This is a genomic window from Lacrimispora xylanolytica, assembly GCF_026723765.1.
GTDB lineage: Bacteria > Bacillota > Clostridia > Lachnospirales > Lachnospiraceae > Lacrimispora > Lacrimispora xylanolytica.
Map to the genome: position 1 here is coordinate 915,001 of NZ_CP113524.1, position 57,671 is coordinate 972,671.

Here is a 57,671-nt window from a genome sequence, read left to right on the forward strand (position 1 = left end):
TCTGGGTAAGTCGGGGCCTAAGGCGAGGTCGAAAGACGTAGTCGATGGACAACAGGTTGAAATTCCTGTACCGCATATTATCAGAACTGTGGGGACACAGAACCGAGAGAGAACCCGGGAATGAAAAGACCGGGGCAAGCATTGGACTGGTTAAGTTGGCAAATCCGCTTAACAACAGGAAGGTGTGACGCGTACCGAACAAAAGTAGGGAAGTCTCTGTAGGGGCTGTCAAGAAAAGCCGCTATTGTGTAATATGTGCCCGTACCGTAAACCGACACAGGTGGATGAGGAGAGAATCCTAAGGCCGGCGGGAGAAGCATTGTTAAGGAACTCGGCAAAATGACCCCGTAACTTCGGGATAAGGGGTGCCTGAGAAATCAGGCCGCAGAGAATAGGCTCAAGCAACTGTTTAGCAAAAACACAGGTCTATGCAAAACCGAAAGGTGAGGTATATGGGCTGACGCCTGCCCGGTGCTGGAAGGTTACGAGGAGGGGTTAGCGGCAACGCGAAGCTCTGAATTTAAGCCCCAGTAAACGGCGGCCGTAACTATAACGGTCCTAAGGTAGCGAAATTCCTTGTCGGGTAAGTTCCGACCCGCACGAAAGGCGTAATGATTTGAGCGCTGTCTCAACAATGCACCCGGTGAAATTGAAATACCAGTGAAGATGCTGGTTACCTGCGCCAGGACGGAAAGACCCCATGGAGCTTTACTCTAGTTTGATACTGGGATTCGGTATTGCATGTACAGGATAGGTGGGAGGCAGTGAATCAAGGACGCCAGTCTTTGAGGAGCCGATGTTGGGATACCACCCTTGCGATATTGGGTTTCTAACCTGCAGCCATTACCTGGCTGGGGGACAATGTCAGGCGGGGAGTTTGACTGGGGCGGTCGCCTCCGAAAGTGTATCGGAGGCGCTCAAAGGTTCCCTCAGAATGGACGGAAACCATTCGAAGAGTGCAAAGGCATAAGGGAGCTTGACTGCGAGACCGACGGGTCGAGCAGGTAGGAAACTAGGACTTAGTGATCCGGTGGTATAAAGTGGGATTGCCATCGCTCAACGGATAAAAGCTACCCTGGGGATAACAGGCTTATCACTCCCAAGAGTTCACATCGACGGAGTGGTTTGGCACCTCGATGTCGGCTCATCGCATCCTGGGGCTGTAGTAGGTCCCAAGGGTTGGGCTGTTCGCCCATTAAAGCGGTACGCGAGCTGGGTTCAGAACGTCGTGAGACAGTTCGGTCCCTATCCGGCGTGGGCGTAGGATATTTGAGAGGAGCTGTCCTTAGTACGAGAGGACCGGGATGGACTGACCTCTGGTGTATCTGTTGGTGATCAACACCATGGCAGAGTAGCCAAGTCGGGAAGGGATAAACGCTGAAGGCATCTAAGCGTGAAGCCCCCCTCAAGATGAGATATCCCATCGCAAGAGTAAGACCCCTTGAAGACGACGAGGTAGATAGGGCAGAGGTGGAAGCATGGTAACATGTGTAGCTGACTGTCACTAATAGGTCGAGGGCTTAACCAGGTTGGTTTAGGTAAGAGGAAAGAACGGATGAAAGATATATAACAATGTGTGGTTTTGAGGGTATATGCCTGAAAAAAGAGAGTAAGCGCGAGTGGCTCAGTTGGTGGAGTACGACCTTGCCAAGGTCGGGGTCGCGGGTTCGAGTCCCGTCTCGCGCTCTTATACGAAAGATAAAGGCGGATTTCCAGAAATGGAGGTCCGTTTTTTTGTGCATTTAATTCCTTCAATTGCAAGATCCAAAAGAACATTGAAAAATTAATGAAAGCTTTGAAAGATTAAAGGAAGCATTGAAGGATGAATAGAAGCATTGAAATCAAAAAAGAGTTTTAGGATAATAAAAAAGGATTAGGGAAAAGAATCAAAGACCAGGAAATAAAAATAAAAACTTGATTATTATGATGGTATCATAAATATTGGGAAGAATCAGAGATAAGAGAAATAAGGTATACAGGAATTTTTAAATGTGGTAAAATTCGAGTAAGGAGAGATTTTGAATCCCTTTGGCAAAAGAGGAGGAGATAATATGTTGGAAAGGGTAATAACCATTAGCAGAGAGTTTGGAAGCGGCGGGAGAGAGCTGGGAAAATTATTGGCAAAAGGACTGGAGATTCCTTTTTATGATAAGGAACTCATAGCTTTGACTGCGGAAGAATGTGGTATGACAGAAGAAAGCCTTTTACGCTACGATGAGAGAATACCAGTTATTAAGGAATCACTGGAACAGCAGATTTATACTCCATTTTCAAATTATTATGAGATACCAATGTCGGACCAGGTATTTCTTACCCAGACTCGTATTATAAGGAAGCTGGCTGATCAGGGGCCATGTATTATTGTTGGCCGTTGTGCGGACAGGGTGCTTGAAGATAGCGTAAATCTTTATATCTATGCGGGAATTGAAGAACGAATACGAAGACTTAATACTTTAAATACAGGAGTGGACCCTAAGGAAATAGAACAAAGAATCCGGGATATGGACCGGAAGCGAAAAGATTATTATCAGTATTATACTGGATGTGAATGGGGGAAGGCGCAAAATTATCATTTATGTCTAGATAGCGGTTTGATTGGATTGGAAGGCTGCTACGGTACAGTTATGGAATATTTGAAGTCTCTTTCTTAAATTTGGAAAAATTGTAAGAATAATGTAACCCATCATTTTCCAGAGAGATGATATAATGGTAGAAAAAAGAAGGGATTAGAGCAATGAAATGGTTTAAGAGAAAAATAAGAGCCTTAATAGCGGGAGTACTTATCCTGGTGACAACGATTTCTTTTAGTGGTGCAGCACTCGCAGATCAGGCTACAGGGCCAGGGGCCGGAAATCTTCGTTCCACCAATGGAGTAACTATATATGTAAGTAAAAGATTAAAGACATTGACTTTAAAACAGAATGGCGTTCTTATTAAAGAGTATCCCGTTTCCATGGGAGCTTCTTCTGCAGAAGGGAATAAGAAGGTGGAAGGAGACATGAGGACTCCAAGCGGTGAATTTTATGTCTGCACCAGAAATGATAAAAGTGTTGCATATCTTTCCCTGGGACTTTCTTATCCGGGAATAAAGGACGCGGAAAGAGGATATGCTGACGGTATTATCACAGAGGCCCAAAGAGATGAGATCATCAGAGCCAATAAGGCAGGCGAACAGCCGCCGTGGGATACTCCTCTTGGAGGAGCTATTATGATCCATGGCTGCAGGGTTCCTGATGGGGATACTCATGGTTGTGTTGCAGTGGATAATGATGTGATGGATGTATTGTGGAGCTACTGTAATTTAGGTGTGCCGGTTACCATAGGACCATAGGTAAAAGTGTCCCCAATATACGGTTTTAAGCCGTTTTTGGGGACTTTTTTAATGGGTATCCTTGTATTATAACAGGCTTTGTAATATAATAACTTACATTATGAAAATTACGAAAAGACAGAGGTGAGACGACCAATGCAATTTTCAGAAAGAATGAATCAATTTGGAGAGGGAATTTTCTCCAAGTTGTTGGAGATGAAACAGCAGAAAGAAGAAAAGGGAGAAGAGGTTATTGATTTAGGTGTGGGAACTCCCAATATCCCACCGGCGGCCCATATCAGACAAGCCTTATGTGAGGCTGCTGCAAAGCCGGAAAATTATATCTATGCCATACGTGATCAGAAAGAGCTTTTAGAGGCTGTGGCTGTCTGGTATAAAAATAGATATCACGTAGACCTTGATCCTGATTTGGAAATCTGTTCCCTTCTTGGTTCTCAGGAAGGACTGGCACATATTGCATTTTCTGTTATTGATGATGGAGATATCGTCCTTGTTCCGGATCCCTGCTATCCTATTTTTGCAGACGGACCTTTGTTAGCTGGAGCAAGCCTTTTTTATATGCCTCAGAAGAAAGAAAATGATTATATCATTGATTTTTCTGATATTCCAGAAGATATTGCAAAAAAAGCTAAATTCATGTTAGTTTCTTATCCAAACAATCCGACTACTGCTATGGCTCCGGATTCTTTTTATGAGGAGCTGATTGCATTTGCAAAGAAATATAATATTATTGTTTTGCATGACAATGCTTATAGTGAGCTTGTTTTTGATGACAAAACCTGCGGAAGCTTTTTGCGTTTTCCGGGTGCAAAAGAGGTTGGAGTGGAATTTAATTCTCTGTCAAAGACGTATGGGATGGCAGGAGCTCGAATTGGTTTTTGTGTTGGAAATCAGGAGGTAGTGGAAAAACTGAAGACTTTTAAGTCTAATATGGACTATGGAATGTTTCTCCCAATCCAGCAGGCGGCAATTGCAGCCATCACAGGAGATCAGTCCTGTGTAAAAGAGACCAGAAAAGCCTATGAAAGGCGTCGAGATGTTCTTTGTGATGGCTTTAACCGCATTGGGTGGAAGATGGAACGACCGAAGGCTACCATGTTTGTATGGGCTAAAATACCGGATGAATTTTCTGATTCCATGGAGTTTGCTACGGAACTGATGGAGAAAGCTGGTGTTTTAGTCACTCCTGGAAGTGCGTTTGGGCCTTCTGGTGAGGGATATGCAAGAATGGCTCTGGTACAGGATGAAGAAGCACTTCACAGAGCGGCAGAAATGATAGAGAAGAGTGGTATTTTGAGGAAGTCCAAATGAAAAGAAAGTATATATGGATATTGATCGTTGGACTTTATGTCTTATTCATTTTTTCAAATTCCATGAAGATTGCTGACACTTCATCAAAAGACAGTGGCAGATTATTGTATCTGATACAAAGTGTTTTTCAATATTTTGAATTAAATGTCTATTGGCTTACAGAGCATGTGATACGTAAAATGGGGCATTTTGCAGAATACTCTTTACTGGGTATGCTGCTTTTTGGGTGTCTGGGTGCTCAGGGAATGAGTGAAGAAAGACGTTGGACTTACCATGCAGCATCAGGGTTTCTTGTGGCTTTTTTTGATGAAACCATTCAGTTGTTTGTAGAAGGACGCTCAGGTCAGATTTCAGATGTTTGGCTGGATTCGGCAGGTGTTGCTTTTGGTACCCTGGTAATGATGGGAATCTATTTTATTTACAAAAGATCGGAGATATTAAATGCTAAAAAATTATAAGATGGTACTGGAGTATGATGGCAGCCGTTATGATGGTTGGCAGAAGCAGGGAAATACGGACCGTACCATACAGGGAAAGCTGGAAGGGATCTTAGAGCGGCTGGCAGAAGTTCCAGTTGAAATACATGGATCAGGAAGGACAGATGCAGGGGTTCATGCTCTGGCCCAGACGGCTAATTTTCACCTGGATACAAGGATGTCCGAGGGAGAAATAAAAGATTATCTTAACCAGTATCTTCCGGAGGACATTAGGGTAATTAGCCTGGACCGTGCAGGGGATCGGTTTCACAGCCGTTTGAACGCGGAGGAAAAGACCTATCTTTACCGGATAGAGACGGGGGAAAGAAAGCAGGTATTTGAACGTAAGTATATCTATGGTTTTGGCAGGCCTCTTGATGTAAATGCGATGAGAGAGGCTTCCCGGTATTTTCTGGGAGAGCATGATTTTAAGAGTTTTTGTTCCAATAAAAAAATGAAAAAGTCTACCGTAAGGATACTGAAAGCGATTGAATTTGAGGAAGAGGGTAGCAGGCTTTTTATACGCTATACCGGCAATGGCTTTTTACATCATATGGTGCGTATCCTTATGGGCACTCTGATAGAAGTAGGAGAAGGTAAGAGAAGTCCAAAAGAGATGAAAGAAATATTAAAGGCAATGGACCGCAGCGCAGCAGGAACTACAGTGCCTGCGGAAGGTCTGTTTTTAGAAAAGGTCAGTTATAAAGATTAGGGTAAGGTCAGAAGGGAGAAGTATGACTGAATTTTTAGTAAGGACTTTTGTAAAGAACTACAAAAATACGAAAGATATCCAGGTACGTACCAGTTACGGTGTTATGGTAAGCGTCGTAGGGATTTTGTGTAACATTCTCCTGTTTGGTGCTAAAATATTTGCCGGACTTTTGGTAAACAGTATTTCTGTTATGGCTGATGCGTTTAATAACTTATCGGATGCAGCTTCTTCCATTATAGGATTTGTGGGAGTCAGAATGGCTGGTAAGCCGGCGGATGAAGATCATCCTTTTGGTCATGGAAGGGTGGAGTATATCGCAGCATTTATTGTGGCGTTCCTGGTCATTCAAGTAGGTTTTTCTCTCTTTAAAACTTCCTTTGGGAAGGTGATGAACCCGGAAGAGATGTCCTTTCAGGCCGTAACGGTTGTTATTTTGATCCTTTCTGTCTTTGTAAAGCTGTGGCTTGGATTTTTTAACCGCAAGCTTGGAGAAAGAATTCAGTCCTCTGTCATGAAGGCCACGGCTGCGGACTCTTTGGGGGATGTGGTCACCACCACTGCAACGATTTTATCGGTGGCTGTTTATGGCATTTGGGGACTTAATATTGACGGAATTGTGGGACTTATTGTATCAGTAGCCGTTATGCTGGCTGGTGTAAAAATTGCAAAGGAAACACTTACTCCTCTGATTGGTGAACCCATTGATCCAAAGCTTTATCTGGAAATTACAGAATTTGTGGAAAGTTATGAAGGTATTATAGGAAGTCATGATCTCATTGTACACAATTATGGACCTTCCAGAAGCATGGCTTCTATTCATGCGGAGGTACCTAATGATGTAAATGTGGAAATCTCTCATGAGGTTGTGGACCGTATTGAACGGGAAGCCTTAAAAAAGTTCGGTATTTTTCTGGTTATCCACATGGATCCGGTGGAAACAAAAAATTCCAGAGTGATGGAATTTGGGAGCATGCTGGAGAATGTAATTCATGGTGTGGATCCCAGGATATCATTTCACGATTTTCGGTTGATCGATGGGCAAGAACAGATCAACCTGATCTTTGATCTGGTATTTCCCAGGGAATACGATAAAAAGAAACGAGAACGGTTAAAGGAAGAAATCATAAAGAAAGTGACTGAAACTGATAATCGATGCTGTCTGGTCATGACAGAAGAAAGTGGCTTCGCAGTGGAAAAATAAGGTAATAAATAATTTTCCATTTTATGCAATAAGATGACAGTATTCCGCATTAACTTAGTAGAAAGGAAATCCAAACCATGCTATTTATGGGATTGATGAGCCTTGACCGGCCGGAAGATTACGGCCGTTTGAGCGATGAAAAGCTTCTTAATAAAGTCGCAGATGGTGACCAGGAAGCCTTTCGACAGCTATACCAGAATACGGACCGTACGATGTACAGTTTTATACTGTCCATTGTAAAGAATCCCCAGGATGCAGAAGAGATTATGCAGGAGTCTTACTTAAAGATCTGGACCTCTGCAAAAGGCTATAAATCTCAGGGGAAGCCGCTGGCCTGGATGTTTACGATTGCACGGAATCTATGTTATATGAAGTTTCGGGAACAGAAACATGATTCGGATGTTACGATAGATGATTTAATGGGTCTAGAAGCAGGAGAGGTTTGTAAGGAAATTGAGATGGCGGCAGATAAGATGGTGCTTCTTGCGGCTCTTCAGATTTTAAAAGAGGAGGAGCGGGAGATTGTTCTGCTTCATACATCGGGCGGTATGAAGCATAGAGAGATCGCTGCCAGTCTGAATATTCCTTTGGCAACTGCGCTATCCAGATATAACCGTGCCATGAAAAAGTTGGAAAATTATTTAAGAGAGGAGTAGGCTTTGATATGAACCAGTCAGATCAGAGACAAATGAATAAAAAGCAAATCGAAGCCTGCATAACCACTGCTGCCCGGGATATGGTACCTGATGTTCTAGACCGCATTGATTTAAGTACCCCACAGGAAGCGATTGAAGTACATAAAAGGCCTGTTTTCATGATTCGGCGGAGGGTAATCGCCTCTTTGATAGCCGCCTGTTTTTGCATGGTCGCCCTAGCTGGAGGTACCTATACGTACCAAAACGGAAGAGTGGACTCTGTCATTGGAATTGATGTAAATCCAAGCGTTGAATTGTCTGTGAATCAAAGAAATAAGGTACTGTCTGCCAAAGCTCTGAATGAAGATGCTAAAAATATCATGGAGCAGATGGATCTAAAGGGCGTGGATTTAAATGTGGCAGTAAATGCAGTGATCGGAGCCTTGGTCACCAATGGTTATCTAACGGATTCCGATAATGCCATTTTAGTTACCGTTGCCAATGACAGTGTAAAAAAAGCAAAGAATCTCCGGTCAACCGTTGTGAGTGACATAAAGACGGCATTGAAGGAAAAACAATTAGAAGCGGTTGTATATGACCAGCAGGTGATTGATGAGGAACAGGTAAAAGGGTTTGCTTCCGAGTACGGAATTTCTTATGGGAAGGCCTACTTTTTAAAGGAACTGATGGATCAGAATCCCTCCCTGACTTTAGATGATATAAAGAATCTTGCCTCCCTTAACATGGAGCAGATTGCCAAGGTGATTACGGAACGATCCTATGCCGTAGGTGGAAAAACCGAGGTGACGGAGGCGGAGACAGATGCAACTACGAAAGTCACTACGGCACCCCCGGTAACTGATCCTACAGCGGAATCAGTTACGGAACAGGAAACTTCTGCTGTCCAGCCATCTTCTGAAACAGAGAGCCAGACAACAGCACATAAGGATTCATCTCAGGCTCAGACGACTTCAGCCTCACCATCTTCTTCCTCAGAGGAAACAACCTCTGATCAGGACAATGTAAGCGGTGAGAAAATTAAGATTGATTATGTGGATTATGAAGACGGTGTAGTTACGGTTTATTTTAAAACAAAGGTTAAGTGGAAAAACCCCACAGTTTCTGTAAAAGATGGGGATGGCAATACGTATTCTGCCAAGGTTTCCGATACAGATTCGGAATCTTGTGAAATAGAGGTCACTGATCTTTCCCAGGGGAAGGAATATACTTTTATTCTTGGTGGTATATCACCCAAAATTGGTAAGCAGGTTACGGTGAAAGGAGTTTTTGAAACTCCGGTTATTGGTAGTGAAGATTCTGAATCAGAAGAAACCACCCAGGCGGAGACAACGGTTCCAGCCAGTACGGCACCTGCTGAGACAGAGAATATAGAACATAGCACCGAGAAAAACGTCTCTCAGGAACAGACATCCCAAAAGGAAACCGCTCACTGAGAGGCGGTTTTTTCTTTATTCCGAAAAAACTATAATTAGTGCTTGACCAAAGAGAAAATTGGTAGTATAATACACTCGTTGTGTTAATGGGCTATCGCCAAATGGTAAGGCAACGGACTCTGACTCCGTCATTTTCAAGGTTCGAATCCTTGTAGCCCAGTTTAATGGGAAGCTTTGGTTTTCTAAGATTTTAGAGAATCGGAGCTGTTTTTTTGCAAAATTTGACACAATAGAAAATTTTGGGAAAAATGCTTGACACATTTTGTAGTTTCATGTATAATGAATCTCGTTGTAGTGATGGGCTATCGCCAAATGGTAAGGCAACGGACTCTGACTCCGTCATTTTCAAGGTTCGAATCCTTGTAGCCCAGTTAGTAAACGGAACCTGGATAGGTTCCGTTTTTTGCATATATAAGTAGGATGTTTTTGGTTTATCTGGACAAGAACATAAAAATGCATTATAATGTTATATAATTTTGGTGAGAGGTGTAAGATGTATTATTTCGGCAGCAGAGTCCGTTACAGTGAGACAGATGAATATGGGAAACTGACATTAACTGGCATCATGAACTATCTTCAGGATTGTTCCACATTTCAGTCTGAGGATAACGGATTAGGTCTCTCTTACCTGATAAAACGTCACAAAGCATGGTGGCTTTCTTCCTGGCAGATTGTTGTGGACCGTTATCCGGTTCTGGGGGAAGAGATCGTAATCAGCACCTGGCCTTATGACTTTAAGGGCTTTTACGGATACCGGAATTTTACCATTAGTGATAAGAACGGAAACTATCTGGTAAGGGCCAATTCCGTTTGGTTTCTCTTTGATACGCAAAAGGGCAGGCCAGTTAAGATTGAGCCTGATGATATCAAGGGGTATGGCGATGGCTGGGAAGAGAAGCTTACTATGGATTATGCTCCAAGAAGGATTGAACTGCCGGAGGATTACAAGGCACTGGATCCTGTGACTGTAAGCAAGCATCATATTGATACCAATCATCATGTGAACAATGCAAAATATGTAGAGATTGCCAGGGAAGTGCTTCCGGATGACATGGAGGTTACGGAACTGAGAGTGGAATATAAAAAAGCGGCAGTCTTTGGTGATGCTATTTATCCCCGCATCAGCCGGACAGAGGAAGGTTATACGGTTTCTTTGTGTGACGGGCAGGGGAACGCCTTTGCGGTCATTTGGCTGCAGGGAAAAACAGAGAGGAAATAACATGATAGAATTAGGAAAGATGCAGACCCTGGTAGTACAGAGGGTCAAGGAATTCGGTGTATATCTTGGAGAAGATGGCTCAGGTGAGGCCTCTGTCCTTCTTCCTAAGAAGCAGGTTCCGGAAAATACTTCTCCTGGTGACAGGATCCACGTTTTTATCTATAAGGATTCTGAGGACCGGCTCATTGCTACCACAGCTGAGCCAAAGCTTAAGGTAGGGGAAACTGCCGTACTTAATGTAAAAGAGGTTGGAAAGATCGGTGCATTTCTCGATATGGGTCTTGAAAAGGATCTTCTTCTGCCCTTTAAGGAACAGACACATAAGGTCCGTCAGGGTGAGCAGGTGTTGGTGGCCCTTTACATTGACAAGAGCAAACGCTTGGCTGCGACCATGCGGGTATACTCCTATATGAGCAATCAGTCACCTTATAAAAAGGACGATCAGGTTACTGGCATCATCTATGAAATAAGTGATACTCTCGGTGCATTTGTAGCCGTAGACAATCAGTATTACGGTCTGATCCCACAAAAGGAATTATTTGAAACTTACAGGGAAGGTGATAGTGTGACCGCCCGGGTAATGAAGGTGCGGGAAGACGGAAAGCTGGATCTAAGTCCAAGACAGAAGGCTCATATTCAGATGGATCAGGATGCTGCCCGTGTGTATGAAATCATAGATACCCAGTTTCAGGGAAGTCTGCCATTTACAGATAAGGCAGATCCTGAGATCATTAAAAGGGAATTTTCCATGAGCAAAAATGCATTTAAGCGTGCCATAGGCCATCTTTTAAAAGAAGGAAAAGTTAACATAACAGATAGCAAAATCGATAAGATTAAATAGCGGGTAAGCGGATAACAGGAGGATTATTTTGGACTCGATAGACTATTATAATAAGTATGCGGCAAAGGAATTTGAGGAAACTGTAAATCAGGATATGTCAAAGATCATGAAGGAATTCACTGATCTTCTCGAAGAGGGAGATACTATTCTGGATTTAGGCTGCGGATCAGGCAGAGACAGCCTGACCTTCTATGACCTTGGATATGACGTAACTCCGCTTGATGCATCGGAAGAGATGTGCAAGCTGGCAGAGATCCACACTGGTCTGGAAGTGCTTAAGATGACATTTGAGGAAATGGATTTTGACAACGTTTTCGATGGTATCTGGGCATGCGCATCATTACTTCATACTCCGAAGAAGGAACTGTCTGACATTCTTACAAAGATAGCAAGGGCCTTAAATGACAGGGGAATCCTTTATATGTCATATAAGCTTGGAGATTTTGAGGGGTTTCGGGGAAAACGGTATTTCACCGATTATACGGCTGATTCTATCACTGAGCTTCTAAGGGATAACGGTCGATTTGAAATTGTTAAGATCTGGGAAACCGAGGATGTCCGTACTGGTCATTCTGACGTTAAGTGGTTGAACGTTCTTGTTAGAAAACAATAAAATGACAAAAAATTACACAAGGCGGAGTCGATATTTGCGGCTCCGCCTTGTAATTTATTACCAAATATCATGAAAATTAAGCGCTTGCTATCGAATATAGACAGAAAAAGCCAGGCCATTCTTTTGTTATTTTGACGTTTCAGTCAATTTTTTTGTATGTTATACAAATTAGCCAAAAGCCCTAAATTCTTTTTGGTAAATAACAATATGGTAAATAAAATTCAATTCATGTATGATTATTTCAAGAAACATGAGCCAGGGCTGTGGGGGCTTTTGGCTGTTACAAGTGGTTTACATTATATTTTTAGGAGGATTAGTAAGATGGCTAGTTTATCATTGAAAAACATTGTCAAAAGATATCCGAATGGATTTGAGGCAGTTAAGGATTTTAATCTGGAAATCGCAGATAGAGAATTCGTTATTTTCGTAGGACCATCCGGATGTGGTAAGTCCACAACCCTTCGTATGATCGCAGGTCTGGAAGACATTTCTTCCGGTGAACTTTACATTGACGGAAAATTGATGAATGATGTTGAGCCAAAGGACAGAGATATCGCAATGGTATTCCAGAACTACGCTCTTTATCCGCATATGACTGTATACGATAACATGGCGTTTGGTCTTAAGCTTAGAAAAACTCCAAAGGAAGAGATTGAGAAGCAGGTTCATGAAGCTGCAAGAATTCTTGACCTTGAGCATCTGTTAGACCGTAAGCCAAAGGCTTTATCCGGTGGACAGAGACAGCGTGTTGCCATGGGACGTGCCATCGTACGTAATCCTAAAGTATTCTTAATGGATGAGCCTCTGTCAAACCTTGATGCAAAGCTGAGAGGCCAGATGCGTATTGAGATCTCCAAGTTACATCAGAGACTTCAGGCAACCATTATCTACGTAACACATGACCAGACAGAGGCTATGACTCTTGGTACCAGAATCGTAGTTATGAAGGACGGCGTTATCCAGCAGGTTGACTCTCCTCAGAACTTATACGATAAGCCAGGCAACAAGTTCGTTGCTGGATTTATCGGAGCTCCTCAGATGAACTTAATCGATGCTACAGTTGCTAAAAATGGCAGCGATGTAACACTTACTTTTGGAGGCAACACAATCGCTCTTCCAGAAGCAAAGGCTAAAAAGTTAGAGGCAGCAGGCTATGTTGGAAAAACTGTAGTTTTAGGAATCCGTCCAGAAGATTTACACGATGAGGAAGCATTCCTTGCATCTTCTCCAAACAGTATCATTGACGCAACCATCAGAGTTTATGAGCTCTTAGGTGCAGAAGTTTACTTATACTTTGATGTTGATGATGCAAGCTTTACAGCAAGAGTAAATCCTCGTACAACTGCTAGACCTGGCGATACAATTAAGCTTGCACTTGATTTATCCAAGGTACATGTATTTGATAAGGATACAGAACTTGTTGTTTTAAACTAAATTATATGAAAAATTCAGCAGGCGGGTATGATACTCGCTTGCTTTTTTTTTCTTTTTGCTTTAATATAGAATAAGGTAAATTTACGAAAAAGGAGAATATGCCATGATTTCGAATCAAATACTTCAAACGACCATTGAAGGATTAAAAGGAATTACAAGAATTGATCTGTGTATTTGTGATACAGAAGGAAAGGTATTGGCTACCACATTTCCTGATGCGGAAGATTATGAAAGTTCAATCCTGGCTTTCGTGGATTCTCCGGCCGACAGCCAGGTAATCCAGGGATACCAGTTTTTTAAAGTGTTCGATGAACACCAATTAGAATACATCCTTCTTGCAAAAGGAGGAAGCGATGATGTATATATGGTCGGCAAACTGGCTACGTTTCAGATTCAGAGCCTTTTGGTTGCATATAAAGAACGTTTCGATAAAGATAATTTCATCAAAAATTTACTTCTTGATAATCTCCTTTTGGTTGATATTTATAACCGTGCAAAGAAACTGCACATTGAAACAAATATCAAAAGAGTCGTATTTATTATTGAGACCCAGCATGAAAAGGATGTAAATGCGCTTGAAACAGTGCGCAATCTATTTGCGGCTAAAACAAAGGATTTTGTTACTGCTGTAGATGAGAAAAACATCATTCTCGTAAAGGAAGTAAAAGAAGGCGAGACATATGAGGATTTAGAAAAGACAGCGAATACCATTCTGGACATGCTCAACACAGAAGCCATGACCCAGGTTCACGTTGCCTTTGGTACCATTGTCAGCGAAATCAAAGAAGTTTCCAGATCTTATAAGGAAGCTAAGATGGCTATGGATGTTGGCAAGATCTTCTATAGCAATAAGAATGTAGTTGCTTACAGCAAGCTTGGCATTGGCCGTCTGATTTATCAGCTCCCACTTCCATTATGTCGTATGTTTATCAGAGAAATCTTCGACGGCAAATCACCAGATGATTTTGATGAAGAGACATTAACGACCATTAATAAATTCTTTGAGAATAGCTTGAACGTATCAGAGACATCCAGACAGCTTTATATTCATAGAAATACTTTGGTATATCGTTTGGATAAGCTTCAGAAGAGTACTGGGTTGGACCTTAGGGTGTTTGAGGATGCGATTACGTTTAAGATCGCACTTATGGTTGTAAAATACATGAAATACATGGAGAACCAAGACTATTAACGCCAGCCATGAGCAGTGCGAAAAGAGGCAGCAAAACAGCTGCGTTACGCTAGCGTAAAAGCAGATGATTTGCTGTCTCTTTTCATAGGGCGAAGCCCGTAAACTGAGATGAAGCGAAGCGGAATCGAAGTTTCACTGCGGGTTAGAGGGAAGCACACAAAACCTCCGCTAGCGTAAAAGCAGATGATTTGCTGCCTCTTTTCATAGGGCGAAGCCCGTAAACTGAGATGAAGCGAAGCGGAATCGAAGTTTCACTGCGGGTTAGAGGGAAGCACACAAAACCTCCGCTAGCGTAAAAGCAGATGATTTGCTGCCTCTTTTCATAGGGCGAAGCCCGTAAACTGAGATGAAGCGAAGCGGAATCGAAGTTTCACTGCGGGTTAGAGGGAAGCACACAAAACCTCCGCTAGCGTAAAAGCAGATGATTTGCTGCCTCTTTTCATAGGGCGAAGCCCGTAAACTGAGATGAAGCGAAGCGGAATCGAAGTTTCGCTGCGGGTTAGAGGGAAGCACACAAAATCTCCGCTAGCGTAAAAGCAGATGCTTAGCTCCCTCTCTTTTTATTGGACATCCCCGTAAACTGAGATGAAGCGAAGCGGAATCGAAGTTTCACTGTGGTATAGAGTAACACAAGCAACAATCCTTTCCATGCAAAAAGTACGTAAGCAAAAAGACTTAGAGGACTGAAATGATAGAATTATGGAATGTAAGTAAAACATATGAAGCCGGTAACAAAGCCCTTCGCAACGTCAGCATCAATGTGGAAGATGGAGAATTTGTTTTCATCATCGGCCGCAGCGGTTCAGGTAAATCAACACTTTTAAAAATGCTGTTAAAAGAAGTGGAACCAACCTCCGGCAAAATAATAGTAAATGATATGAATTTAGGCAAGATGCCAAGAAAATTTATTCCAAAATACAGACGAAAGCTAGGCATGGTCTTTCAGGACTTCCGTCTTTTAAAAGACCGTAATGTTTATGAAAACGTTGCTTTTGCCCAAAGAGTCATTGGTGCCTCTACAAAAAGCATCAAAGAGTCTGTCCCAGCCATGTTAAAGATGGTAGGCTTATCGTCAAAATACAAATTTTTTCCTCAGCAGTTGTCCGGTGGTGAGCAGCAGCGTGTTGCCATTGCCAGGGCTCTGATTAACCGACCGGAAATTCTTCTTGCAGATGAACCCACTGGAAATTTAGATGGGCACAATTCCATGGAGATCATGAAGCTTCTAAACGAGATCAACAAGCAGGGAACTACTGTAATCGTAGTAACTCATAGCCAGGAGATCGTAGATCGGATGAAGAAGCGAGTGATTGTGATGGATCGCGGAGCCATCATTAGTGATGAGAAAAAAGGCGGTTATACATATGAGAATTAGTACATTTTGGTACTGCTTAAAGCAGGGCGTTAATAATATATGCAGGAACATTTTGTTTTCCCTTGCCTCCATTGCTACGGTATCCGCATGCATTTTTCTTTTCTGCCTGTTTTTTTCCATTGTTATAAATGTTCAGCATGTGATTAAGAATACAGAGGGCACCGTTGGAATTACCGTATTTTTTGAAGCCGGACTTGATAAGAATAAAATAACGGCAATCGGTAATCAGATTAAAGCCAGGGAAGAAGTAAAGGAAGTAAAGTTCATTTCCGCAGAGGAAGCCTGGGCGGAAGCAAAAGAAGCGTATTTTGGTGATATGCAGGATCTGGCAGAAGGGTTTGAGGAAGATAATCCTCTGGCCAATTCATCCTCTTATACCGTATACTTAAAAGATTTGGTAGATCAGGATAAAGTTGTGGACTGGTTAAAAGGCATTGAAGGAGTAAGAAAAGTCAATTACTCCAGAACCGCTGCAGAGGGCATGAATAGCTTAAATAAGGTCATTGGAGTGCTTTCCATGCTGATCATCGGCATTTTACTTGCGGTAGCTATTTTCCTTATCAGCAATACCATATCTGTGGCTGCTGCTTTCCGTAAGAATGAAAATCACATCATGAAGCTGATAGGAGCCACGGATTATATGATACGGGCCCCCTTTGTAGTGGAAGGTGTTATCATAGGCCTGATTGGAGCCTCCATTCCTCTCATTGCCATTTATTTTCTATACCGTTCTACGGTTGAGTATGTTGTTACAAAGTTCAGCATTTTATCGGGACTGTTTCAGTTTCTCCCGGTGGAGGCAATATTCCCGTACATGGCGGTAACTGCCCTGTCCTTGGGACTGGGTATTGGTTTCTTTGTAAGCTTCTTTACCATTAGAAAGCATTTAAAAGTGTAAGGGGAAATGCCCATGAATTTTAAAAAGAGGCTGTTTGCAGCAGGACTATGCAGTTTGATGGCAGTATCATGCATATTTCCTTCTTATGCGACTAAAACTGAGATGGATGAGGCAAAGAAAAAGGCCTCTTCTTTGGAAGAAGAAAAGAAGGAAATAGAAACAACCTTAAAGGAGCTGGAAGGGTTAGAGCAGGATGCTGCCAGTTACATAAAAAACCTTGACACCAGCCTTGATTCATTAAACAAACAGGTAAATGCACTGCAGTCCCAGATGAGTGCAAAGGAAGAAGAGATAAAAGCAGCCAGTGAGGAACTGGAAGCTGCAAAGACGACGGTCTCTCGCCAATATGAGGATATGAAGCTGAGAATTCAATATATGTATGAAAAGGGTGAGACAAGCTATATTGACTTATTATTTAAGTCTGGCGATCTCACCCAGCTTTTTAACCGGGCGGAATATATCAGCAGCATTGTCGCATATGATAGGAGAATGCTGGAGAACTACAAAAGATCGAAAGAAGAGGTAGAGCAGCGGGAACAGGTACTTTTGGCAGAGCGGGAGGAGCTGGCCGCCTTTGAGGCAGCAACCAGCAAAAAACAGCAGGAGGTAGAAAGCCTCATCAGTAAGAAAAATGCTGACCTTGCCGTTTACCAAAATAAGATCAATGACGGCAGAAATAGTTTAAAAGAGCTCAACCAGGATATCGCAGAACAGGAAAAGCGCATCGAAGCTATGGAGGCAGAGATCCGTAAAAAGGAAGAAGAAGCGCGTAAAGCAGCCCAGAAAGCAGGAAAAACGTATAATACGGTTGCGATCGGGAATATTAAGTTTATATGGCCCTGCCCTTCTTCAAGCAAGATTACCTCTGGCTTTGGTGACAGAGATTCCCCGACAGAGGGTGCATCTACCAATCATAAGGGAATTGATGTGAGCGCACCAACGGGAAGCGACATCGTAGCGGCGGCGTCTGGTACAGTTACCATATCTACATACAGTTATTCTGCCGGCAACTATATCATGATACATCATGGCGGCGGTGTTTATACCGTCTATATGCACTGTTCGGAGCTTTTGGTGTCCGCAGGGCAAGAGGTATCTCAGGGGCAGGTAATTGCAAAAGTGGGTTCTACCGGATATTCTACCGGGCCTCACCTCCATTTTGGAATCAGGGTAGATGGAAGCTATGTAAATCCGGCGAAATACGTTAGCCCATAAGGAGCTAGATAGGAGAATGACAGTGGAGAGTAAAAATAAATTTTGGAAGGGTGCCCTGGTCGGGGCACTGTTAACTGCATTAGCAGGCCTCGTGATCGTAGGAATGTCCCTGGGAATATTTCTGATTGGGAAAGCTGCAATTGATGGAAATGGACAGACTGCGGAATCAGCCCAGACAGAAAATCAGCAGGGAAATTTAGACTTAAATCAGATTACTTCCAAGATACAGACGATTCAGGCAGTAATAGACAAATATTATCTATTTGACGAAGACACCAGCGATGTGGAAGACTGGATCTATAAGGGGATGTTAAGTGGACTTGGCGATCCTTATACGGTTTATTACACCGCTGACGAATATAATAAGCTAAAGGAGGATACGTCCGGAGAATATTGTGGAATTGGAGTCATGGTCAGCCAGAGTGCTGAAACTGGCATTATCACCATAACCAAGGTATTTGAAGGAACTCCAGGCGCCCAGGCAGGTATTTTGCCGGGAGATCTTCTTTATAAGGTGGGAGATCAGGAAGTAACAGGCATGGATTTAGAGCTTGTAGTCAAGGATCACATTAAAGGGGAAGAAGGAACACCGGTCACCATTACTGTTCTCCGTAAAGATACAGGGAAATACATTGATATGACAATGGAGCGCCGGCAGATTACCGTTCCTACGGTTGAGCATGAAATGCTTGCTGATAAAGTAGGATATATTTCCGTAAGCCAGTTCGATTCAGTGACAGCCGACCAGTTCAAGGCTGCCATTGATGACCTAGAAAAACAGGGAATGAAAAAGCTGGTGGTGGACTTAAGAAATAATCCAGGAGGAATTGTGGACTCTGTAGTTTCCATGTTGGATTATATTCTTCCTGACAATCTGGAAATTAAGGGAGATCCAAACCTTGTAAGAAAGAAGAAGGATAAGACACTTCTTGTTTATATGGCTGATAAAAATGGCAAGGGCGAGCAGTATTATGCCAAGGACGGCCACCAGATCGATGTACCGATGGCTGTTTTAGTCAATGGTCAGTCAGCCAGTGCTTCCGAGGTATTTTCCGGTGCATTAAAGGATTATGGAAGAGCCAAACTGGTGGGAACAAAGACGTTTGGTAAGGGAATTGTGCAGACATTATTCCCTCTGGATAAAGGAACTGCCATTAAGATGACAGTTGCTCATTATTATACACCCAATGGTTTTGATCTTCACAAAAAGGGCTTAGAGCCTGATGTACCTGTGGAATTAAAGGAAGAATTAAAGACCAAGATTAAAATTGAGCATGAGGAAGATAACCAGCTTATGGAAGCCATCAAAGCTCTGAAATAAGAATGGATATAAAATGAAATATAATATGTAAAATAAGCCTCCTGGTTCGGTGAAGTGCCAATTCAGGAGGCTTTCGTGTTATAGTCTTGTATTATGGTAAGAAGTATATTGTGAGATACCCAGCAGAAAGGGATTATTCCTGAATATTGTCTTTTAGTGTCTTGATAAATTCTCTGCAGGCCTCTTCTTTGGTTGCCCATGAAGTAACCAGTCGGATGGCAGAGTGGTTGTTATCAAAGCGTTCCTGAATGGAAAATAGAAAATCCTTTTCAAGCTTTTCAATCAATTTATCAGGAAAAATGGGAAAGAGCTGGTTAGTCATGGAGTCTGAATAAAAGGAGAAACCACAGGAAGAAATACCATCTCGCAACAGGGTCGCCATCTCATTGGCATGTGCAGCCAGGTCATAGAAAAGGTTATTTTGAAACAGCTCCTCAAACTGGATTCCAAGAAGCCAGCCTTTTGCCATCATTGCGCCACGCTGCTTTATAAGAAAACGCAAGTCCTGCTTTAAATCTTTATGAAGGATAATGAGGGCTTCCCCAAAGAGGGCGCCATTTTTGGTTCCTCCAATATAAAATGCATCGGTAAGTTTTGCAATATCGGAAATTGTTACGTCGTTGATTGGGCTTGTCAGGGCAGAGCCTAAACGTGCACCGTCAAGGAACAGATATAAATCTTTCTGGCGGCAGATATGATGAAGGGACTCTAATTCAGCTTTGGTATATTGAGTTCCTATTTCTGTAGAGTTTGAGATGTAGACCATTTTAGGCTGTACCATATGCTCTGTGGTATGGTCCTCCAGAGCCTTTAAAATATCAGCGGGAGTCAGCTTGCCATCGTTACTTGGCATGGCAATGACCTTATGCCCTGTGGCTTCAATGGCGCCGGTTTCATGCACATTGATGTGTCCCTTATCTGTTGAGATCACAGCCTGCCAGGGGCGGAGAGCCGCTGCTATGGTTATTAAGTTGGTCTGGGTACCACCTGTGATAAAATGAATGTCACTATCTATTTGTCCAATTTCCTCACGGATGAGTTCTCTGGCATGGCTGCAGTGGTCATCAAGGCCGTATCCTCCATTCTGGATTAAGTTAGCCTGGATCATGGCTTCCAGTATCTTTGGGTGTGCGCCTTCGCTGTAATCGTTATTAAAGCTGTACATAAAAAGTCCTCCTGCTGTTAATCTATATGAATAGTATCATATATCAAACCGGTATGAATTGCAATCCAAAAGAAAGAATGGAATATTTGTATCAGGACTGGGAGATTCTGAAAGATATATGGAAATTTTCTATAAAGAACTGATGTTCTTTTTGCCTATACATTTTGTTATGGCTATGATATAATTGGCATTAAGAGATTTTGGAGGTGAAACATTATGGAGTTTAAACTACATTCAGAATATGCCCCTACTGGTGACCAGCCGCAGGCCATTGAAAAGCTGGTAAAAGGATTTGAGGAGGGCAATCAGTTTCAGACATTGCTTGGTGTTACAGGCTCAGGTAAGACGTTTACCATGGCCAATGTCATTCAAAGAATTCAGAAGCCAACTCTGATTATTGCCCATAATAAGACTCTGGCGGCACAGCTGTATGGAGAATTCAAGGAGTTCTTCCCGGAAAATGCAGTGGAGTATTTTGTATCTTATTATGATTATTATCAGCCGGAAGCTTATGTTCCTTCTACAGATACCTACATCGAAAAGGATTCTGCCATTAACGATGAGATTGATAAGCTGCGACATTCCGCAACAGCGGCTCTTTCTGAGCGGGAGGATGTAATTATTGTTGCTTCCGTGTCCTGTATTTATGGTCTTGGAAGCCCCATCGATTATAAGGAGATGGTTATTTCTTTAAGACCTGGAATGATAAAGGATCGGGATGAGGTAATTCATAAGCTGATTGAAATCCAATATGACAGGAATGATATGGATTTCAGGCGCGGTACCTTCCGGGTGAGGGGAGATGTTTTGGAGGTTTTCCCAGCTTATTCGGGAAGTGAAGCATACCGCATAGAATTTTTCGGAGACGAAGTGGAGAGAATCACGGAAATTGATACTCTAACGGGAGAGATCCGGGCAGAGCTTGGTCATATCGCTATCTTTCCTGCCTCTCATTATGTAGTCTCCAGGGATAAGATGGAGCGTGCTGCGGAAGCGATTCTTTTAGAGCTTAAAGAGCAGGTTTCTCATTTTAAAAGTGAAGACAAGCTGTTAGAAGCTCAGAGAATTTCGGAACGGACCAATTTTGATGTGGAGATGATGAAGGAAACTGGTTTCTGTTCCGGAATTGAGAACTATTCCAGACATTTGACGGGAAGTCAGGAGGGAGAGCCACCCTGTACCCTGATTGACTATTTCTCCGATGATTTCCTGATTATGATTGATGAATCCCATATTACACTTCCTCAGGTCAGAGGAATGTATGCAGGAGACCGGTCCAGGAAGACCACTCTTGTCAATTATGGCTTCCGGCTTCCTTCTGCTTTGGATAACCGCCCTCTTAATTTTCAGGAGTTTGAATCAAAAATCAATCAGATGCTGTTTGTATCGGCGACTCCTTCTGTTTATGAGGCAGAGCATGAATTATTGCGGGTGGAGCAGATCATACGTCCTACCGGACTTTTGGATCCGGAAATCGATGTTAGACCGGTGGAAGGCCAGATTGATGATCTTGTATCTGAGGTCAACAAGGAAATTGCGAAGAAGAACAAGATACTCATTACCACGCTGACCAAACGTATGGCAGAAGATTTGACTGATTATATGAGGGAAATTGGCATTCGGATAAAGTACCTCCACTCGGATATTGATACCTTGGAGCGTTCGGAAATCATTCGGGATATGCGTCTTGATGTGTTTGATGTTCTGGTTGGAATCAACCTTCTAAGAGAAGGACTCGATATTCCTGAAATTACTCTGGTTGCCATTCTTGATGCAGATAAAGAGGGATTCCTGCGCTCGGAAACCTCACTCATTCAGACCGTTGGACGTGCGGCCAGAAACTCGGAAGGCCATGTCATCATGTATGCGGACCACATTACCGATTCCATGCGTGTGGCAATTGAAGAGACCAACCGAAGAAGGGCAATCCAGCAGCAGTATAATGAAGAACATGGAATTACTCCAACTACCATTAAAAAATCCGTCCGGGATCTCATTGCCATTTCAAAAGCTGCGATTGAAGATGAGAAGGACTTTAAGAAAGATCCGGAGTCTATGGATGCCAAGGAACTGGAGAAGCTTTCCAAGGAGCTCACCAAAAAGATGCATCAGGCTGCTGCAGAGTTAAACTTCGAGGAGGCGGCAAAGCTGCGTGACCGAATGGTTCAGATAAAGAAGATGCTTCAGGAGATTGATGACTAAAAGGTTAATAAATTGTACAAGTAACCGCCATTGACATTGTTTCTCAGTAATAGTAAAATCTCTATGGATGCCAGGAAGTTAAAGTGTGGCATCCAGAGGAGATAATCATGAAGCTGCATGAAGGAGAAATTGGGAAGACATATATTGTGTACAGCGTTATGGTTAAGGATGCGATTACGAGGCGGCTGGAAGCCCTGGGGGTCACGGAGCTGACACCCATAACTCTGATGAATAAAAAGGGAAGCGGTACTGTAATTATTAAGGTAAGGGGTACCAGGCTTGCACTGGGTAGAAAGATATCAGAGGGAATTGAAATAAGGGAGGCAGCCAGCCATGAATGACGGTAACCAGGAAATACGCGTTGGATTTGTGGGAAACCCAAACTGTGGAAAAACCACTTTATTTAATGCATTTACGGGAGCCAGATTAAAGGTGGCTAACTGGCCGGGAGTTACGGTTGAACGAATGGAAGGAATGACCAGTTATAAAGGCATTCCCATACGTGTCATTGACACGCCTGGAATTTACAGCCTGTCCTGCTATACCTTAGAAGAGAAGGTAACAAGAAAGTGCCTGGAAGATGGTGAGGTTGACGTTATTGTTAACGTTTTAGATGCTTCGTCTCTGGAGAGAAATTTATATCTCACGCTTCAGTTATTGGAGCTTAATATTCCTGTGGTACTTGCATTAAATATGATAGATATTGTGGAAGAGAGGGGAATGGAAATAAACCTCCCTAAGCTGTCTGATATGCTTGGTGGAATTTCAGTGGCAGCTGTTTCTGCAAGAAACCGGAGCGGGCTAAAAGAACTTTTATCCGCAGTGGTTAATCCGAATAAGAATCCGCAGAAAGTACCGGTAGTCACTTATACTCCTAAAATTGAAAATAAGATATCAAAAATACAAACCATTTTAAAAGCCAATGATAAAAGCCTGGATAATATAAGATGGTATGCTATAAAGTATTTAGAGCATGATGAAAAGATTATGACGGAGCATCCGATTCAGCTGGACCATATGATTGACCAGAACTATGAAAAGGAGATTATCAGCCAGAAATATAACCGCATTGAGGAAATAATAAAAGCATGTCTTGTTAAAAAAGAACAGGGAGCGCAGCGAACGGATGCTGCCGACCGGTTTATGACACATCCGATTCTGGGAGTACCTATTTTTCTTGGAATCATGGCACTTGTTTTCTTTCTCACATTTACGGTGGGAGATTTTCTTAAGGGATATTTTGAGATTGCCCTTGATTATGTTTCTGTGTTCATAAGACAGCTTATGATTGGGATTCACGCTTCTGGCTGGATTACTTCATTGGTGGTGGATGGAATCATAGCCGGTGTTGGAGGTATCCTTACATTCCTGCCCAATATATTTATCCTGTTTCTGGCGTTGGCCTTTTTGGAGGACAGCGGATATATGGCAAGAGTGGCTTATGTCATGAATGAAATTATGGGACGGGTGGGATTGTCTGGCAAAGCATTTCTTCCTATGCTTCTTGGATTTGGCTGTACCGTGCCAGCTGTTATGGCAGCCAGAGCCCTTCCAAGTGAGAGGGACAGAAAGAGAACCATTCTTATTACGCCTTTTATGTCATGCTCAGCCAGGCTGCCTATTTACGTGCTATTTTCTGAAATGTTTTTTCCGGATCATGCATTGATGGTCGCCTATTCTCTTTATTTGGTGGGACTTTTAGTTGCCATTGGTATTGCTTTTGGATCCCGCCGTCTGCTAGGAAGGGGAGAGGAAGACGTACTTCTTATCGAGCTTCCGGAATACAAAGCTCCCAATGGAAGAACGATTGGGATTTATGTATGGGATAAGGTAAAGGATTACTTAAGCAAAGCGGGAACAACTATATTTCTTGCTACCATTGTTTTGTGGTTCGTATTAAATGGAGGTCCGTCTGGTTTCGTTACAGATGTGGAAAATAGCTTTGCAGCTATGATCGGGCGTACTCTTGTGCCTGTGCTTCGACCGGCAGGACTTGGAGACTGGAGAATCGCTGTAGCACTCATCTCAGGGCTTTCTGCCAAAGAGGTAGTAGTATCCAGCTTTTCTGTTTTATTTGGTGTCAACAATATAAACTCGGCAGCAGGAATGAGCAATCTGCTTGGAAGCCTTGGAAGCTTTGGTTTTAATGGTGTGAATGCTTATGCGTTCATGATCTTTTGCCTGCTTTACTCTCCCTGTATTGCTGCAGTTGCAACAATTAAGAAGGAAACCGGCTCTTTAAGCTGGACGATTGGTATGGTTCTCTTTCAGATTTTTATTGCCTGGGGAGCCGCTGTACTGGTATTTCAGATTGGAAGTCTTATCTTATAAACTTAACATTGAGGAATCCATGAATGAATGATAAACTGCTTGTGGAAACTGCCGTACTGGCAGGTGAAATTATGTTGATAAGCGGTGCGGAAATTTTCCGTGTGGAAAATACCATTGACCATATTTTGAGAAAAGCGGGGCGGGAGACGTCTGAGGCAATTGTTTTTTCTACAGGTATTTTTGCTTCTCTCAATGACCCTTCCATTGAGGCAATTACAGTTGCCAGGAGAGTGACTGGGAGATCCACCAACTTAAACAGAGTGTATCTGGTAAATGATGTATCAAGAAAGCTATGTGAAGACCGAATTACGGTGGAAGAAGCATATAGGAAACTGAAAGAAATTCGAACCACGATGCAGTATAGCAGATGGCTAAAGGATGCGGGTATTGTTGGGGTCTCTGTATTTTTTACTCTGTTGCTGGGAGGAGGAGGCAGGGACTTTTTAGCAGCAGCCATAACCGGAGCGGTTCTTGCTGTTGCGATGGAGGTATCCAGCCGTCTTAAGCTCAATGATTTTTGCATGAATGGAATCAGCGCATTTTTAATTGCATTTACTGCTTTGTCCGTGGAAAAGCTCCTGCTGCCAGGAATCAGAAGTGATATCATTATTATTGGAGCCATAATGCCATTGGTTCCAGGGGTTATATTTACCACTGCGATTCGGGATACCTTAAATGGAGACTATGCTTCAGGAACAGCCAGAATGATGGAGGCAGTGGTCATCGCGCTTTCCGTGGCAGCAGGGGTAGGTGCTGGAATCAGGCTCTTTCAGTTTATGGGAGGACAACTATGGTAATGCAGACAATTGGTGCGTTCTTTGCGGTTATCAGCTTTGCTCTGGTTTTGGAGCTGCCGAAGAAGTATGTGGTTTTAGCAGGAGGAATTGGTGCTGCAGGCTGGCTTTCCTATCTTTTGGTGGACACCGCAGCAGGCTCGGTCACAGCTGCGGCATTTTTATCCACGCTTTTGGTTGCTCTGGCAAGCCATGTATCGGCCCGCATTTTTAAAGCCCCAGTCACAGTCTTCTTAGTGGCAGGTATTCTGCCTTCTGTGCCTGGAGCTTCTATTTACAGGAGTGTTTCCTATGTAATAAGCAATGATCCGGAGCTTTCCAGTCATTATCTGGTTCAGACGCTGCAGATCTCAGGTGCGATTGCTATGGCGATTTTCATTATGGATTCTTTGTTCCGATTGATACAGAAGAAGTAAAGGCAACAGACAGCTGGTCCGTACTTCTGGAATAGAAATAGATGTGATTGGATAAACGGTCTTCTACCGGGACCTCTTCCTGGTTGATAGCAAATACGGTTTCAGCCAGCTCTTCGATAGAAACGTTTTTACTGTTAGGAATGATCAGGACTTCGTGAATGCTGGAGGGCAGAATGATTAGATCACTGTCGGTGCATGCTGCGAAGTCTTTTAATATATCTTCATAAAACATGCAGGCGGCACCACTGATTCCGGTGTGGTTGGAGAGAACGTACATGGGAGGAGAAAGGGGCTCTGTATCAAAAAAGTCCAGAAGATCATCTTCGCATATTTCTTCCTGGGAAGATTTTATAGCGATATCCTTTATGACCTCAGAAAGTGACCGGATTCGAGCTGGAAACAGACGGGGAGTATTGAGTTTTGCAGCCTCTTGCAGCTCACCAAATGATAGATTCCAGGTTTTTAAATGGCTATTTAGAATGAGGGCTGTTAGAAGATTGTCCTGGGCTTCATGTACATAGATGCTAAAAACAAGACATAAATCAAGTGCTGGATATGAGATGTGGGGGATTTGGGAAAGCTGTGCCTGATTGGCGGATTCATTGATTAAGCGGTAAATAACACGGCTTTTTATATGGTCAGGTGAAGTGAGATCGTTAAGATGGACTTCATCTGGCAGCTTGTTTGTCTGATAGAGCAGTAGAATATCGTTAATTATCTCGTCAATTGGGACACCCTCCATATGACAGTTGTAAAATTGATTTAAGTAGATGGTGGGAGCAGCTTTTTCTCCGGTTCTTCCGATGCAGATTCCGTCCAGGCTTAATCCATTGTTCTTTGTTATGGGCTGAATGTTTAGAGTATATTCAGAGCCAAGACGTTCTTTCAGGGATTGTTTGATGGTTTCAAGAAATGATTCGTATACCATAGTATACCTCCTTAGATATGATGTATGTAAATTGCTTTAAGCAGATTTACAACGAATGAAGATGTGTTAATCCTTTAAATAAAATAGAAGGATTAAGAAGTGATATTAGAATTAGATGTGATATAGACTTGTTTCTTTTCATTATACCGAAGCAGAAGGAAAATAACAACCGATTTATTTCTTTTTCATTAGTTTTATGGCTGTCTGGTGACAAATGGAAGAAAATTAACATATTTTAACAGTATTTTGTGGTATAATCAAATTATCAAATAATACGAGGGGGATAAAAAAATGATTAGAAAATTTCCTTATTTTGTTCTGGGTATTCCGATTACTTTAATTGCAGCCTATGGAATTTTTGTTATCCTGGCAAACAGGAATCAACTCTCGCAGCTTATTGTTTTTATTGGTCTCTTTGCTTTGGGCATGGGGCTAAATATTTGGGGAATGAAGTCAAAGGAAGTAAAAAGACCAGAATTCCAGGCAGGTATTATTAATCTAAACGGAGAAAAAAAACTACATGAACTAGAATATTAAGGTACATGAGATAAGGGAATCTCCTCATTAAGGGGCTTAATTTATTAGTATGATAAAGTGAACGTTTACAGGAATTGTTGCTGGATGATAGAATCACCGGGGGCGATTCCTGTAAGTTTTTTTAGGGATATCAGAGAATGGCTGGAAGAAGAATTTTTTGTATTTGATGGGGGGATTTTTTTGAATGATGATGAGAAAGGGTAATAGAATTAAAGTATAGATTTGATGTTCTAAGTGGTTTAGAATATTGGAGATAGTTGACATTATTCTTTTTATTGATAAAATTAGATTGGTGCCCATTGTATTTTATGTATGGGAAGAACTGTATTTTGTACACGATGGCATGATTTTTACAAAAGTATAGCATCCTTTTTTGGCATTTTAGCTACGACATGATACGAAGAGAGAGAGGATAATAATAATGAGATTCAGCTTAAATGAATTTTTGATTTCCGTTTCTTTTGCACTGGATTTTGTGGAAATGGATCGGTTGGGGAGACAATCGAATCACGGGAAAAGAACGGCATTTATTTCTTTATACATTGCCAGAGAATTGGGATTATCAAAAGAAGAACTATATGATACGGCAGCTTTGGCTATGCTTCATGACAATGGATTAAGTGAATCCAGTTTATATGAGGTTTCGGCGGGAGAAGATTTTTCGGTTAATGATTTTGAACGGTCAAAGGCCCATTGTGTGATTGGAGAGAAGAATGTTAAGGGGTATCCTTTTCTTACAGCTCCTGAAAATGTGATTCTTTATCATCATGAAAGGTATAACGGAAGCGGATTCTATGGATTAAGTGGAGATGAAATTCCTTTAATTTCTCAGATTATTGCAGCGGCAGATGGATTTGAGGACAGATATCAGCCGGATGAAGCAGGGAATGGGAAGGATGTACTGGTACAATGGATTGAACAAGAGGAAGGCATAGTGTTCTCTAAGGACTTGGGAATTGCACTTCGTAAGATGGCGGAGGATTTATCTATTTGGGAGAAGATGGCGGATGAGAATGTGGGGAAAGCTCTATCTGATGAGATACCTGAGTTTGATTGTCAGCTATCCTTTGAAGAAATTCAGAAGATTACTAAGATTTTTTCCAGAATCATTGACTCCAAGTCTCATTTTACGAAACGTCATTCCAGTGGGCTCGCGGAAAAAGCAGCAGCAATGGCGGATTTTTATGGGAAGGATGAGGAGGAGAGGACAAAATTAATCATAGCAGCTGATTTACATGACCTGGGGAAGTTAGCGGTGCCTAATAGTATTTTGGATTGTCCAAGGGCGCTTACGGATAAGGAATTTAAGGTTGTGAAAAAACATGTGTATTATACCAGGGTTGCCCTTGAGAAGATCAGTGGATTTGAGGATATTACGGAATGGGCGGCGAATCATCATGAGAAGCTGAATGGGAAGGGGTATCCGTTTGGGAAGAAAGGGGAGGAGCTTGATTTTAATTCGCGGCTGATGGGGTGTCTTGATATTTATCAGGCGCTTACGGAAGAGAGGCCTTATCGGAAGGGGATGGCTCATGGAGAAGCGATGAAGGTGCTTGGGAATATGGCGGGGATGGGGATGATTGATGAAGGGATTGTGAAGGACCTGGATGAGGTGTTTGATGGGAAAGTGGGTATCTAACAACGATAACGTTTCTATGTGTATTAAAAATAAGATAACGATGAGGCAATATTAGTGGAGGCATCTTTATCTGAGAAAATAGCATTCTTAATATTCTGAACAGATATAATATCATACTCCTCAAGTAACTGATGCTGATGAAGTTACGTTTTATATCTGTCATTTGTACTTTGTGCACTGATCTCTTTTGTCTTACCATAATAAAGGCCTCCTATGATTGATATTTTATCATAAAAGGCCTTTAAAAAAACTATTTACAGAAAAACTTTCACAGACTCGCTTAGCCTGTTCATGAAATTGTCCGCATCCCCGACTTCTTTTATAGCTATTATGAAGAGCCTACCTTGATTGGGCGTTCCACCATTTAATATATGTAAGAATAGGCATTTAAGTAATCACTCCAATATTTTTGTAATATCTATCAGGACAACCTAATTCTTCGTATTGAACCGTTTACTCTACCTCCTAAATTACCAAAATTTTCGCTTATTACAAGTCGTATTGGATATGTTATAGCTTGTGGTGTAAATGGAATTTCAACATAAGTATGAGTTGTAAACTGACTAAGGTATATAACTCCAATTTGAGTCCATGTTTTACCCAAATCTTTTGTATAATAAATTCTCATACTTGCTGAATTTTCTGCTTGTACACCTGTTTGGAAATTAAATGATCCCTCACATATTAATTTTGAATATCCTGCTAAATTAATTGTATTTGTTGTTTTTATATCTAAACTTTTTTTCCATGCCGCTTCATATGTGATTTGTCCAGAGTCAAAAATAAGTATATCTTCTGCTCCTGTATTATAATCCGTATACCATCTAGCATAGTTATTTCCTGTCAAATATAAATCCTGAGGAGTTGGAACCCAACCTTCCCATGTACCAATTACCCCGCCGATATTAACGCCCTTTTTTATATTTTCCGGACGAAATGTAGGCACGTCATATCGAACCCAGTTTACACCGTTAAGATAATAACCATTTCGCACACCGACATTAAATGTTCCAGCCCAGTTTGATGCATTGGTGGCCCAAACGCGATCACCATCCGTATCTGCATTTTGAATTGGAATGGTACCAGTGATCTTTTTACCATTGACCCATGCAGTTTTACCTCCAATTATTTCATTTGTAAGTGCAGTAGCAGAAGTCTGACTGGCTAGACTATTTGCAGTTACGGTAAAATCTTGTGCGTGATAACCTTTTTTTATATTAATAGAGTTACCTGCATTCAGACTTTGATTTGCAGTAGTTCCATTGTTTACCATCTTACCAATTCCTATTTCATCATCGGTATCAGAGCCAACATAAGTTTTGCCATTTAATACATATTCTTTAGTAACGGAGACCTCATCGGATCCGATTCCACCTCCGCCTGCAGCATTAGTTACGCCATATTTAGCCATCTTTTCTCATCACCTCAATTTCTCTAATAGTCAATGCACTTTTTGGCAGCTTATTTGCCTTTAATACAAAGTTCCCTGCGCCGGTATTTTCTTTCACAACAATGAATGCCTTAGAAGCATGGAACATGCTGTCAGAGTTAAAAAACACATTCACTCTGTCATTTTCCAGAATCTTATCAGATGAATAAGTATAAGTTAAATTCTCATCCCATGCACCTACTGGTATTTCAATATCGGTTGCAATGGTAACGCCGGTTAAATAATCAGTTTTTTCTGCGGAGTAAGCATTTCTCTTCTTGTCCTCACCCTCCGCTGAATCATTAATCCCAACTGTTTTCTGAGCAACTGTTAGAATCATTTCATCGACTTCTTCTTTAAAGAACTTCTGTGTTGCCTTGACTCCGTCCAGCAGGACGTTGAATTTATCTGCATTAAATAATGATTTTGTCAAATTTGGATACTGATTTGTCAGCGCAGCCATTTTGTCCGTATCATTGTTCATCCACGCCTCATTATACTGTTCAATCACAGGGCGAAGGGTGGCAGAGGCGTCCTGCATGTTTGGCAGGTCGCAGATTGTTTCTGGGAATTTACTATGTGGGTATTCTGAATAGCTCACTTAAATAGCTCCTTTCTTTTTTCTCCCATATACATAGGAATAGCTCTCTAAAAACTTATAAAGAGTCATACTCATTGTTCCGTCACCGATTGACCAGCTTAGATTTTTAACTATATACTGGCTGGTTTCTTTGTTGTATCTGGGAGTGTATTCTAGTTTTGTGTTTACTTCCAGCCAGGGGACCACTAAGGTACTTAAATTTATGGTATCCAACATGGCGGTTGACTTATAGGTTAAATATTCTGCCTGATTGTAGCAGGCGGCATCGTCACTTAAATTACCGTAATCCACTGACTGTGAAATTTCATAACCAATATTTTTCACTGAGTAGGGACAATCCGGTGATTCCTCTACGTATCTTCCATAGCACTGAAATTGTCCTAGTAGGAACAAGGCGGTTTGGTCAGGCGTGAGACGTCGGTAACGGAAGACGTAAATATTATCCTTTTTAAGCACCCCTGGCTTTAATGGATTTCCATCACCATCATAAATCGGAATGGCGGGAGAGAAGTTGTTGATTGTAAAGTTTGGAGCAGCTAGATTGTCGTCGCTTGCTTTAAATGCCAGCTGGGCCAGGTTATCTACGCTGTCCCATGCTGTGTACATGCTTAGGTTAATCCCATACGTATTGTTTGTGTAGCTGGAAGTGTCTGCGTATCGGTCTTCCTGCTCCAGTGTTAATACCTTGCCCCATACTTCAGTGACATTAAAGATTCCGTCAAATTTGGAATCGGCATTTTCATTTACTACGATATTCTGCATGACCCTATCGTTTAATATGACCGGGTCTTCTAAGCAGGTGGGAATCTGACGCCAGATAAAGGTTCCGTCTGCATCAAAATAAAATTCCCAGGAATCGTATAGATCCCGGATTTTTTGCCAGATGTCAGCGTATGTGCTTCCGGTTGCAAAGGTCAAGTCATAGGGAATTGGCTTTCCAATGTCCTCAACAATGTATTTTTCGATTCCTGCTGACTTCATGGTTGCAATGACAGAAGCCCGGATATCCTCCCCGGCTGGTATGGTTAAGTTTTGAACGGCATAGTCCGGGGCGTTGTTGGAGGAGCCGTATCCATGGAGATGACCATTTAAAGTGCCATCGTATAGGGACATTAAGTCCCCGCAGGAGACGGATAGCTTTTTTTCGGTATTTGAAAAGGAGTACTTCATGCTCAGATAGCAGAATACTCCCAGTTGATACCAGATGATTTCTTTTGTCTTTACGGATTTGATACCGTAGAAGACCCGCAGACGTTTGTCCAGCCATATTTTTTTATCCTTCCCAATAATAAAGGAAGAGTTTAATACCACCAGATCAAATTGGTAGCTTCTGCGCTGTATGGATTCGCTGTCCTGGCTGTAGCTGTCATTTATGATTTGTCCTTCCAGGGAATCAAGCGTTTTAAAAGTCGAGTCCATTAACTCTACTTTTAAATAAATTTCCTGGGTGCCTTGTTTTAATAAATCCAGGTCTTTTTGAGTTACTTCATATGCCATTATTTCACCTACCTGTCAAAGTCGGCGTCGATAAAGCCGTTGTCATAAAGGTCTCCGGCCTCATAGGCACTGCCGCATTCCGCAACGCTGAATTTCGTGGTTACGTGCTCATAATGATCGGATTCTTCTGTGATATCACTGCTTGTGACAGCCACCATATAAACATTTCCGAGAAAATCTTTCAGAATCTTTGGCTGACCGTTGGTAAGGAAATCATAGATTCCATTTCGGTATTCCCAGGATGAATGAGTTTGCCAGCCATCTTCTTTTAATTCGATAAAGGTACAGGAAATATCTCCAGAGAAATATCGGATTTTTCCACCCTTTAATACCACTGGCTTTTCTCTTCCCAGAAGCTCAATCAGATTGGTGCGCTGAGTCAGCTTTTTATCGAATCTTGTGTCCAGGACCATAGGATAGGAGATATCCTTTTCACAGATAAAATAGGAGTCAAACCAGGATTCTACACGGTTTGTAATATAGTTATTTTCACCGCCGGAAATGACTGGTACATAGGCGTACTCCACCGTTCCTACTGGTTCATAGTAATCTATTAATTCTATTTTAAAATCTTCATTGGAGCGAATGGGCTTTTCAAAGATTGTCTTAAATTTTTTATCGCCCTTTACCTTCTTTTTAATTCGTATGGATTCTACGATGCTCTCTGTAAAGCTGACGTTTCCACCGTAGAGGGTTCCTTGAAACAGGGCGTGAAGCCTGGTATCAAAGCCCCAGACAGAAGGAAAGGCATGGTCTTCTTCTGACAGTTCAATTACCTTTTCCGTTGCGAATATTTCATCATAGACTGCTGAAGCTATGGTTAGGTCGGAAATGTCAGAAGATGAGGCTGGTGATGAGGCCAGGGATTCCTTGCTTGAGGCAAAACAGCTTCCTAAAAACATAATATCACCGCCTTTCTATTTGTTTACCAGATCAGCTTTCATTTCATAATAGCTGCTGGTTCGGTTAATGCAGAGCACAAATTGCTGGATATCTTTGGGGATTGGAAGGTATTTCGTAAAGAGGATATATTTGCTGCCGGAAGAGACTGCTTCCAGCTCGAAAAATGCTTTTTCACCTCCAGAGTCTGAGTAAATACCTTCCCTGTAATAAATGTTTACATGACATTGATCTTTATTGGTAAAATGAATGATTTTTGCATTGCATACCGGTCGGTGAAAACGAAATGCCTTGGTAAAGTCTCCTTTTACCTCAAAACCGATATCATAGGTAACGGAATTTTCTCTTAAATCAGCATACTCATTTTCCAGGTAGATGACATCTTTTTCTGGGATGCCGATGGTTGAAATGATATTGCTTTTTATTTCTATAGCGCCGTGTTCGGCTCTGTTGTTTAGCTCAAGAGGATTGAATATTTGAGCTTGAGTATAGGATACGGTAAATAAAATATAGCCGGTATCCAGGCTCATGTTGTGAAGGGTCTTTCCGGTTGCTCTTATGTAGTACTGTTTTGCATTTTCTAGTCCAGATATGAGATATGTTAATTCACTGGTGTCGTATAGATCGCCAGACATCTGGAGCTCTGTTTTTTGATAGGTGTAGAGTGTAATGCAAAAGGAATTTAGAGGCTCTTTCTGCTTCTGGGAATAGACGAGTTCAGTTTGAAATGCTGATGATTTTAAAACATCACCAGGATTTACGGATAATTTAAATTCCGGTGTTTCGTAGCAGTAAAATGGTGTTCCTATGCTTGGAAGGGTGGACTCTTTGTCGTCTATGTCAAAAACGGACAAATATGCTACGTAATAGCCTCCGTTTTTTAAACCTGAATCAGCTGGAAGAGTATAGCTTTGTTTCATGGTGCTGATTGTTTTATCGAATACGGTTGTTCCAGAAGCATTGTCTTTAATGAGGCACCTTGCTTTGTAAATCTGATTCCCCTGCCAGGAAAAATGAATGGTAGTTCCAGTTGACGAATCAAATGGTTCTATGGGGTGTATGGTTGCATACATATGTTGCTCCTTTTCTTATTAAAATGGTTTCGCCGGTTCTGTTTTGATCAGGAACTCTCTTGTGGCTCCGCTGCCAGAATAAATAAGGAATTCCAGTCATTACAGGGAGCACAGACCCAAACGGTATCGTTTGGGTGAAGATTTTGGCTGCATCTGGCTGTGAGTGTTCTATTCTTATAGGAAATGGTGTACTTCCCTTTGGAAGCAGAGCCTGTGACCTTGGCACGGAATGTGCGGTCAAATTTCATGGTTTCTGCTGCGTTTTTAAATAAGTAATGAATGTCCTCCACCAGCTTTTTATAGACATCTTGCAGGTTCAATTATATTCACTTCCTTTCTGTTTGCTCCGTATTTGTTAATGTTTTCCGGTATGCTGAATCATGGCATTTCGCAGGCCGCCATTTAAGATGCCTTGTGCCAGTTCATCTGCATTGCTGCATGACTCAATGCGAATATCTCCAAATTCAAAATTCGTGGTTGTCTGTCCCGATCCATTTGATACGTCTGTGAGAAATGATGAAGCAAATGGAGTATAGTTCCAGGCCTGTCCCAAGTTGGAGAGAAGAGTATCCTGCTGCTCTGTGTTGAAAACAGCTTCATTTTTATGAAGAATTGTTGGAAATTCGTCAGGCTCCAGTTTCTTAAGACCTAAGAGCTTCATTTTTGCTTCTCGGTCAAAGAGGGTGCTGTTACCGATTAGTCCGCCTTGAATGCCGATTTTGAGGGAACGTGCACTTTTGCTGCCAGGGTCACCCGGTCCTCCACTCACCCAGCCACCGCCTATATATGGTTCGCCATTGGACTTCTTGTTACTCTTTTTATCTTCATCGTCATCGTCTTCTGTGGATTTTAAGTTATCCCGGACTTCTTTTAATACGCGAAGCATAGACGCTACATTATCCGTGAGCTGCTGCCAGCTGGAGGTGTATTCGGAGATAGCTCCGTAATTTTTATTATACTGCTCCAGTGATTTTACAAGGTCTCCGGCAGTGGCGGCTAAGCTTTTCTGAATCTCAGAAAATATGCTGTCACCGTTAGCAGCAGTTCCTTTTATGGCCCCGTAATAATCGTATAAGTTTTGCAGGCCATTGGCAGCAGGCATCTTTTGGTTGAGCTGAGACAAGAGGTCATTGATTCCAGTCAGAGCCTGAGTATAGCTTAAGGTTCCATCCTTGTAGGAGGCAATATAGCTTTCAAGGAGAGTAGAAATATGATTGGTGGCATCGATTTGCTCTTTATACTGTAGGATTTGCTCTGAGATACCTGTATACATCTGAGTGATGTTCTGAAAGAGCGATGTATCATTGCCGGATAAGATTTTATCCTTCCAGCCTTTTCCCAGAATTTCATCGGCCTTGGACTCATTCTGTGCCTGAGAGATTTTTCCGTTAATCTCAGACCATTTATCAGATATTTTCTGTAAAGATTCCAGCTGCTCCTGGTAGGTATCGTTTAAGCCATTAAGGGTTTCCTGCAGGTTGTCGATTTGGGTTTTCAGCTCATTAGTTTCTAAGTCGAACTTCGCATCCTGGACCGCTTCTTTTGCTTGGCGTAGCTTGTCAGCATCCTGCTCATAGACCAGCTGTCCATCACGGATTACCTTTTCAGTTGCCTGTCGGTTGACCTTTTGAAGATCATACAAGGATTGTTCGTATCTTTGCTGCAATTTAAGCTTTTCGTTTTGTTTGCTTAATAGATCCAATTTATCCTGTAATGATTTTTTGGACGCTTCGTATTCCTCATTGACCGCCTCTTTTTGCTCATTGATGGCCTTAACCTGATCGTTAATGGCACCTGTTACAGCACTGATGACGGTATCATATTCTCCTTTTACGGATTCCAGGCCGCTTAACAGCTTTTGCAGATCGGAGGAATTTGCGGTAATCTTCTCCAGCGGCATTTTTAAAAGTGCTTCGTTCCATTTATGGAGATTTTGGACCATAGATGACATTTCTGAGTTTACATTTTGAAGCTTGCTGTATAACTCATTCCAATTGTCAGTACCAGCTTCGTATTCATTCATGACATCTTCTATGAGCCCGGCCTGTTTTTGGTATTGATCCATCAGGGTGAAGCCGTTTGAAATTAACTTCTGATAGTAGCTGCTGTCTGCCTTTTTGCCGGAAGCTTCCAGTTCACTGTTCCAATTTTCCATGGCAGACTGGATGTTCTTGTACATTCCAGCGACTGTCTCCATGTGCTCAATTGGCATTTTAAGAAGCTGGAAATTGTATTCTTCCTGAGATTTCTTTAAGTCCAAAAGTGAGGACTCTAAGTCACTGACTTCCTGATCAAGCTTTTGATAGGATTCGGAGTTTTCTGAGTTTAGATTTTGCTCTCGTAAATCCTGCATTTCCTTTCGCTTGATTTCGATCAGTCGTTGGGTGTTTGCTTCCTGCTGCTTTGATTGCTCGATCAGCTTGTTGTAAATGGAGGCATCTATGAGTTCACCGGCTGTTTTCATGTAGGCAATCTGCTTTTCGATAAGTGAACTTGAGGCTTTTAGTTCATCGTTTTCAGCTTTAACAGCTGCTGCTTGATTTTCATAGCTGGCCATAAAGCTTTCAGTATAATTCTTTTGTAAATCAATTTGTTTATCTTTTGATGCTTTTAGCTTATCGTAGGCAGCAATGGCAGCCTGTACGCTTTCTGCTTCCGCTCCTGAAAGATTATCGGTGGACAGTTCCCCTTTCTCTATTTTGCTTCTGTAATTGGGGTCTATTTTTGAGAGAGCAGCGTCATATTGAGACTGATACTGTCCAATTATTTTTGTCTGATCTTCCAGGGCGGTTTTATCGTGTTGCACAAGCTGCTGTAATGCGCTTTGGCGGGAGGCACTCCAGGTTCCGCTTGTTAAGGTGCGGGTCAGATCATTGATTGATAGCCCTGATTTCTCCGCCATGTTTTTCAGTTCTTCTAACTGCTCTATGGTGGGGGCTTCATTATCCAGGATTTCCTTACCACGTTTAAAATCGTCTTCTGATATGCCCAGGTAGTCGATGTAGGTATTGGAGGAGGTATCTTTTAATGTACTCCTCTTGTCATCCTGGTATTTCTCATAGCGATCGGCCCAATCAAACATTTGCTTTTGGACAGAAGATGTGTTTTTGGGTGAAGTTGTTGCTTTACTTCCAGAGTTGGAGTTTGTTATATCGGGTATAGTTATTTCAGCTTTTGCAGCATCATTTAATTGTCTAATGAACCCATTGTATTTATCTGTCTCTGCCTCTATATTTTGAAATCCTTTTTCATATATTGCAGTAGGATCATCTGAAATTACAGTTACCTGACCATCTTTTCCTTCTTTAATATTGTTTTCATAAGAACCATAGGAACCGGCTTCTCCATATTTACCAGTCCACATATCAGAAAGTGTCTTTTCTAAAGCAAGCTTCATTCTGCCTTTTGCAGTCATAAGATTTTTCCAGTTTTTTAAATCGTTTCCATATGCAATTGCTAGGTCTACGAATAAGCTTTGATTATTCTTTCTTACGTTTTCATAAAAAGAATCGTTCTCACTAAGTTTGTTAACCATGTTAACTTGAAAAGATTCTGCGTCATTCTTGTAAACTTCTAATAGCTGGTCATGTAGTGCCTTCGAACTGATTAAGCCATTTTTATAGTTTTCTATGTCGCTTTCCATAGCTGGAAATTGATCAGCCATGGATTTTAAACTGGAAGAGCTTATTTTATCAGTATTTTGAAATTCCTGATTTATTGAATTAACTAAATCAGCAGCCTTTTTCATATTTGCTTCTAATTCTGGAGTAAAATCTATATTTTTAGAAAAGTTCTTTATATTTTCTATAGCACTGGCCGAACTTACACCTGTAGACTGAATTATTTTATTCAAGTTCTCAAAGGAAGTAATTGTTGTTTCGTTAAGATCACCGGTATCTAGCTGATTAATGTAATCTTTAATTTCATTTATAGGAAGTCCTGAAAATGATTTTATAAAGTTATTATTCATTTCATCATTAATTTGTTGCTGTGCTGAAGAAATGACCTTCTGATATGTTTCTGCATAACCTAAGCCAGTTTCACTTGTAAGCTTTTGGAAATTAATATCAAAAATAGGCTTGATTCCAATAAAATTTCCTGATCCAACTTGGGAAGTCAGCAAATTCTTTGAATTGGAGAATTCTTCAGAATTCCAAATATTGTTAAATTTTTCCTCTGGAGTAATGTCGGGGGATTGTCGGATATATGAATTTAGAATGTATTTTATTTTGCTAATGGCATCTTTATCATTTTCAGAATCTAAATTATAAAGTTTTTCGGTGATTTTTGGGATTTCTTCTGCTAGTGTGGTTTCTAACTCTTTAATCCGACCCTCAAGTATACTTCGTTCTTTATCTGTATTTTGGTATTTTATATCCCATTTGTATCCTTTAGGATCTGATGCTTTGATACGATCTACTTCCGCCTTTTTACCTTCAAGCTCTGTTTTTAAGCGTTCGATCTCTGCTAATTCACTGGAAGTCTTATCTAATACAGTGCCAGATCTTGTGAAAATCTTTGCTTGAGAAACAGGTGCTCCAGCTCGATTAGGCAGAGAAGGGGTAAAACCATCATACTCGGTATAATCCGTCTCCGCATTCAGGTAATCTAATGTTTTTTTTCTTTCGTTCTGTTTATTATACTCATTTATAGCTTTTTCGGCCAAGAGCTGTTGGTTCAATTCCTCATTATACGTTTTTAATTTCTCAACTTCCTCTTGCTCAATAAAAGTTAGTTTACCTTTCGCATTTAATTCATTTAGTCGATCTGATGTTTCTTTCAGTTTGTCATTGATTGAAGATATTCTTGAATTAGAGTCTTCTAATTTTTGTTCAGCATCAGCTAGAGCTTTTTCTGCAATTTCCACTTGATGGTAATGATCATAAATAGCCTGACCTATGGCGGAAATAGCCATAGATAAAACCTGCATTGCAATAGCAACAATACCAGACATTGCTGCATTAAGTAATATAGTTTTAGATCTTAAGAGATCTGTTTCTATACCCGTGTTTTTTAAATGCGCTTTATACCCACTTAAAGAAGCTGGAGCTTCCTTAGTGCATGTTGCCAAGTAATCTTTTAATGTTACATGGTTTCTTGCCACGGATGCAGAAAATAAATTAAGTCCATATTCTCCCTTGATTAAACTTTCTTCCAGCTTATCTACTGATTTTGAAAAATCAAGAAGATTATTAGCAGGTTTTAATATGGATTTTAGATCAAAGGAAATAGGGGTCATTGACGAATCGCTTTTAAAGGATTTATTATCTGTATTTGGAGTTGTTCCATTAATGCTCTCCAACATTTGTGGTATGCGTTTAATGTTTTCCTCCAGCGCCTCAATGCTAACAAGCGTTTGCTCCAGAAACAACCCAACTCCCGATGACTGATTTTGACTAGTCAGAGAGTATATAAATGAATCCCATGAATTCTGAAGGGAAATAAGCTGGCTTTCCCAAGTGGAGGCAGTAGCACTGGCTGCTTCCATGGCTGCCTGACTGCCGTTGGAGTAATTGATGAGAAGCTGTTCATACAGACTCCATTGTTCTAACAATACTTTAATGGGATTAGACATTTCCTGACTATCCATATCTCCAAATAAAGAAACGTCGTTCTGACTGGAAATAGAAGAGTAGGCGTTTGCCATTTCTTCCAGGCGTTTGATCGGTTCTGTCAGCTGCTGTGATGACTGATTCATACGGCCCAGCTGGTCTAAAACGGATTGGAAGGATTGCCCCACGAAGGCTCCTGACTGGCTGGAGGAGGCAATAAGAGTTGCTTCTGCAGCAGTCAGCTGGTCGATTCCAATGCCTGCCTTTGCAGCTGATGCGGCATTTGCTTCCATAGCGGTGGTAAGTTCAGCCAGTGGTATCTTGCTTTGCATTGATACAGAGATAACGCCCTCAAGCGCCCTGGTCAGTTTTTCTACGCTGCCGCTGTATTGGTATGCAGTATCCATGGATTTAATAAAGCTTTCAGCAGCCGCTGCAGAAGCTGAACCCAGTGACTGGGCTAACAGGGACAGTTCACCCAGTTCTTTGGAAACAGAGCCGTACCCGCTTTTTGCCATGGAAAGGACGCTTAGGAGATAGTCCTTGGCGGAGGCTCCATAAGTCCCGGCAGATTGAAATGATTCTTTTCCTAATTTTTTAATTTCTTCCCGGCTCATTCCAGCAGCTTTTGAAATATCGTTTAAAATAGAAGAAATTTCTTTTAAGGTGGCCGTAGACTGCTTAAATTTAACAATTCCGGTCCTTGCCAGTTCAAAGGCTGTAGTCACAGCGTTTATTTTACTTTGAATACCAGTAAGGTCCTTTTTGAACCCCTCGGGCTTTAAATCGATTTTTGGTACAATGGTATATTTAGATAAAACAGAGTTTAAACTCTGGGCGATTTTCATTGCCGAGACTTTCATTCCCTGTTCGCTGATTTTTATCTCTTTTAGTGAAACATTGCTTAATGCATGGTCTAAATCTGCTTTTAATTTCTTATTGTCAATCTCTGCTTTTAAACGGATGACATCTACTTTTTTTTCCAGTTCTTTTATGGAAGCATTTAATTGCGTTCTGCTTTCCCCTTGATAGAGTTTTGCCATCAGGTGAAGCTGGTTGATGGTTTTCTCTATGCTTTTTATATCCTGATTCAGCTGCTTTGTACTCTTTGCCTTGTCCAAAGCAGCGGTAAGTTTTAACATAGAATCATTGTCTGCCATAGATTTTCCTCATTTATATATAGGTGGGAGATTTGGTGAGATACGGTTTTGTTACGGTTTATTTTCCTGCCAGCGCTTGTAGATCAGCTCGCTTTTTGCCTTGTGGAACCAGGCGACAATTTTTCCCTCCTGTCGTTCTGATTCCCAGATGAATTCGGGCTGAAGTCCGTTGGAGCAGTAAAATATAATCTGTTTTAAAGAGGAAATAGGAATCAGGGATTCCTCTCCATAAACGGATTTTGCTTCTTCTAAAGAATAAAATTTCATAACGTCTCCTTATGCAATAAAAAAATAGGGAATAACGATTGTAGCGGACTCGTTATTCCCTAAGTGTTATAAATAACACAAACTACAATCGGTTAAACCTGAATGGATTCAATCCTGAAACGAAAAGCTTATGCTTCCGTTTCCATGTACTCTACCATGTCAGCAACATTGCCGTCCTTATCTTCTAAGCAGGCAAATTCAATTTTTACAGTAGCTGCGTCACCGCTGGAAGAGAAGCTTAAGTCAAGGGTCTTTTTCGGCTTGCACTTATAGCCTGTAATGAGGTAAGGAGTGATTACGCCGCTTTCATCTTTTTCTACTGTTTTCATGGTGATGTAGTAATCCTGTGGATTCTTTTTGTTGTTAAAGCTAATCTTCTGTACGCCGGTCTCTTTGGCGATTAAATAACCTAATTCATAGGACTTGCCAGCTAAGATGCCGGCACCGCTGAATTTAGTACCTTCCACAGTTCCCTGTACGGCTTTGCCGCCAAAATCACCTTCCTCGTATACAAATACGGAACCGGCTTTAACGCCTTCTGGAAGAGTGAGCTCTCCAGCAGTAGTACTGGAAATGGACTTTCTCTCTGCAACAACAGCAGTGGTATCAATGACACCGTCAGATAATAAAGCGTAAAGCTTAAATGGTTTTACCTGCGCTTCGATTGTCATTGTGCCGTCCATTGGATTAGAGAAAGCGATCTTCTTCGCACCTTTGCTGGTAGCATAAGTCTCGTCTGCTGTAAAACCAAATGTGGTTACGTTTGCGTCTTCAAAGAAGAGATATGGAGCCAGTGTCTTTAACACTCTGATATCCACGTCACAGCAAGTTCTGTTGGCTTTGTTCATGTTTGTCATAATAAAATCCTCCTGATTTTTGAAATATAAAAAAAAGACTTACAAATTTGCAAATCTTAATTTTCGGTGTTTAAGTTTTTGTACCATTGAGAAGGGTCGAAATTGTTTTTACTGTCTCCCCATGCAGCAACTGACATGGATTGAATGTCATAGAGCGTGTTATTTTGCAGCCGCTTAAACTGATCGTATAGCTGATAGACTGTAATATCCCATATGTTTAACATGTTTAGGGAGGGGTGTCTGGCAGCAACCGCAGATAAAATATTGGGAAGATCCATACTTGCACTGTTATCTCTGCTCTTTTCTCGTTTTTGTTCCGCCTCTTTGGCTCGGTAATATAATTTTTTTGCCAACTCGCTTTTAAATTTAGGCTTTTCAATGGCTGTTTTGGAAGGAAAGATACCATTTCGCTGCAAAATGAGCTCTGTAATCAGGGAATAAATTTCCCTTGGTACTTGGCAATCAGCCCTCTTTCCATCGATTGCAATAAAACCCTTATGTTCATGGGAATAGCTTAGACGGCAATCCAGAAAAAAGGACAGTGCCTCTGTTACGCTGTTTAAAAGCTTTGTATCATAGGAGAAAATGTCTATGGGCAAAATCCCTTCCTTTTCCTCCAGGTTCAAATGATTATATTCCTCTCGAATCTGGCAAATGGCTTGCTTTTCCTGGTGGGAATAGTTTGCAAAGTAATCCGGTCCATTCTTATCCATTCCACTGTAATAGGATTCAATGTCCAGCAATAAAACGCCAAGGAAGGATTGGTAAACCGGAAAGGAGAGGGCCTCAATTTCTCTTAGCAGGGGAGAACGGATGCCCAGGCCGTTTTTTAGCTCCAAAGGTGATATGCTGATAAGTGTTCCGTAATCTAATTTCATAGAACTATCTTTCCTCTTCATAAATAAATTCAAATTCTAACATAGGCTGTTCCCTGTTCTTTATTACGAATGCGCTGCTGCAATCGGAATGGACATAGGTTAAAATTCCATCCACCCATAAGTATCCTTTTTCATTCTTCGCTTCCTGACACCATATCTTTTTGTCAGATAAAGTAAGTATGTATTCGTCTCTGTATCCATCCACATGAAAATCGCTCAGCTTTACATTGCAGAGCTGGTAATCGCTGTTTTTCACGATTGCATTTAATATAGAGCAAAGATGTACGTATCCGGCTACAATATTAATTTCCTGAGCAGAAGGGGAAGAAGAATCAGCCAGTGAGATTATTTCACTTATCAAATGATCCACGTTTGGAAAAATGCGTTTTTTCATGGTAATACCTTCTTTCTGATAAATGTACATAATTCCATAATTTTAGTCATACTCTCAACCGGTACAAATAAACGGCAGTCCGACGACAGCGTCAATCGGACCACCGGTGCCAAGGAGTGTTATGAGAAAGGAATGGATTCTTTGTACCTTTCCATATTAGTAAAATTACAATCGAACGTATGTTCTTATAAAAAGCCGCAAAATCAATGGTTTCGTAATGGTATTTTTAAGAGCTCCTCTAAAATGAGCTGGGTTACGCCATTGTTTTGCTGCGGTATCGTCTCGCTTTCATCTTTTGAATTTCTCTTTTATGGTTCAGCTTACATGCTTCACATCTGCATTCTCTGCTGGCAGCCACGGCTTCAAACGTGATTCCACAGTCTATGCAGGATATCTTTTTAGTTCCAATGGGAGAGTAGTAGGGATTTTGTTTGGTACAGTCGGTGCAGTACTTCCTATTTAAAGAAGTTCTTCTCACCAATATGCCGCACTTAACACATCTGATGTAATTCTCACCCTTCATAACTCTCCATTCATACCCAAGCTTTCTAAAATCCCGAATGAATGCGCAGCCTTTTTCGGATTCGTCTGAAAACAGTACACGAATGCTTAAATTATCTATCTTCTTAGCAAATTCAATGAGTCCAAGCTCTCTTAGCTTATGAAATCGGATATCCTTGTCATACGCCTTGGTGGTGATACAGGCCATCTTATAAATCTCACTGTCACTGTTTGTCACCCAGTTATTATTTTCCTTGTTCCTGAAATTCCCGTACTTAGCCAGGCATAAAAGAGTAAATGCCAGCCTCTCTAATACTTTATCTGAAAGACTCTCAATGGTTTTAATCTCCTGATCCGTAATCCAGATGCCGTCACAAAGACATAAGGGATATTTGGGAGCACGGCTCACACAGGATTCTATTGTTTCAGACCAGTCAACCGGATTATATTTGGGATAGTGAGCTTCCATAAATATATGAAGCCTTTCCATATTCCTTTTGTTGTCCAGCCCCTTCATATGAAAATAATATCTTGCCAGCATACTTAAGGTCTGATAGGTTTTTGTTAAGTCCGGCCGGTTTGTTTCCAGTAAATGTTCCACATATTCTTTTTCATTTAAAATAATTATGACTCTTCATCCTCCCTTTGTTTCCTTTGGTTCATAATAAATGATTCCCCAGCGTACTCAAATTCCCCATGACCTTCTGTCAGTACCGGGTAATTGACAACGTAGTCGTTCTTTTTCAGCAAGTTATTAATCATGGTCTCTCCACAGATGTCCCAGACGAACTGCTTTGATTTATTGGTGGTATAGCACATATCCAGCAAAATGTCGCAAAGCTCTTTTTCATTGGGACAGATTGCTTCACAGGCTGCTTTGAATTTTTGAATGAGCAAAGTTCGGTTCATACTTACTTCGTCTTTATCCAATCGCTGAGTTTTAGCCTGCTGCTGATAATGTTTCACATCCAGGTCGTATTCCCCTTTTATTTTCTCAATCTTTTTATAATCACGTTTGCTATAGGGCGCTCCTGATTTTAAGATAGAATAATCAAAAGCAGAGGATGTTCTTTGTTTTTGAAGGACATCTTGAAATTCCTGCTCAAAAAGCCAGCAGATACGGTTTACGGTACAGGGTTCATTTCCTACTGGCAATCCCTCCTGGTGATATTTAAGAAATTCTAATGCTTCCTTTGTTTTAGCAGGATTTTGTTTGAGTTCTTCCAATGGCATTTGGAACATGCGAATACATTTCTTATTACTGTCATTGATATACTTTTTGTGATCAGCCATGAGCTCGGGATAGATGTATCTCATGAAATACGGCTTTTTACTGGCACAAATTTCAAGGCATATCTTTTTATATGCTTTCTCTTCCTCGCTGTTCTCCGGAAGGGCTCTGCAGGCAGACTTATCATACCAGTGCTTTGGCATTGGTTTTGACAGAATACCTTTGGCCTTATCAATGGAATTCTGCTGATAGTGCTGGCCGCACATAATTCGGTATTCCAGTGTCTGATATTCCAGGCTGTCTTTTGGGAAACCGGCTTGCAATTCAATCATGGCAGTAATTTTATTAGTAGTGGAACCAATTTCGTCTCCAAATGCAAGTAAATTTGCCTGTACCAGATGGGATTCCTCTGGAATCACTTTATCCGCTCGTTTCTGGACGCATTCAATGGTGGGAGCATTCTTAGTGTTTTTTACAATAATCGGATGATTTGTAGTAAAAAAGGCATCGCTGTCTTTATCTGCACCATTTAAGGCATCGCAGGTGGAATCCCAGGAATTAAGAATCATCCCGGTTTGTATATATTGATACCAGTAATCCATTTCATTGCTATGTACAACCTTCCTTCTCCTGATGTTATTGTGACAGGTCATGGGAGCGCGAAAGCAGGCAATCTCATGGACATCCCTTTGCTTCCAATAGGAATGGTAAACCTCTCCCTGCTTTAAAAGTCCGGTAACTGGAAGCCCGAAGATGGACTGGGCAAGAGAGTAGGGGTCCCCACATACCATGGCAAAGTTCCCGGGCAGTTTAATGGATCCTTTGGCAGCCATCTGAATCCGCTTTCGTATCATACTGTGGATTTTTCCTACTACAAATGGGTCCTCTGCCATCCGCTTATCTATCATCAGAGCTTTTACAAAGTCATGCTCCCATTGCTCGGACTGAAGCTCATTTAAGTTCATCCCTTTTAAAAATACAATGGTTTTCCTCCAGTCATCAAACAGTACATCTTTAATTTCCCGGATGGTAGGTTCGCAAAGCTGATACAGCTCATCGTCTGTTAATTCAAAGGTCTGCAGAAACTGATAGTTGGCATTTCTCGCATGTTCCAATCTATCTGGGGTTGTCTTTGAAACGGAAAATTCATAATGATTTTCATAGGAGCATTCTAAAAAGTGCTCCAGGCTGTCATAGGAATCCCATAGCTTAACCATGGAGGTGGTAAGTAAAACATCATAATCCCTGACATCACGTAACGCCCCCCAGGCATCCTGAAAGGTAAAGTCTCCGTGGTTCACTTTTTTAGCAAACTCTTTAAAATCAAAGGTAAAGAGCATTCCTTTGGTCCAGGCAAAACGGGTATTGATTCCGGAAATGGTATTTTCATTTGAGGAATCTCCGGACAGCTCCTTATTTACAATCCTGGAATATTCCGGTGACATCAGTCCATAGCCGTCGGAATCGCAGTAATTTATTTTGTAGTCTTTTTGGCGGCTCATCTCTGGTTCGTCATTGTTTCCATCCTGAATCAGAATTACATCTTCCTTAAAGGTTACATTGCAATCCTTTACTATGGCAATCCGTGGCATGGAGACAGGAGTAGAGCTGCTGCAGATTAAAGCCTGATAAGCTTCCAGCTTGGCGGGAATCAATGGTTTACTTAAATCTCTTCCATTATCCATACGTTTTTTTATTTCTTCGTATATGGGACTACCTATATAAGTGATAGTTGATTTTTTAATGCCACCGTTTGTTCCCACCAGTCTGCGGTAAGAGTATTGATTGATGGTGAAGCCTTTGTTTGCTCTTAAGTAATCTTTTTTTGTATTCATGATCATGCAAAAATAATCCTTCTGGTATTGAAGGGAATACAGCTTTTTGTATAATTCTTTGATCTTACTCTTAGATTCCTCGCTTTTGGGTAATTTCTTTTGATGTTTTATTTGTGATTGAGTATTTCTTACTTCCTGATCTAAGTCCTTGATTCCATTCAGTTCACAAATCCAGCGTAAAAGCTGGCTGTCACCAAGTGCTACTACATCATTTTTATTCTTGATTGCCGTTTGCAGCGGCAGTGATAGCTTCCAGTCCGACTGAGAAAGTCGTTTGCTGGGTATTTTATAAATAAATTTATGGCATGATTTTTCCTTTGCCAAGAAGATCCCCCCTTGATTCATTTGTTATTGGTTATAGTTAATTCGTATGTTATGGGTGCAGTTTTTTACTCAACGACTGAAGCTTTCGTTCTTCCAGAGTATAATGAGGAACTTTACGTTTTTTCGACCGATGGGTGCAGAAATCATCTACGCTTATCTCACCGGCATACATTCTATGAAATTCTTCCCTGGTGGGAACCTTTGTTTTTCTATGATAGTCCATAATTGTGATTGTTTCTCCTTTCCATTTATATTGGCAGCATCCGAAGAATACCTCTACGGCACATTCCTTAAGGATGTAAATGGCATGGGAGAGAGAATTGAGATAGAAATTTGTGAATGGGAGGAAACAACAAATTTAAAATACAGTTAATATTTTCTTGTGATGTCATACTATCATAAGGAATTTCGTTTGTCAACAGGGATGAAATAATTGTAAACATTCAAAAATATTAACCGTATTGACATACAAATCATCCTGTGTTAAGGTTGAAAAAATGCGCCATTTCACCGGAGGTCACTATGGAATATCAAAAATTAGCAAATTTATGTGAAGAATATGGTATCGATATTCAGAAAAAGATTTTGGAGGAGATATCAGAAAAGGATATATTGTCCATGAATGAAGAGGATTGGCTTTCCCTATTTCTTACTATGGGTCTCGATAACATGCAGACAATACATAAAACAAGGACCTCCCTCCATAAGCTTTGTAACGTATTTCAATTAATCGGTGATACAGATTATAATCCATTTGATTCTTATAAGCTGGAAGCTAGAAATATTTATCAATCGGCGAAGAAGAATATTTATATTACCCCTTTGGAATTAGATACTGGAATTAATCAGCTGAATAACAAGGAAATAGGCGCCTGTATTCTACGGCTTTTCTATGAAGGAATACGGGAGGCAGGGGATTTATATCAAATTACCATGGATCAGATTGATTTAGAGAATCGCAGAATTTATTTTAAAAATCATACTCTGAATATGTCAGAAGACTTATACCATTCTATGAAAATCTACTTAGATACCTGGGATATGGATAGTTTTAAGTTAATAAGACCATATGAAAACAGCTTTGTAAAGGTGAATCAGTATAGGAGCACAACTGATTTTTTTATCAATTTTTCCAATACAGCTTCCCGGTTCGTCAGCAAAGCAGGTTTTAAAAAGATTCATTTATATGGCTCAGGATTTATTAATTATTTATATAAGAAATGTGGCTCCATTGATAAAATGGACGAGTTATTCTACGCAAATGATAAGGTTAGAGGTCTGATGATGGAGCTGTGTGATGAGATAGAAACCTATGGTAGGGAATATGGTCTCTTTTTGGAAGGGAAATATATCAGATATCGTTATAAAAGTTATTATGAAAGTTTTAAACTTAAGAACAAGTGAGCCGGTGATACCGGCTTATTTTTTTGTATAATATTTTAAATCAATAGCTTGTTTAGAACATATGTTCTGATTGGGCTTGACGAAATTAATTTCCGGTGATATGATATACATAGAACATGTGTTCGAGTTTTGGGGAGTTGATATGAGAATAGAATTTGTGGAAGCACTGCTAATGAGCAGACAGGACAGTAAAATAACAGTTAATATATTTTCTTGTCGAGGAGGAGAAGGCTTTAGAGCTTGCCAGACCATTGAAAGGGCCTGTATCAATAAACAGGATTTTAGTGCAGGTCTGGAAATAAAAGACAAGAAAGATGGAGATGCCATAGTTAAAATCGGCTATTCCAGATTAAGAGATGTCGGAATTATGGAGTTGGGAGACTTGATTCTGACTTTTACATACGATACGGTTCGGATTGAACTGGCAATAAAAAAGAAGAATATAAATTGCCAGAAACAGGTACAATGAAGATGTAATTGAAATAAGGGATTTAATCAGGATTCAAAATTCAAAGCAGGTAGTCAGGCACAATGAAGTAAAAATCTTCATAACTTAGGTGTAAACGCCTGAGTCAGATTATCTTGCACATGCTTTACAAGTATAGCTGCGATATAAGCTTCAACCGGGCAGCTGTGGTAAAGTTTTATGATATATTTTATATAGAGCAACTTTTTATAATCACCCTGGGTGTTTTCATAAATGAAAAGGTTATACAGAATCTTGGTCTAAATGATATTTAGGCAATTTTATGGATGCACCACGGCTAGGTAACTAATAGCCGTGGTGAATAAAAATAAGGGTGCTTTATAACTTACATTACCAGAGTTAAAAGCTATTAGAATTCTATACATACTTTTATTACATATAGATTAAGTATGAGTGCTGGTTATATTACTTACGTATTTTTAGTTTTTATATTATCTTTCTATTAATTCATAAAGTCTGAGCTTTGGATTCGATTGAACTAAGCAAATAGATGGTTTAAGATTTATCAAAAAAAATCTTCTCGCTATTTTATAACCTTCGTCAATAGGAATTCAAGATTGCGAAACAAGCTTTGATTGTCTATCTTAGCTTCTTTCCCTGATTCACTTAATTATATGATTCCAATAGAGATCAATTACACAATCCATCATAAGAATAAAGAATACTTATGAATCTCTAATTTCTATTAAATTTAGAGTGGATAATGTTCCACTCTCTATTATTTTATTGCTTCCAAGTAAACAAATATGTTTTTGTAGAAATATGTCAATAATTATAATTATGTAGTTTACATGAAGAAAATGGAATGAATATTCTATACGAAAGAAGAATAGGAGCTTAAATGCTAAATTAAGGAATATAATGAGGACAGAACAAAATATACATTAAAAGTGGAAAAGCATCTGACTAGTTAGCTGTCATAAAATGACTACTTATATTTCAGCGGTAATGGGAAAAATTCAGTTGTAAATATTAAATATGGATATAGAAGAATTAAATAATAGATAAATACAAAGAGAACTTGTAAAATAGAAAAATTAAAGAATTATTTTCGGGCAAAAAAATAGTGCATCTGATAGGAATCGAACCTACGCACACGGCTCCGGAGGCCATTGCTCTATCCACTGAGCTACAGATGCATCTTTTATATTCTACTATAAGAAGTTTTAAAGCGCAAGAGTTTTGTTGATTTTTATCGCATTTTTTGCTAAAATGAAAAGGAGATTCATTCTCCAGGAGGTCAAGCCCATATGAAGCACTTATTGGAAAAATGGAAAAATGGTACCATGGACGTTTTGAAGCGTTACTGGAAATTTCTTGCCATTCCATTGGTAGTAATTATACTTATAATCACGGTAGTTATCTTGGATAAGCCGGGTCAAGGGGAAAAGGATTTATCATCGAAGACAGGAAATTCTTCTGTTGGTGCGGAGGATAATGGATCAGATGAAGTTCCAAAGGCAGAGATCGTTTTAAAAAAGGATGCAGTACCGGAAATCAAGGAATTAATGGAAGCATATTTTAAGGCCAGGAAAACCTGTGATAAAGAAGCTCTTTCTACGGTATATGGAGGAACAAGCTCGGCAGAGGAACTGAATCAGCAGATTACCAGAATGGAAGAAGAGGTAAAATTCTATCAGGATTATGAAAATCTGGTTTGCTATACAGCTCCAGGCGTAGAGAAAGACGATTTGCTTGTTTACACAAGGTTTGATGTTAAATTCCGTCAGGCTGAGTCCCTGGCACCTAGTCTCATCGTTTGCTATGCGAAGAAGAATGCAGACGGAGCGTATTATTTGGTTGCCGAAACGGATAAAAAGCAGTCTGAGTTAATGGAAGAGGCCAACCAGTCAGATGAAGTTCAAAAGCTGGCGAAAGAAGTGAATGAAAGCCTTGATAAGGCATTAAAGTCTGATGAAAATCTTTTAGCTGTTTATCATACCTTGATGAATCAGAAAGAGGAGACTGGGGAAAGCTCTGAGAGCGAGTCAGAGGCTGGAGGGGAAACAACCAGTCAGGAGACAGAAGCAGCCAAAGAGTCTGCCAGCCAGGGCAGTCAGGCGAATTAATATGTAAGAACAGATGCTTCTCTGCGTGGCACCGTGCAGAGGAGCATTTTTATCAAAGGAGATAATAAATCATGAACGTGAGAGATTTTAATTTTGACTTACCCCAGGAGCTGATCGCCCAGGATCCCCTGTTAGACCGCTCTTCTTCCAGGCTTTTAGTGATGGACAAGCAGACTGGAGAGATCGAACATAGGCATTTTAGAGACATTCTTTCCTATTTAAAGGAAGGAGATTGTCTTGTAATCAATGACACTAAGGTAATTCCAGCCAGACTCTTTGGTGTGAAGGAAGGAACGGAAGCCAAAATAGAGATACTTCTCTTAAAAAGAAGAGAGAATGATATTTGGGAAACCCTTGTTAAGCCTGGGAAGAAGGCGAAGGAAGGAACCGTTATCTCATTTGGTGACGGACTTTTAAAGGGAACTGTCATTGACGTTGTGGAAGAAGGAAATAGGCTCATTCAGTTCAGCTATGATGGGATTTTTGAAGAAATTTTAGATCAGCTGGGACAGATGCCTCTCCCTCCTTATATTACCCATCAGCTTCAGGATAAAAACCGCTATCAGACGGTGTATGCAAAGCATGATGGATCCGCAGCGGCTCCAACTGCCGGGCTTCATTTTACTAAGGAATTGTTGGAGAAAATCGAGAAAAAAGGCATTTCCATTGCACGGGTAACGCTTCACGTTGGACTGGGAACCTTTCGCCCAGTGAAGGTGGACACAATTGAATCTCATCACATGCATTCCGAATTCTATATGGTAGAAGAGGCGGAGGCAAAGAAGGTCAACGATACCAAAAAGAATGGCGGCCGCATCATCTGCGTGGGAACCACCAGCTGCCGTACCGTGGAATCTGCTTCCACAGAGGATGGAATTTTAAAGGCTGGAAGCGGGTGGACTGAAATTTTCATTTATCCAGGATACCGTTTTAAGACTTTGGATTGTCTGATTACCAACTTCCATCTGCCGGAATCCACACTTGTGATGCTTGTTTCTGCACTGGCAGGAAGAGAGCATGTGCTTCATGCTTATGAAGAGGCAATCAAAGAGCGCTATCGTTTCTTTAGCTTCGGAGATGCCATGTTCCTTACAGACCTTACTAATAATCAGAACGGGAGGAGGCCTTTGGAATGAAGACTTCCGGGGATTTAAAGCAATTTCTCCGTTCTATAGATGGAAAAGGATATCCTGCTTATAAAGGGGCAAAAGGAGAATATCAGTTTCCAGGCTATGTGTTATCTATTGACCATATACAGGGGGACCCTTTTGCTGCCCCTTCTCGGATCAGCATTCAAATACAGGGGAAAAAGGCGGCATTCCCAGTTGATACTTATGATTTAAAACATAAAAGAATTGCTCTCTCTGACGAACTCTTAAGGCGCTTTGGAAAAATGCTGGAGCCATATTCCTTTCAGGCTAAGGGATCTGGAAAAAGCGGGTTATTATCAATCAGTCGTCCTGGACAGGAGATTTTAGAACGGATCGCTTGTCAGGTAAATGGATTCGATGGCAGTCTGACTTTACGCCTTGAAGCAGGATTTCCAGCCAATGGAAGATCCATACGGTCGGAAGAGCTTATTAAGATTCTGTTTGATTTTCTGCCAGCCTGTATTTCCAAGGTCTGTTTTTACGACGCTTATACCCAGGAGGAAAAGTCAGGGATAACATCGGTAATAGAGCTTTCCAAAGATCAGGAAGCCTTAAGATGCAAGCTTTCTGACCTTGGTCTTATCGCATTTGTTGCCAATGGCGCCATTCTTCCCAGACAGTCAGGAATCTCCAATCGACCAATGGCAAAGGCAGTACCATTTCAATCTCCGTCCTCCATGGAGGTAGAGATTGTTCTTCCTCATAGAGGAGCTATAAAGGGAATGGGTATACCAAAAGGAGTGACTCTGATTGTTGGAGGCGGATATCATGGAAAATCCACACTGTTAGAGGCACTTGAAAAAGGAGTGTATCCACACATTGCCGGAGATGGCAGGGAATTTGTCATAACAGATTCTTCCGCTGTTAAGCTTCGGGCAGAGGATGGAAGAAGCGTAAGAAAGGTAGATATCTCCGGATTCATTAACCATTTGCCCAATGGGAGAGATACCAGCAGATTTTCCACGGAGGATGCCAGTGGAAGTACATCTCAGGCAGCTTCCATGGTGGAGGCCATGGAAGCAGGGGCACATGTATTTTTAATTGATGAAGATACCAGCGCAACTAATTTTATGATACGTGACCGCCTTATGCAGCAGGTGGTAAAAAGAAGCCAGGAGCCAATTACTCCATTTATTGAGAGAATCCGGGGACTTTATGAGACAAAAGGAATTTCTACTATACTGGTTGCAGGAAGCTCTGGGGCTTATTTTCATGTTGCAGATCACGTCATTCAAATGGATTCCTATGTTCCAAGAGAGATTACAAAGGAAGCAAAGGAAGCTGCAAAGTCGTTCGGGGAAGCAATGCAGTCTCTTGAATTTCCTCTTATCAATCTTAGCCGCACGCCTTCCCGCCTTGAGATGGGAGGAGATGGAAAGCGGTCTAAAACAAAGGTGTTAGGCAGGGATAGCCTTAAGCTTGATTCTGAAACCGTCGATCTGCGTTATGTGGAGCAGATTGCAGATATTGAGCAGATTGCCGCTCTGGGGTATCTGATTCAGTATGCAGGGGCTCATCTTATAGATGGTAAAAAGACGCTGGCCCAGATAGTGGACGAGCTGGAGAAACGGATGGAGTTACAAGACCTGAATGTCCTGGGAGAAAAGAACCACCCTCCCGGTAATCTGGCGGTTCCCAGAAGACAGGAAATGTTTGCAGCATTTAACCGGTGCCGCAGCCTGCGTTTTTAGAAGGGGAGGTATTTGCTTATGGAAGAAAAGAGACATATGGTGGGAGGAATCTCCCGAAAAACGCTGGAACGCCTTCCGGTATATCATCATTACCTGGAGCAAAAAGAGAAGGAAAAATCAGAGACCATTTCTGCTCCCTTAATGGCTGCTGACTTAAAGCTCAATGAGGTCCAGGTTCGAAAAGACCTTGCCATGGTTACTAAAACTGGGGGAAAGCCAAAGATGGGGTATCAGATTCGGGAACTGATTCGGGATATCGAAGAATTTCTGGGTTATCATAACACCAACCAGGCTGTTTTAGTAGGGGCAGGTTCTTTAGGAAAAGCACTTCTTACTTACCGGGGGTTTGAACAGTATGGGGTGGAGATAGTGATGGCCTTTGATTCCGATGGAAGAAAGGTGAACACTAAAATCGGAGGAAAGCTTATTTTGCCCTTTGTAAAGCTGGAGAATCTTTGCCAGAGAATGAACATTCATATTGGAATCATTACAGTTCCTGCACATTCAGCCCAGGAGGCCTGTGACCATTTGGTGGCAGCAGGAGTAAAGGCAATCTGGAATTTTGCCCCCATTCATCTAAAGGTTCCGGGTCATGTTCTGGTTCAGAATGAAAATATGGCAGTTTCCCTGGCGGCGCTGTCTAAATATCTTTATGAAGCTGAAAAGGAAGGCAGGTAGCATACAAAGGAGGAAGGCGTTTGAATACGGTACTATTACAATATGCGGTTGAAGTAGAAAAAACAGGCTCCATCACTCAGGCAGCAGCAAACCTTTACATGGATCAGCCAAATCTGAGTAAGGCAATCAAAAGTCTGGAAGAAAGTCTTGGAGCTCCTATTTTTAAACGGACGCCCAAGGGTGTGGTTCCAACGGAACGGGGGAGAATGTTCCTGGAATACGCAAGGAACGTTTTGGTGCAGATTGAGGAAATGGAGCACTTATATAAGCCTGATGAAGTTAATGGCATGAAATTTTCTCTTTCTATGCCAAGAGCAAGCTATATCAGTCTTGCCTGTACCAGATTTATAAGGACCATGGATCCGGAAGAATCCATGGCTGTCTGGCTGAGAGAGACCAACACAGCCGAAACCTTAAGAGATGTAGAAACAGGGGAATACAATTTGGGGATAATCAGATATCAGTCTTCATCAGAGGCTTATTACAGGCAGATCACATCAACAAAGGGCCTTAGCATGGAGCCCTTGCTTGATTTTTCTTTAAGAATTCTTATATCCTCACATCACCCTCTTGCTAAAAAGAAAGAGATATATTCAGAAGACCTGGCACCCTATATTGAAATCTGCCATGGAGACGGAGTAACCAGGAACAAAGAGACCTTTGAAAGGGATACGCACCTTAAAAATCCAGCCAAGCGAATCTATGTATTCGAGAGAGGAAGTCAGTTTGACCTTCTATGTGAGAATCCAGATTCCTATATGTGGGTATCTCCCATGCCAGACCAGGTACTAAAGCGGTATCATCTGATTGAGCGGGAATGCATAGGAAATCATCGGTTATTTCAGGATTCTCTCCTATATAGAAAGGGATATACCTTTACTGCCTGGGATAAGGAATTCTTAAAAGAACTGGAGTCCTCAGAACCTTTATCAGCCATGGAGTGTTAAATATATATCAATATATATATACTGATATATACCTTTTTACCTTTGTATTTCCTGTCGAATTATAATACAATATTTCTATAGCAAGAACTGGAAATTCATAAGGAGGGTTATAACATGGCTAGATTTACATTACCGAGAGACTTGTATCACGGAAAGGGTGCCTTAGAAGAACTTAAGAATTTAAAGGGAAATAAGGCAATCGTGGTAGTTGGCGGCGGTTCGATGAAACGATTTGGATTTCTTGACAGGGTTGAAGCTTACTTAAAGGAAGCTGGTATTGAAGTAAGGTTATTTGAAGGGGTAGAGCCGGATCCAAGCGTGGAGACGGTATTAAAAGGCGCTCAGATGATGCGCGAGTTTGAACCAGACTGGATCGTTGCAATCGGCGGCGGTTCCCCAATTGATGCAGCAAAAGCAATGTGGGCATTTTATGAGTATCCAGATGTCACATTTGAAGATTTATGTATTCCATTTAATTTCCCATCCTTACGTTTAAAGGCTAAGTTCTGTGCGATTCCGTCTACTTCCGGAACAGCAACCGAAGTAACGGCTTTCAGTGTTATCACAGATTATCAGAAGGGTATTAAATATCCGTTAGCAGACTTTAACATCACACCAGATGTTGCGATTGTCGATCCTGACCTTGCTGAGACAATGCCTCAGCAGCTGACCGCTTACACTGGAATGGATGCTTTGACACATGCAGTAGAGGCTTATGTATCTACCCTTCACTGTGACTATACCGATCCTCTTGCGCTTCATGCGATCAAGATGATACATAATGATTTGATTAAATCCTATCATGGAGATTTAGAGGCTCGTGCACGTATGCACAATGCACAGTGCCTTGCAGGTATGGCATTCTCCAATGCACTGTTAGGTATTGTTCATTCCATGGCCCATAAGACAGGGGCTGCATATTCCGGTGGACACATCGTTCATGGTTGTGCAAATGCAATGTATCTTCCTAAAGTAATCAAGTTCAATGCAAAGGTTTCCGAAGCAGCAACACGTTATGCTGAGATTGCCCGCTTCATTGGTTTAGAGGGTAATACTGACGAAGAACTGGTTGATGCATTGATTGCTGAGATTCGTTCCATGAATGAAAAGCTTAGTATTCCAACCTGTATTAAGGAATATGAAGGCGGAATCATTGACGAAGCAGAGTTCAATGATAAGTTAGCGTCAGTAGCCGAATTAGCAGTTGGTGATGCATGCACCGGCTCCAACCCAAGACCGATTACACCGGCTGAGATGGAGAAACTGTTGATTTGTTGTTACTATGATAAAGAGGTAGATTTCTAAAAATCTCCTAAAATGAATGCAATGTGAGTCGTAGGCGCAAAACCTTTGGTTTTGCGCCTACGGTGCGTGAAAAGGAGTTTGACAGTAAAAATCATCTGTGATATGGTAATCAGGAAATATACATATAGGAGAATGAAATGAAAAAAGCGGTTTTAGTAGTGAGTTTTGGTACAACCTATAATGAGAGTAGAAAAAAGACC

At 41.2% G+C, this 57,671-nt stretch carries 49 protein-coding genes, 4 tRNA genes and 1 rRNA gene (2 of these 54 only partly in view); 37 read left to right on the top strand and 17 right to left on the bottom strand.

The genetic code is table 11. The features are described from left to right. From OW255_RS04415 to OW255_RS04515, 21 genes are all read left to right on the top strand, one after another. Positions 1–1,528, top strand: a 23S ribosomal RNA gene (locus tag OW255_RS04415) (it extends 1,365 nt beyond the left edge of the window). A gap of 85 nt (positions 1,529–1,613) precedes the next feature. Beyond that, a tRNA-Gly gene (locus tag OW255_RS04420) sits at positions 1,614–1,686 on the top strand. Between the two features lie 368 nt (positions 1,687–2,054). Then, on the top strand, positions 2,055–2,651 hold the full coding sequence (locus OW255_RS04425) for a cytidylate kinase-like family protein (RefSeq protein ID WP_268116573.1): 597 nt from the start codon (positions 2,055–2,057) through the stop codon (positions 2,649–2,651). A gap of 83 nt (positions 2,652–2,734) precedes the next feature. Next, entirely contained in the window at positions 2,735–3,331 is a 597-nt protein-coding gene (locus OW255_RS04430; RefSeq protein ID WP_024837113.1) for a L,D-transpeptidase family protein, read from the top strand. 135 nt (positions 3,332–3,466) lie between these two features. Continuing rightward, complete coding sequence (locus OW255_RS04435) at positions 3,467–4,642, top strand: aminotransferase class I/II-fold pyridoxal phosphate-dependent enzyme (RefSeq protein WP_268115751.1); 1,176 nt, start codon at positions 3,467–3,469, stop codon at positions 4,640–4,642. Then, entirely contained in the window at positions 4,639–5,100 is a 462-nt protein-coding gene (locus tag OW255_RS04440) for a VanZ family protein (RefSeq protein WP_268115753.1), read from the top strand. Before OW255_RS04435 ends, OW255_RS04440 begins: the two co-directional genes overlap by 4 nt. Next, positions 5,084–5,830: a tRNA pseudouridine(38-40) synthase TruA gene (gene truA / locus OW255_RS04445; RefSeq protein ID WP_268115754.1), complete on the top strand. Its 747-nt coding sequence runs from the start codon at positions 5,084–5,086 to the stop codon at positions 5,828–5,830. Before OW255_RS04440 ends, truA begins: the two co-directional genes overlap by 17 nt. A 22-nt stretch (positions 5,831–5,852) precedes the next feature. Beyond that, complete coding sequence (locus OW255_RS04450; protein WP_024837109.1) at positions 5,853–7,031, top strand: cation diffusion facilitator family transporter; 1,179 nt, start codon at positions 5,853–5,855, stop codon at positions 7,029–7,031. A gap of 77 nt (positions 7,032–7,108) precedes the next feature. Continuing rightward, complete coding sequence (locus OW255_RS04455; RefSeq protein ID WP_024837108.1) at positions 7,109–7,687, top strand: RNA polymerase sigma factor; 579 nt, start codon at positions 7,109–7,111, stop codon at positions 7,685–7,687. A gap of 8 nt (positions 7,688–7,695) precedes the next feature. Continuing rightward, the gene (locus tag OW255_RS04460; protein WP_024837107.1) at positions 7,696–9,120 is read left to right on the top strand and encodes an anti-sigma-I factor RsgI family protein; all 1,425 of its coding nucleotides are present in this window, start codon (positions 7,696–7,698) and stop codon (positions 9,118–9,120) included. Positions 9,121–9,207: 87 nt separating this feature from the next. Next, positions 9,208–9,280: transfer RNA gene (locus OW255_RS04465), tRNA-Gln, on the top strand. Between the two features lie 138 nt (positions 9,281–9,418). Continuing rightward, positions 9,419–9,491, top strand: a tRNA-Gln gene (locus OW255_RS04470). 122 nt (positions 9,492–9,613) lie between these two features. Then, complete coding sequence (locus tag OW255_RS04475) at positions 9,614–10,339, top strand: acyl-[acyl-carrier-protein] thioesterase (protein ID WP_024837106.1); 726 nt, start codon at positions 9,614–9,616, stop codon at positions 10,337–10,339. 1 nt (position 10,340) lies between these two features. Beyond that, complete coding sequence (locus OW255_RS04480; protein WP_024837105.1) at positions 10,341–11,180, top strand: CvfB family protein; 840 nt, start codon at positions 10,341–10,343, stop codon at positions 11,178–11,180. Between the two features lie 28 nt (positions 11,181–11,208). Beyond that, complete coding sequence (locus OW255_RS04485) at positions 11,209–11,793, top strand: class I SAM-dependent methyltransferase (RefSeq protein WP_024837104.1); 585 nt, start codon at positions 11,209–11,211, stop codon at positions 11,791–11,793. A 321-nt stretch (positions 11,794–12,114) separates the two neighbouring features. Next, complete coding sequence (locus OW255_RS04490; protein ID WP_024837103.1) at positions 12,115–13,227, top strand: ABC transporter ATP-binding protein; 1,113 nt, start codon at positions 12,115–12,117, stop codon at positions 13,225–13,227. Between the two features lie 103 nt (positions 13,228–13,330). After that, entirely contained in the window at positions 13,331–14,419 is a 1,089-nt protein-coding gene (locus OW255_RS04495; protein WP_024837102.1) for a PucR family transcriptional regulator, read from the top strand. A 688-nt stretch (positions 14,420–15,107) separates the two neighbouring features. Continuing rightward, a complete protein-coding gene (gene ftsE / locus OW255_RS04500; RefSeq protein ID WP_024837101.1) occupies positions 15,108–15,794 on the top strand; it encodes a cell division ATP-binding protein FtsE in 687 nt (228 codons plus the stop codon). Beyond that, complete coding sequence (gene ftsX / locus OW255_RS04505) at positions 15,784–16,692, top strand: permease-like cell division protein FtsX (protein WP_024837100.1); 909 nt, start codon at positions 15,784–15,786, stop codon at positions 16,690–16,692. Before ftsE ends, ftsX begins: the two co-directional genes overlap by 11 nt. 12 nt (positions 16,693–16,704) lie before the next feature. Then, on the top strand, positions 16,705–17,907 hold the full coding sequence (locus OW255_RS04510) for a murein hydrolase activator EnvC family protein (RefSeq protein ID WP_024837099.1): 1,203 nt from the start codon (positions 16,705–16,707) through the stop codon (positions 17,905–17,907). A gap of 22 nt (positions 17,908–17,929) precedes the next feature. After that, the gene (locus OW255_RS04515; RefSeq protein WP_035317670.1) at positions 17,930–19,228 is read left to right on the top strand and encodes a S41 family peptidase; all 1,299 of its coding nucleotides are present in this window, start codon (positions 17,930–17,932) and stop codon (positions 19,226–19,228) included. A gap of 133 nt (positions 19,229–19,361) precedes the next feature. On the opposite strand, the gene OW255_RS04520 is transcribed toward OW255_RS04515, so the two are convergent. Further along, positions 19,362–20,393, bottom strand: a complete 1,032-nt coding sequence (locus OW255_RS04520) for a threonine aldolase family protein (RefSeq protein WP_024837098.1) — start codon at positions 20,391–20,393, stop codon at positions 19,362–19,364. A gap of 216 nt (positions 20,394–20,609) precedes the next feature. Between OW255_RS04520 and uvrB the strand changes: the two genes are divergently transcribed. The 5 genes from uvrB (at position 20,610) to OW255_RS04545 (ending at position 26,136) form a co-directional block, all read left to right on the top strand. Continuing rightward, a complete protein-coding gene (uvrB, locus tag OW255_RS04525; protein ID WP_268115759.1) occupies positions 20,610–22,595 on the top strand; it encodes an excinuclease ABC subunit UvrB in 1,986 nt (661 codons plus the stop codon). 107 nt (positions 22,596–22,702) lie between these two features. Next, positions 22,703–22,936 (top strand): FeoA family protein, encoded by a 234-nt coding sequence (locus OW255_RS04530; RefSeq protein ID WP_024837096.1) that lies wholly within the window; start codon positions 22,703–22,705, stop codon positions 22,934–22,936. Then, positions 22,929–24,926 carry a ferrous iron transport protein B gene (gene feoB, locus OW255_RS04535; protein WP_268115760.1) on the top strand — a complete coding sequence of 666 codons (1,998 nt, stop codon included), beginning with the start codon at positions 22,929–22,931 and terminating at the stop codon, positions 24,924–24,926. Before OW255_RS04530 ends, feoB begins: the two co-directional genes overlap by 8 nt. 23 nt (positions 24,927–24,949) lie before the next feature. Beyond that, positions 24,950–25,723: a threonine/serine exporter family protein gene (locus OW255_RS04540; RefSeq protein ID WP_268115761.1), complete on the top strand. Its 774-nt coding sequence runs from the start codon at positions 24,950–24,952 to the stop codon at positions 25,721–25,723. Next, entirely contained in the window at positions 25,717–26,136 is a 420-nt protein-coding gene (locus tag OW255_RS04545) for a threonine/serine exporter family protein (RefSeq protein ID WP_024837093.1), read from the top strand. The genes OW255_RS04540 and OW255_RS04545 overlap by 7 nt, the downstream gene beginning before the upstream one ends. Here the strand turns inward: OW255_RS04545 and OW255_RS04550 are convergent. Continuing rightward, positions 26,099–27,064 carry a DUF5688 family protein gene (locus OW255_RS04550; RefSeq protein ID WP_268115763.1) on the bottom strand — a complete coding sequence of 322 codons (966 nt, stop codon included), beginning with the start codon at positions 27,062–27,064 and terminating at the stop codon, positions 26,099–26,101. The two genes, OW255_RS04545 and OW255_RS04550, sit on opposite strands and share 38 nt — an antisense overlap. Before the next feature lie 291 nt (positions 27,065–27,355). Here OW255_RS04550 and OW255_RS04555 point away from each other — a divergent pair, with 291 nt between their 5' ends. Next, the gene (locus OW255_RS04555) at positions 27,356–27,601 is read left to right on the top strand and encodes a hypothetical protein (protein ID WP_024837091.1); all 246 of its coding nucleotides are present in this window, start codon (positions 27,356–27,358) and stop codon (positions 27,599–27,601) included. Between the two features lie 421 nt (positions 27,602–28,022). After that, positions 28,023–29,240 carry an HD-GYP domain-containing protein gene (locus OW255_RS04560; RefSeq protein WP_268115765.1) on the top strand — a complete coding sequence of 406 codons (1,218 nt, stop codon included), beginning with the start codon at positions 28,023–28,025 and terminating at the stop codon, positions 29,238–29,240. 421 nt (positions 29,241–29,661) lie between these two features. On the opposite strand, the gene OW255_RS04565 is transcribed toward OW255_RS04560, so the two are convergent. The 14 genes from OW255_RS04565 to OW255_RS04630 form a co-directional block, all read right to left on the bottom strand. Further along, the gene (locus OW255_RS04565; RefSeq protein ID WP_268115766.1) at positions 29,662–30,651 is read right to left on the bottom strand and encodes a hypothetical protein; all 990 of its coding nucleotides are present in this window, start codon (positions 30,649–30,651) and stop codon (positions 29,662–29,664) included. Continuing rightward, the gene (locus OW255_RS04570) at positions 30,644–31,270 is read right to left on the bottom strand and encodes a hypothetical protein (protein WP_268115767.1); all 627 of its coding nucleotides are present in this window, start codon (positions 31,268–31,270) and stop codon (positions 30,644–30,646) included. Before OW255_RS04570 ends, OW255_RS04565 begins: the two co-directional genes overlap by 8 nt. Then, positions 31,271–32,767, bottom strand: coding sequence for a DUF5048 domain-containing protein (locus tag OW255_RS04575; protein WP_268115768.1), 1,497 nt, complete (start codon positions 32,765–32,767; stop codon positions 31,271–31,273). A gap of 8 nt (positions 32,768–32,775) precedes the next feature. Beyond that, positions 32,776–33,669 (bottom strand): hypothetical protein, encoded by an 894-nt coding sequence (locus OW255_RS04580; RefSeq protein ID WP_268115769.1) that lies wholly within the window; start codon positions 33,667–33,669, stop codon positions 32,776–32,778. 15 nt (positions 33,670–33,684) lie between these two features. After that, positions 33,685–34,740: a hypothetical protein gene (locus OW255_RS04585; protein WP_268115770.1), complete on the bottom strand. Its 1,056-nt coding sequence runs from the start codon at positions 34,738–34,740 to the stop codon at positions 33,685–33,687. A gap of 47 nt (positions 34,741–34,787) precedes the next feature. Beyond that, the gene (locus OW255_RS04590; RefSeq protein WP_268115771.1) at positions 34,788–35,060 is read right to left on the bottom strand and encodes a hypothetical protein; all 273 of its coding nucleotides are present in this window, start codon (positions 35,058–35,060) and stop codon (positions 34,788–34,790) included. A gap of 35 nt (positions 35,061–35,095) precedes the next feature. Further along, positions 35,096–41,452, bottom strand: a complete 6,357-nt coding sequence (locus tag OW255_RS04595) for a hypothetical protein (protein WP_268115772.1) — start codon at positions 41,450–41,452, stop codon at positions 35,096–35,098. Positions 41,453–41,503: 51 nt separating this feature from the next. Then, complete coding sequence (locus tag OW255_RS04600) at positions 41,504–41,719, bottom strand: hypothetical protein (protein WP_024837081.1); 216 nt, start codon at positions 41,717–41,719, stop codon at positions 41,504–41,506. Positions 41,720–41,847: 128 nt separating this feature from the next. Next, entirely contained in the window at positions 41,848–42,576 is a 729-nt protein-coding gene (locus OW255_RS04605) for a hypothetical protein (RefSeq protein WP_268115773.1), read from the bottom strand. Between the two features lie 56 nt (positions 42,577–42,632). Beyond that, positions 42,633–43,454, bottom strand: a complete 822-nt coding sequence (locus tag OW255_RS04610) for a hypothetical protein (protein ID WP_268115774.1) — start codon at positions 43,452–43,454, stop codon at positions 42,633–42,635. Between the two features lie 4 nt (positions 43,455–43,458). Further along, positions 43,459–43,848: a hypothetical protein gene (locus OW255_RS04615; protein ID WP_268115775.1), complete on the bottom strand. Its 390-nt coding sequence runs from the start codon at positions 43,846–43,848 to the stop codon at positions 43,459–43,461. Positions 43,849–44,101: 253 nt separating this feature from the next. Then, positions 44,102–44,950 (bottom strand): hypothetical protein, encoded by an 849-nt coding sequence (locus OW255_RS04620; RefSeq protein WP_268115777.1) that lies wholly within the window; start codon positions 44,948–44,950, stop codon positions 44,102–44,104. A 23-nt stretch (positions 44,951–44,973) separates the two neighbouring features. Continuing rightward, the gene (locus OW255_RS04625; RefSeq protein WP_024837076.1) at positions 44,974–47,739 is read right to left on the bottom strand and encodes an RNA dependent RNA polymerase; all 2,766 of its coding nucleotides are present in this window, start codon (positions 47,737–47,739) and stop codon (positions 44,974–44,976) included. Between the two features lie 49 nt (positions 47,740–47,788). Then, entirely contained in the window at positions 47,789–47,962 is a 174-nt protein-coding gene (locus OW255_RS04630; RefSeq protein WP_155857756.1) for a hypothetical protein, read from the bottom strand. A 299-nt stretch (positions 47,963–48,261) separates the two neighbouring features. On the opposite strand from OW255_RS04630, the gene OW255_RS04635 reads away from it, so the two are divergent. Continuing rightward, positions 48,262–49,143, top strand: a complete 882-nt coding sequence (locus tag OW255_RS04635; RefSeq protein ID WP_024837074.1) for a hypothetical protein — start codon at positions 48,262–48,264, stop codon at positions 49,141–49,143. 142 nt (positions 49,144–49,285) lie between these two features. Beyond that, positions 49,286–49,612 carry a hypothetical protein gene (locus OW255_RS04640; RefSeq protein ID WP_024837073.1) on the top strand — a complete coding sequence of 109 codons (327 nt, stop codon included), beginning with the start codon at positions 49,286–49,288 and terminating at the stop codon, positions 49,610–49,612. 1,085 nt (positions 49,613–50,697) lie between these two features. Here the strand turns inward: OW255_RS04640 and OW255_RS04645 are convergent. Next, positions 50,698–50,769: transfer RNA gene (locus OW255_RS04645), tRNA-Arg, on the bottom strand. 111 nt (positions 50,770–50,880) lie between these two features. On the opposite strand from OW255_RS04645, the gene OW255_RS04650 reads away from it, so the two are divergent. The 7 genes from OW255_RS04650 to OW255_RS04680 form a co-directional block, all read left to right on the top strand. Continuing rightward, complete coding sequence (locus tag OW255_RS04650; RefSeq protein WP_268115778.1) at positions 50,881–51,699, top strand: hypothetical protein; 819 nt, start codon at positions 50,881–50,883, stop codon at positions 51,697–51,699. Between the two features lie 71 nt (positions 51,700–51,770). Continuing rightward, a complete protein-coding gene (gene queA / locus OW255_RS04655) occupies positions 51,771–52,835 on the top strand; it encodes a tRNA preQ1(34) S-adenosylmethionine ribosyltransferase-isomerase QueA (protein WP_268115780.1) in 1,065 nt (354 codons plus the stop codon). Continuing rightward, entirely contained in the window at positions 52,832–54,541 is a 1,710-nt protein-coding gene (locus OW255_RS04660; protein ID WP_268115781.1) for an ABC-ATPase domain-containing protein, read from the top strand. The genes queA and OW255_RS04660 overlap by 4 nt, the downstream gene beginning before the upstream one ends. Positions 54,542–54,559: 18 nt before the next feature. Then, a complete protein-coding gene (locus OW255_RS04665) occupies positions 54,560–55,219 on the top strand; it encodes a redox-sensing transcriptional repressor Rex (protein ID WP_268115783.1) in 660 nt (219 codons plus the stop codon). A 20-nt stretch (positions 55,220–55,239) separates the two neighbouring features. Continuing rightward, a complete protein-coding gene (locus OW255_RS04670; RefSeq protein WP_268115785.1) occupies positions 55,240–56,166 on the top strand; it encodes a LysR family transcriptional regulator in 927 nt (308 codons plus the stop codon). A 114-nt stretch (positions 56,167–56,280) separates the two neighbouring features. Continuing rightward, positions 56,281–57,471: an iron-containing alcohol dehydrogenase gene (locus OW255_RS04675; RefSeq protein ID WP_268115786.1), complete on the top strand. Its 1,191-nt coding sequence runs from the start codon at positions 56,281–56,283 to the stop codon at positions 57,469–57,471. A 137-nt stretch (positions 57,472–57,608) separates the two neighbouring features. After that, positions 57,609–57,671 carry the start of a sirohydrochlorin cobaltochelatase gene (locus tag OW255_RS04680; protein WP_268115788.1) on the top strand. The gene runs 735 nt beyond the window's last position, so only the first 63 of its 798 coding nucleotides appear in the window; it begins with the start codon at positions 57,609–57,611; the stop codon falls past the right edge of the window.

Excerpts from the sequence above, each read along its gene's own strand:
- OW255_RS04430 (WP_024837113.1), top strand. The coding sequence starts at position 2,735 with ATGAAATGGTTTAAGAGAAAAATAAGAGCCTTAATAGCGGGAGTACTT.
- OW255_RS04435 (WP_268115751.1), top strand. The coding sequence starts at position 3,467 with ATGCAATTTTCAGAAAGAATGAATCAATTTGGAGAGGGAATTTTCTCC.
- OW255_RS04440 (WP_268115753.1), top strand. The coding sequence starts at position 4,639 with ATGAAAAGAAAGTATATATGGATATTGATCGTTGGACTTTATGTCTTA.
- truA (WP_268115754.1), top strand. The coding sequence starts at position 5,084 with ATGCTAAAAAATTATAAGATGGTACTGGAGTATGATGGCAGCCGTTAT.
- OW255_RS04450 (WP_024837109.1), top strand. The coding sequence starts at position 5,853 with ATGACTGAATTTTTAGTAAGGACTTTTGTAAAGAACTACAAAAATACG.
- OW255_RS04455 (WP_024837108.1), top strand. The coding sequence starts at position 7,109 with ATGCTATTTATGGGATTGATGAGCCTTGACCGGCCGGAAGATTACGGC.
- OW255_RS04460 (WP_024837107.1), top strand. The coding sequence starts at position 7,696 with ATGAACCAGTCAGATCAGAGACAAATGAATAAAAAGCAAATCGAAGCC.
- OW255_RS04475 (WP_024837106.1), top strand. The coding sequence starts at position 9,614 with ATGTATTATTTCGGCAGCAGAGTCCGTTACAGTGAGACAGATGAATAT.
- OW255_RS04480 (WP_024837105.1), top strand. The coding sequence starts at position 10,341 with ATGATAGAATTAGGAAAGATGCAGACCCTGGTAGTACAGAGGGTCAAG.
- OW255_RS04490 (WP_024837103.1), top strand. The coding sequence starts at position 12,115 with ATGGCTAGTTTATCATTGAAAAACATTGTCAAAAGATATCCGAATGGA.
- OW255_RS04495 (WP_024837102.1), top strand. The coding sequence starts at position 13,331 with ATGATTTCGAATCAAATACTTCAAACGACCATTGAAGGATTAAAAGGA.
- ftsE (WP_024837101.1), top strand. The coding sequence starts at position 15,108 with ATGATAGAATTATGGAATGTAAGTAAAACATATGAAGCCGGTAACAAA.
- ftsX (WP_024837100.1), top strand. The coding sequence starts at position 15,784 with ATGAGAATTAGTACATTTTGGTACTGCTTAAAGCAGGGCGTTAATAAT.
- OW255_RS04510 (WP_024837099.1), top strand. The coding sequence starts at position 16,705 with ATGAATTTTAAAAAGAGGCTGTTTGCAGCAGGACTATGCAGTTTGATG.
- OW255_RS04520 (WP_024837098.1), bottom strand. The coding sequence starts at position 20,393 with ATGTACAGCTTTAATAACGATTACAGCGAAGGCGCACACCCAAAGATA.
- uvrB (WP_268115759.1), top strand. The coding sequence starts at position 20,610 with ATGGAGTTTAAACTACATTCAGAATATGCCCCTACTGGTGACCAGCCG.
- OW255_RS04530 (WP_024837096.1), top strand. The coding sequence starts at position 22,703 with ATGAAGCTGCATGAAGGAGAAATTGGGAAGACATATATTGTGTACAGC.
- feoB (WP_268115760.1), top strand. The coding sequence starts at position 22,929 with ATGAATGACGGTAACCAGGAAATACGCGTTGGATTTGTGGGAAACCCA.
- OW255_RS04540 (WP_268115761.1), top strand. The coding sequence starts at position 24,950 with ATGAATGATAAACTGCTTGTGGAAACTGCCGTACTGGCAGGTGAAATT.
- OW255_RS04545 (WP_024837093.1), top strand. The coding sequence starts at position 25,717 with ATGGTAATGCAGACAATTGGTGCGTTCTTTGCGGTTATCAGCTTTGCT.
- OW255_RS04550 (WP_268115763.1), bottom strand. The coding sequence starts at position 27,064 with ATGGTATACGAATCATTTCTTGAAACCATCAAACAATCCCTGAAAGAA.
- OW255_RS04555 (WP_024837091.1), top strand. The coding sequence starts at position 27,356 with ATGATTAGAAAATTTCCTTATTTTGTTCTGGGTATTCCGATTACTTTA.
- OW255_RS04560 (WP_268115765.1), top strand. The coding sequence starts at position 28,023 with ATGAGATTCAGCTTAAATGAATTTTTGATTTCCGTTTCTTTTGCACTG.
- OW255_RS04565 (WP_268115766.1), bottom strand. The coding sequence starts at position 30,651 with ATGGCTAAATATGGCGTAACTAATGCTGCAGGCGGAGGTGGAATCGGA.
- OW255_RS04575 (WP_268115768.1), bottom strand. The coding sequence starts at position 32,767 with ATGGCATATGAAGTAACTCAAAAAGACCTGGATTTATTAAAACAAGGC.
- OW255_RS04580 (WP_268115769.1), bottom strand. The coding sequence starts at position 33,669 with ATGTTTTTAGGAAGCTGTTTTGCCTCAAGCAAGGAATCCCTGGCCTCA.
- OW255_RS04585 (WP_268115770.1), bottom strand. The coding sequence starts at position 34,740 with ATGTATGCAACCATACACCCCATAGAACCATTTGATTCGTCAACTGGA.
- OW255_RS04595 (WP_268115772.1), bottom strand. The coding sequence starts at position 41,452 with ATGGCAGACAATGATTCTATGTTAAAACTTACCGCTGCTTTGGACAAG.
- OW255_RS04600 (WP_024837081.1), bottom strand. The coding sequence starts at position 41,719 with ATGAAATTTTATTCTTTAGAAGAAGCAAAATCCGTTTATGGAGAGGAA.
- OW255_RS04605 (WP_268115773.1), bottom strand. The coding sequence starts at position 42,576 with ATGACAAACATGAACAAAGCCAACAGAACTTGCTGTGACGTGGATATC.
- OW255_RS04610 (WP_268115774.1), bottom strand. The coding sequence starts at position 43,454 with ATGAAATTAGATTACGGAACACTTATCAGCATATCACCTTTGGAGCTA.
- OW255_RS04615 (WP_268115775.1), bottom strand. The coding sequence starts at position 43,848 with ATGAAAAAACGCATTTTTCCAAACGTGGATCATTTGATAAGTGAAATA.
- OW255_RS04630 (WP_155857756.1), bottom strand. The coding sequence starts at position 47,962 with ATGGACTATCATAGAAAAACAAAGGTTCCCACCAGGGAAGAATTTCAT.
- OW255_RS04635 (WP_024837074.1), top strand. The coding sequence starts at position 48,262 with ATGGAATATCAAAAATTAGCAAATTTATGTGAAGAATATGGTATCGAT.
- OW255_RS04640 (WP_024837073.1), top strand. The coding sequence starts at position 49,286 with ATGAGAATAGAATTTGTGGAAGCACTGCTAATGAGCAGACAGGACAGT.
- OW255_RS04650 (WP_268115778.1), top strand. The coding sequence starts at position 50,881 with ATGAAGCACTTATTGGAAAAATGGAAAAATGGTACCATGGACGTTTTG.
- queA (WP_268115780.1), top strand. The coding sequence starts at position 51,771 with ATGAACGTGAGAGATTTTAATTTTGACTTACCCCAGGAGCTGATCGCC.
- OW255_RS04660 (WP_268115781.1), top strand. The coding sequence starts at position 52,832 with ATGAAGACTTCCGGGGATTTAAAGCAATTTCTCCGTTCTATAGATGGA.
- OW255_RS04665 (WP_268115783.1), top strand. The coding sequence starts at position 54,560 with ATGGAAGAAAAGAGACATATGGTGGGAGGAATCTCCCGAAAAACGCTG.
- OW255_RS04675 (WP_268115786.1), top strand. The coding sequence starts at position 56,281 with ATGGCTAGATTTACATTACCGAGAGACTTGTATCACGGAAAGGGTGCC.